The 57,178-nt window shown below is 59.1% G+C and carries 50 protein-coding genes, 4 tRNA genes, 2 riboswitches and 1 other annotated feature (2 of these 57 cut by a window edge); of the genes, 39 read left to right on the top strand and 15 right to left on the bottom strand.

The window, feature by feature from the left end; translation table 11 throughout:
- From glmM to pnp, 12 genes are all read left to right on the top strand, one after another.
- Positions 1-962 carry the 3' portion of a phosphoglucosamine mutase gene (gene glmM, locus G5168_RS06760; protein ID WP_139434790.1) on the top strand. The gene continues 373 nt to the left of window position 1, outside the view, so 962 of the gene's 1,335 nt are visible here — the last part of the coding sequence; the start codon falls outside the window, past its left edge; its stop codon occupies positions 960-962.
- 131 nt (positions 963-1,093) lie between these two features.
- On the top strand, positions 1,094-1,858 hold the full coding sequence (gene tpiA, locus G5168_RS06755; RefSeq protein WP_043822828.1) for a triose-phosphate isomerase: 765 nt from the start codon (positions 1,094-1,096) through the stop codon (positions 1,856-1,858).
- Positions 1,859-2,185 carry a preprotein translocase subunit SecG gene (gene secG, locus G5168_RS06750; protein WP_005338811.1) on the top strand — a complete coding sequence of 109 codons (327 nt, stop codon included), beginning with the start codon at positions 1,859-1,861 and terminating at the stop codon, positions 2,183-2,185.
- A 7-nt stretch (positions 2,186-2,192) separates the two neighbouring features.
- Positions 2,193-2,277: transfer RNA gene (locus G5168_RS06745), tRNA-Leu, on the top strand.
- A gap of 92 nt (positions 2,278-2,369) precedes the next feature.
- Positions 2,370-2,446: transfer RNA gene (locus tag G5168_RS06740), tRNA-Met, on the top strand.
- Positions 2,447-2,612: 166 nt separating this feature from the next.
- Entirely contained in the window at positions 2,613-3,071 is a 459-nt protein-coding gene (gene rimP, locus G5168_RS06735) for a ribosome maturation factor RimP (protein ID WP_005338809.1), read from the top strand.
- A gap of 14 nt (positions 3,072-3,085) precedes the next feature.
- A complete protein-coding gene (nusA, locus tag G5168_RS06730; protein ID WP_216979372.1) occupies positions 3,086-4,585 on the top strand; it encodes a transcription termination factor NusA in 1,500 nt (499 codons plus the stop codon).
- A gap of 24 nt (positions 4,586-4,609) precedes the next feature.
- Entirely contained in the window at positions 4,610-7,315 is a 2,706-nt protein-coding gene (gene infB, locus G5168_RS06725) for a translation initiation factor IF-2 (protein ID WP_216951946.1), read from the top strand.
- Between the two features lie 55 nt (positions 7,316-7,370).
- Positions 7,371-7,808 carry a 30S ribosome-binding factor RbfA gene (rbfA, locus tag G5168_RS06720; protein ID WP_421252021.1) on the top strand — a complete coding sequence of 146 codons (438 nt, stop codon included), beginning with the start codon at positions 7,371-7,373 and terminating at the stop codon, positions 7,806-7,808.
- 1 nt (position 7,809) lies between these two features.
- Complete coding sequence (gene truB, locus G5168_RS06715; RefSeq protein ID WP_005338798.1) at positions 7,810-8,760, top strand: tRNA pseudouridine(55) synthase TruB; 951 nt, start codon at positions 7,810-7,812, stop codon at positions 8,758-8,760.
- Between the two features lie 144 nt (positions 8,761-8,904).
- Positions 8,905-9,174, top strand: a complete 270-nt coding sequence (gene rpsO, locus G5168_RS06710; protein ID WP_005338797.1) for a 30S ribosomal protein S15 — start codon at positions 8,905-8,907, stop codon at positions 9,172-9,174.
- A 167-nt stretch (positions 9,175-9,341) separates the two neighbouring features.
- Positions 9,342-11,483 (top strand): polyribonucleotide nucleotidyltransferase, encoded by a 2,142-nt coding sequence (gene pnp / locus G5168_RS06705; protein WP_266134166.1) that lies wholly within the window; start codon positions 9,342-9,344, stop codon positions 11,481-11,483.
- Positions 11,484-11,709: 226 nt separating this feature from the next.
- Here the strand turns inward: pnp and G5168_RS06700 are convergent, their stop codons facing one another.
- Positions 11,710-12,798: a ketoacyl-ACP synthase III gene (locus G5168_RS06700; protein ID WP_184234440.1), complete on the bottom strand. Its 1,089-nt coding sequence runs from the start codon at positions 12,796-12,798 to the stop codon at positions 11,710-11,712.
- A gap of 226 nt (positions 12,799-13,024) precedes the next feature.
- Between G5168_RS06700 and G5168_RS06695 the strand changes: the two genes are divergently transcribed.
- The 3 genes from G5168_RS06695 to G5168_RS06685 all read left to right on the top strand — a co-directional run bounded on the left by G5168_RS06695 (position 13,025) and on the right by G5168_RS06685 (position 16,659).
- Positions 13,025-13,966, top strand: a complete 942-nt coding sequence (locus tag G5168_RS06695) for a LysR family transcriptional regulator (RefSeq protein WP_421252020.1) — start codon at positions 13,025-13,027, stop codon at positions 13,964-13,966.
- Positions 13,967-14,093: 127 nt separating this feature from the next.
- Complete coding sequence (locus G5168_RS06690; protein ID WP_421252019.1) at positions 14,094-14,702, top strand: LysE family translocator; 609 nt, start codon at positions 14,094-14,096, stop codon at positions 14,700-14,702.
- A gap of 97 nt (positions 14,703-14,799) precedes the next feature.
- The gene (locus G5168_RS06685; RefSeq protein ID WP_421252018.1) at positions 14,800-16,659 is read left to right on the top strand and encodes a peptidase U32 family protein; all 1,860 of its coding nucleotides are present in this window, start codon (positions 14,800-14,802) and stop codon (positions 16,657-16,659) included.
- A gap of 66 nt (positions 16,660-16,725) precedes the next feature.
- On the opposite strand, the gene G5168_RS06680 is transcribed toward G5168_RS06685, so the two are convergent.
- Complete coding sequence (locus G5168_RS06680) at positions 16,726-17,199, bottom strand: methylated-DNA--[protein]-cysteine S-methyltransferase (RefSeq protein ID WP_421252017.1); 474 nt, start codon at positions 17,197-17,199, stop codon at positions 16,726-16,728.
- Entirely contained in the window at positions 17,196-18,740 is a 1,545-nt protein-coding gene (locus G5168_RS06675) for an AlkA N-terminal domain-containing protein (RefSeq protein WP_421252016.1), read from the bottom strand. The genes G5168_RS06680 and G5168_RS06675 overlap by 4 nt, the downstream gene beginning before the upstream one ends.
- Positions 18,741-19,137: 397 nt before the next feature.
- Here G5168_RS06675 and G5168_RS06670 point away from each other — a divergent pair, with 397 nt between their 5' ends.
- From G5168_RS06670 to G5168_RS06645, 6 genes are all read left to right on the top strand, one after another.
- A complete protein-coding gene (locus G5168_RS06670) occupies positions 19,138-19,527 on the top strand; it encodes a type IV pilin protein (protein ID WP_159143118.1) in 390 nt (129 codons plus the stop codon).
- 1 nt (position 19,528) lies between these two features.
- Positions 19,529-19,948, top strand: coding sequence for a GspH/FimT family pseudopilin (locus tag G5168_RS06665; protein ID WP_042656730.1), 420 nt, complete (start codon positions 19,529-19,531; stop codon positions 19,946-19,948).
- Positions 19,945-20,337, top strand: coding sequence for a type IV pilus modification PilV family protein (locus tag G5168_RS06660; RefSeq protein WP_042656731.1), 393 nt, complete (start codon positions 19,945-19,947; stop codon positions 20,335-20,337). The genes G5168_RS06665 and G5168_RS06660 overlap by 4 nt, the downstream gene beginning before the upstream one ends.
- Entirely contained in the window at positions 20,331-20,879 is a 549-nt protein-coding gene (locus tag G5168_RS06655) for a PilW family protein (protein ID WP_042656732.1), read from the top strand. Before G5168_RS06660 ends, G5168_RS06655 begins: the two co-directional genes overlap by 7 nt.
- On the top strand, positions 20,876-22,507 hold the full coding sequence (locus G5168_RS06650) for a DUF7305 domain-containing protein (protein WP_323930531.1): 1,632 nt from the start codon (positions 20,876-20,878) through the stop codon (positions 22,505-22,507). The genes G5168_RS06655 and G5168_RS06650 overlap by 4 nt, the downstream gene beginning before the upstream one ends.
- 94 nt (positions 22,508-22,601) lie before the next feature.
- Positions 22,602-23,003 (top strand): glyoxalase/bleomycin resistance/dioxygenase family protein, encoded by a 402-nt coding sequence (locus G5168_RS06645; RefSeq protein ID WP_421172956.1) that lies wholly within the window; start codon positions 22,602-22,604, stop codon positions 23,001-23,003.
- Between the two features lie 131 nt (positions 23,004-23,134).
- Here G5168_RS06645 and G5168_RS06640 read toward each other — a convergent pair whose 3' ends face one another.
- The 4 genes from G5168_RS06640 to G5168_RS06625 form a co-directional block, all read right to left on the bottom strand.
- Entirely contained in the window at positions 23,135-24,613 is a 1,479-nt protein-coding gene (locus tag G5168_RS06640) for a carboxypeptidase M32 (protein ID WP_421172957.1), read from the bottom strand.
- A 138-nt stretch (positions 24,614-24,751) separates the two neighbouring features.
- On the bottom strand, positions 24,752-25,333 hold the full coding sequence (gene smrA, locus G5168_RS06635; protein WP_005338734.1) for a DNA endonuclease SmrA: 582 nt from the start codon (positions 25,331-25,333) through the stop codon (positions 24,752-24,754).
- Positions 25,334-25,520: 187 nt separating this feature from the next.
- Positions 25,521-25,700, bottom strand: coding sequence for a DUF3149 domain-containing protein (locus G5168_RS06630; RefSeq protein WP_005338733.1), 180 nt, complete (start codon positions 25,698-25,700; stop codon positions 25,521-25,523).
- Positions 25,701-25,836: 136 nt separating this feature from the next.
- Entirely contained in the window at positions 25,837-26,724 is an 888-nt protein-coding gene (locus tag G5168_RS06625; protein ID WP_421172958.1) for a TraB/GumN family protein, read from the bottom strand.
- An 88-nt stretch (positions 26,725-26,812) separates the two neighbouring features.
- Here G5168_RS06625 and G5168_RS06620 point away from each other — a divergent pair, with 88 nt between their 5' ends.
- Positions 26,813-27,145, top strand: coding sequence for a DUF1904 family protein (locus G5168_RS06620; protein WP_421172959.1), 333 nt, complete (start codon positions 26,813-26,815; stop codon positions 27,143-27,145).
- A 91-nt stretch (positions 27,146-27,236) separates the two neighbouring features.
- Here G5168_RS06620 and G5168_RS06615 read toward each other — a convergent pair whose 3' ends face one another.
- The 5 genes from G5168_RS06615 to G5168_RS06595 all read right to left on the bottom strand — a co-directional run bounded on the left by G5168_RS06615 (position 27,237) and on the right by G5168_RS06595 (position 33,359).
- Complete coding sequence (locus tag G5168_RS06615) at positions 27,237-28,064, bottom strand: SDR family oxidoreductase (protein WP_421252015.1); 828 nt, start codon at positions 28,062-28,064, stop codon at positions 27,237-27,239.
- Positions 28,065-28,201: 137 nt separating this feature from the next.
- Positions 28,202-29,650, bottom strand: coding sequence for an OprD family outer membrane porin (locus G5168_RS06610; RefSeq protein ID WP_421252014.1), 1,449 nt, complete (start codon positions 29,648-29,650; stop codon positions 28,202-28,204).
- A gap of 497 nt (positions 29,651-30,147) precedes the next feature.
- A complete protein-coding gene (locus G5168_RS06605; RefSeq protein WP_421172960.1) occupies positions 30,148-32,085 on the bottom strand; it encodes a methyl-accepting chemotaxis protein in 1,938 nt (645 codons plus the stop codon).
- Positions 32,086-32,190: 105 nt separating this feature from the next.
- Complete coding sequence (locus G5168_RS06600; protein ID WP_181269729.1) at positions 32,191-33,075, bottom strand: DMT family transporter; 885 nt, start codon at positions 33,073-33,075, stop codon at positions 32,191-32,193.
- Between the two features lie 207 nt (positions 33,076-33,282).
- Positions 33,283-33,359: transfer RNA gene (locus G5168_RS06595), tRNA-Arg, on the bottom strand.
- A gap of 456 nt (positions 33,360-33,815) precedes the next feature.
- Positions 33,816-33,903, top strand: a riboswitch (cyclic di-GMP riboswitch).
- Between the two features lie 98 nt (positions 33,904-34,001).
- On the opposite strand from G5168_RS06595, the gene G5168_RS06590 reads away from it, so the two are divergent.
- Together G5168_RS06590 and G5168_RS06585 are read left to right on the top strand one after the other, a co-directional pair.
- The gene (locus tag G5168_RS06590) at positions 34,002-36,599 is read left to right on the top strand and encodes a glycosyl hydrolase family 18 protein (protein ID WP_421252013.1); all 2,598 of its coding nucleotides are present in this window, start codon (positions 34,002-34,004) and stop codon (positions 36,597-36,599) included.
- Positions 36,600-37,857: 1,258 nt separating this feature from the next.
- Positions 37,858-37,933 (top strand) — tRNA-Ala (locus tag G5168_RS06585).
- Positions 37,934-38,104: 171 nt separating this feature from the next.
- Here G5168_RS06585 and G5168_RS06580 read toward each other — a convergent pair.
- Positions 38,105-40,288 carry an ExeM/NucH family extracellular endonuclease gene (locus G5168_RS06580; protein ID WP_421252012.1) on the bottom strand — a complete coding sequence of 728 codons (2,184 nt, stop codon included), beginning with the start codon at positions 40,286-40,288 and terminating at the stop codon, positions 38,105-38,107.
- Positions 40,289-40,584: 296 nt separating this feature from the next.
- Positions 40,585-40,670: riboswitch (cyclic di-GMP riboswitch) on the top strand.
- A gap of 115 nt (positions 40,671-40,785) precedes the next feature.
- On the opposite strand from G5168_RS06580, the gene G5168_RS06575 reads away from it, so the two are divergent.
- Positions 40,786-43,812, top strand: a complete 3,027-nt coding sequence (locus G5168_RS06575; RefSeq protein WP_421252011.1) for a glycosyl hydrolase family 18 protein — start codon at positions 40,786-40,788, stop codon at positions 43,810-43,812.
- Between the two features lie 139 nt (positions 43,813-43,951).
- Positions 43,952-44,896, top strand: a complete 945-nt coding sequence (locus tag G5168_RS06570; protein ID WP_216951924.1) for a chemotaxis protein CheV — start codon at positions 43,952-43,954, stop codon at positions 44,894-44,896.
- A 76-nt stretch (positions 44,897-44,972) separates the two neighbouring features.
- On the opposite strand, the gene G5168_RS06565 is transcribed toward G5168_RS06570, so the two are convergent.
- The gene (locus G5168_RS06565) at positions 44,973-46,127 is read right to left on the bottom strand and encodes a flagellar assembly protein FlgT (protein ID WP_421172769.1); all 1,155 of its coding nucleotides are present in this window, start codon (positions 46,125-46,127) and stop codon (positions 44,973-44,975) included.
- A 200-nt stretch (positions 46,128-46,327) separates the two neighbouring features.
- Here G5168_RS06565 and G5168_RS06560 point away from each other — a divergent pair, with 200 nt between their 5' ends.
- A complete protein-coding gene (locus G5168_RS06560; RefSeq protein ID WP_005338718.1) occupies positions 46,328-46,948 on the top strand; it encodes a FlgO family outer membrane protein in 621 nt (206 codons plus the stop codon).
- Between the two features lie 10 nt (positions 46,949-46,958).
- Positions 46,959-47,384, top strand: a complete 426-nt coding sequence (locus tag G5168_RS06555; protein WP_111899922.1) for an LPP20 family lipoprotein — start codon at positions 46,959-46,961, stop codon at positions 47,382-47,384.
- A 77-nt stretch (positions 47,385-47,461) separates the two neighbouring features.
- Here G5168_RS06555 and pheA read toward each other — a convergent pair whose 3' ends face one another.
- Complete coding sequence (gene pheA / locus G5168_RS06550; RefSeq protein WP_021230338.1) at positions 47,462-48,634, bottom strand: prephenate dehydratase; 1,173 nt, start codon at positions 48,632-48,634, stop codon at positions 47,462-47,464.
- 38 nt (positions 48,635-48,672) lie between these two features.
- Positions 48,673-48,794, bottom strand: a sequence feature (Phe leader region).
- Positions 48,795-48,964: 170 nt separating this feature from the next.
- Between pheA and G5168_RS06545 the strand changes: the two genes are divergently transcribed.
- From G5168_RS06545 to G5168_RS06495, 11 genes are all read left to right on the top strand, one after another.
- On the top strand, positions 48,965-49,576 hold the full coding sequence (locus G5168_RS06545; protein WP_216979355.1) for an HAD family hydrolase: 612 nt from the start codon (positions 48,965-48,967) through the stop codon (positions 49,574-49,576).
- Positions 49,577-49,594: 18 nt separating this feature from the next.
- Positions 49,595-49,873 carry a DUF6482 family protein gene (locus G5168_RS06540; RefSeq protein ID WP_216979354.1) on the top strand — a complete coding sequence of 93 codons (279 nt, stop codon included), beginning with the start codon at positions 49,595-49,597 and terminating at the stop codon, positions 49,871-49,873.
- A 79-nt stretch (positions 49,874-49,952) separates the two neighbouring features.
- On the top strand, positions 49,953-50,789 hold the full coding sequence (locus G5168_RS06535; RefSeq protein ID WP_216979353.1) for a hypothetical protein: 837 nt from the start codon (positions 49,953-49,955) through the stop codon (positions 50,787-50,789).
- A 106-nt stretch (positions 50,790-50,895) separates the two neighbouring features.
- Complete coding sequence (locus tag G5168_RS06530) at positions 50,896-51,468, top strand: DUF3157 family protein (protein WP_216979352.1); 573 nt, start codon at positions 50,896-50,898, stop codon at positions 51,466-51,468.
- A 188-nt stretch (positions 51,469-51,656) separates the two neighbouring features.
- Positions 51,657-52,307, top strand: a complete 651-nt coding sequence (locus G5168_RS06525; RefSeq protein ID WP_216979351.1) for a porin family protein — start codon at positions 51,657-51,659, stop codon at positions 52,305-52,307.
- A gap of 180 nt (positions 52,308-52,487) precedes the next feature.
- Complete coding sequence (locus tag G5168_RS06520; RefSeq protein ID WP_005343644.1) at positions 52,488-53,435, top strand: YbgA family protein; 948 nt, start codon at positions 52,488-52,490, stop codon at positions 53,433-53,435.
- A 69-nt stretch (positions 53,436-53,504) separates the two neighbouring features.
- Positions 53,505-54,392, top strand: a complete 888-nt coding sequence (locus G5168_RS06515; protein ID WP_421252010.1) for a MerR family transcriptional regulator — start codon at positions 53,505-53,507, stop codon at positions 54,390-54,392.
- Entirely contained in the window at positions 54,389-55,810 is a 1,422-nt protein-coding gene (gene phrB, locus G5168_RS06510) for a deoxyribodipyrimidine photo-lyase (protein ID WP_421252009.1), read from the top strand. Before G5168_RS06515 ends, phrB begins: the two co-directional genes overlap by 4 nt.
- A gap of 1 nt (position 55,811) precedes the next feature.
- The gene (locus G5168_RS06505; protein WP_128816284.1) at positions 55,812-56,240 is read left to right on the top strand and encodes a nuclear transport factor 2 family protein; all 429 of its coding nucleotides are present in this window, start codon (positions 55,812-55,814) and stop codon (positions 56,238-56,240) included.
- Positions 56,237-56,971, top strand: a complete 735-nt coding sequence (locus G5168_RS06500; protein WP_201945729.1) for an SDR family NAD(P)-dependent oxidoreductase — start codon at positions 56,237-56,239, stop codon at positions 56,969-56,971. Before G5168_RS06505 ends, G5168_RS06500 begins: the two co-directional genes overlap by 4 nt.
- Positions 56,968-57,178: the 5' end (the start) of an NAD(P)/FAD-dependent oxidoreductase gene (locus tag G5168_RS06495; protein ID WP_216951914.1), read on the top strand. The gene runs 1,049 nt beyond the window's last position; 211 of the gene's 1,260 nt are visible here — the first part of the coding sequence; its start codon is at positions 56,968-56,970; its stop codon lies off the right edge, out of view. The genes G5168_RS06500 and G5168_RS06495 overlap by 4 nt, the downstream gene beginning before the upstream one ends.

Below are 57,178 nucleotides of genomic sequence, written 5' to 3'. Positions count from 1 at the left end.
AGCTGGCTATCGAAGCCGAGCTGGATCACGAGCTCAAGTGTGTCGAGTCTGCCGAACTTGGCAAAGCGGTGCGCATTGATGATGCTGCCGGTCGCTATATCGAATTTTGCAAGAGCACCTTCCCCTCCCACATGAATCTGGATGGGGTGAAAATGGTGGTCGACTGTGGCCACGGCGCTACTTACCACATTGCGCCGTCGGTTTTCCGCGAGCTGGGTGCTGAAGTGATCACAATGGGCTGTGCCCCGGATGGTCTCAACATCAACGATGGTGTCGGCTCGACTGCGCCTGACGCACTGGTTGCCAAGGTGCTGGAGTGCAAGGCCGATCTGGGGGTTGCCTTTGATGGCGATGGTGACCGTCTGATCATGGTCGACCATACCGGCTATCTCATCGACGGTGATGAAGTGCTCTATATCATCGCGCGCGATGCTCTGCGCAATGGTCGCCTCAAAGGCGGTGTCGTCGGCACTCTGATGGCCAACATGGGTCTGGAGCTGGCGCTGCAAACCCTGGGCATTCCGTTTGCCCGTGCCAAGGTGGGTGACCGCTATGTGCTGGAGATGATGGAAGAGAAGGGCTGGCGCATCGGTGGCGAGAACTCCGGCCACATTATCTGTCTTGATCAAACCACTACGGGTGATGGCATCGTAGCCGCTTTGCAGGTGCTCACTGCCATGCGCAGTGCCGAGATGCCGCTTGCCAAGCTGCGCTCCGGCATGAACAAGTTCCCGCAGGTACTGGTGAATGTTCGTTTTGCCGAAGGCAAGGATCCGCTGGCCGCTGATGCTGTCATGGCTGAGGTTGCCAAGGTGGAACAGGAGCTGGCTGGTCGTGGTCGCGTACTATTGCGTAAATCAGGTACCGAACCGCTGATCCGGGTCATGGTCGAAGGGGAGCATGAACAGCAGGTGCGTGACATGGCTCAGCGCATCGCCAAGCAGGTTGAATCGGCGTTTTAATGAACAACCAGGGCGGCTTTTTAGCCGCCCTGGTTGTATCTTGTTCAAACGATTCAAAAATTTAAAAATAGCACTTGTCAGCTGAGCATCCTCTGGATATTATCAGCCCCGCTTTCGCAAGGGAGTTGCCGATGGGACATCGCAAGCCATTTGTAGCAGCCAACTGGAAGTTGCACGGTAGTAGGTCGCAGTTAGAGCAGTTTACGAGTCAATGCCTAAACGGCGTTGACGGAAAAGTAGATGTGGTTCTCTGTCCTTCCCATGTGCATCTCGACTTTAGCGCTTCACTGCTCAACGAGCAGAAAGTAATAAAGTTGGGGGCTCAGAATGTGAGTCAGCACGCTACTGGCGCTTACACTGGAGAAATCTCGTGTCAGATGCTGGTTGAGGCAGGGTGTCGTTACGTATTGGTAGGGCACTCCGAGCGCAGGCGTCTCTTTGGTGAGACCAGTTTTATTGTCGCAGAGAAATTTGCGGCAGCCAGAGCGGCAGGCTTGATTCCCATCCTCTGTTTAGGTGAATCAGGTGCGGCTAGGCAGGCGAGAAGAGCCTTCGAGGTGATCGCTGAAGAGCTGGATATCGTCATAGAGAAAAATGGCGCGATGGCTTTCGATAATGCTATCATCGCCTACGAGCCGATTTGGGCTGTAGGTACAGGTAAATGCGCCACACCCGAGCAGGCACAAGAGGTTCATTCCTTTATACGTGGTCGCTTGGCGGAGGATACTCCGGTAATAGGTGAGAAAGTTAGAATCATCTATGGTGGGAGCGTAACGCCGAGCAACGCGAGAGATTTGTTTGCACAGCCCGACATTGATGGCGGACTGATTGGCGGAGCAAGCCTCGATAGCGATGCGTTTTTAGGAATTGTTGAAGCGGCAAAGGGTGCAAGTTAAATGTACGAGATTCTTTTAGTCGTTTATCTGCTGGTTTCACTGGCTCTGATTGGTCTGGTGATGATTCAGCAAGGTAAAGGGGCTGATATGGGCGCCTCCTTCGGCGCAGGGGCATCGAACACAGTATTCGGCTCCGGTGGTTCAGGCAGTTTCCTGACCCGAACAACAGCAATCTTGGCTACTCTGTTTTTCGTTATCAGCCTGGTGCTCGGATCTATGTCCAGCAACAAGGTCAAGCAGGGTAGTGAGTGGGAGAATCTGCAACAAACCCAACAGGTTGAGCAGACCAAAGCGCCAGTGAAGAAAGATACTGACGTTCCCGAGTAAGAGTTTTGCCGTGGTGGTGGAATTGGTAGACACGCTATCTTGAGGGGGTAGTGCTCTAGGGTGTGCGGGTTCGAGTCCCGCCCACGGCACCAATTAAGCAGTGAGCTCGGGAAACCGAGTTTATTATAGCCAGTCAGTCTTGTATCGAGAGAGTGAAGTGGCTATAATCTCGCACGATTTCGGACGCGGGGTGGAGCAGCATGGTAGCTCGTCGGGCTCATAACCCGAAGGTCGTCGGTTCAAATCCGGCCCCCGCAACCAAATTTCACGCATTTCCTACGCTCAGGAAGGCGGTCGCTGCGAGGCGACAATCAGGGTAAAGCGCCAAGCCCCGATTTGACATCGGGGCTTTTTGTTATGTGCAATTTACTCTGAATCGATATCTATCTGGGCTTTATGCCCTTTTTTTGTTTTTCGGAGGGTGACTTTGGCTACGTTGGAACAACGTTTGACCGATCTGCTCGAGGCTCCGGTCGTTGCCTTGGGTTTTGAACTTTGGGGTATTGAGTTTATCCGCGCGGGTAAACACTCCACCTTGCGTGTCTATATCGACGGCGAGCAGGGTGTGACTGTCGAGAACTGTGCTGAGGTCAGCCATCAGGTTGGCGCCATCATGGACGTCGAAGATCCCATCACCGAGGAGTACTACCTCGAGGTATCCTCCCCAGGCCTGGATCGTCCCCTGTTCAAGGTTGCCCATTTCGAAAAATACGTTGGCCAAGAGGCGGCGGTAACGCTTCGGATGGCAACAAACAACCGCCGCAAGTTCAAAGGCGTAATCAAAGCTGTGCAAGGCGACATGATCACCCTGACAGTAGATGGTAAGGACGACGTGTTGGCTTTCACCAATATCCAAAAAGCGAACATAGTGCCGAACTTTGGTTAACGAGGCTATCGGATATGAATAAAGAGATTTTGCTGGTCGTTGACGCAGTATCCAACGAGAAAGCGGTACCCCGCGAGAAGATCTTCCAGGCTCTGGAAACCGCGCTGGCGACTGCGACCAAGAAGAAATATGAAGGCGAGATTGAAGTTCGGGTCGAAATCGATCGCAAGACCGGTGACTACGACACTTATCGCCGCTGGCTGGTAATCGCAGATCAAGCCGCGATGGAGAACCCTTACGCCGAGATTACCCTGGAAGCTGCTCAGATTGATCAGCCGGATATCCAGGTCGGTGAATATGTTGAAGACCAGATCGACTCTGTCACCTTCGACCGTATCACTACCCAGACCGCCAAGCAGGTTATCGTGCAGAAAGTGCGCGAAGCGGAGCGTTCACAAGTAGTTGATCAGTTTAAAGATAAAGAAGGCACCATCATCAGTGGTGTCGTCAAGAAGAGCAACCGCGACAACGTCATTCTGGATCTGGGCAGCAATGCTGAAGCCGTGATCTTCCGTGATGACATGCTGCCGCGTGAAACCTTCCGCCCGGGCGACCGTGTCCGTGGCCTGCTCTACGCAGTACGTCCAGAAGCCCGTGGTTCCCAGCTGTTTGTCAGCCGTTCCAGCCCGGACTTCCTGAAAGAGCTGTTCCGTATCGAAGTACCGGAGATCGGCGAAGAGATGATCGAAATCATGGGCGCTGCCCGTGACCCGGGTTCCCGCGCCAAGATTGCGGTGAAGACCAACGATCGTCGTATCGACCCGATCGGTGCCTGTATCGGTATGCGTGGTGCCCGTGTGCAAGCTGTCTCCGCAGAGCTGAGCGGTGAGCGTGCAGACATCGTGCTGTACGATGACAACCCGGCCCAGTACGTGATCAATGCCATGGCACCTGCCGATGTGGCCTCCATCATCGTTGATGAAGACAACCACACCATGGATATCGCCGTGGAAGCTGCCAACCTGGCCCAGGCCATCGGTCGCAATGGTCAGAACGTGCGTCTGGCCTCCCAGCTGACCGGTTGGGAGCTGAACGTGATGACCGTTGAGGACATGCGTGCCAAGCACCAGGCCGAGAACGACCGCATCATGAACCTGTTCACCAGCACCCTGGATATCGATGACGATTTCGCCGGTCTGCTGATGGAAGAGGGCTTCTCGACCCTGGAAGAGATCGCCTTCGTACCGGTCAACGAGTTGCTGGCTATCGACGGTCTGGATGAAGACATGGTCGAAGAGCTGCGCAAGCGTGCCAAAGATGCCCTGACTACCCAGGCGCTGGCCAAAGAGGAGTCCTTTGATGGCGTCGAGCCGTCCGAAGAGCTGCTCAATCTGAACGGTCTGAGTCGTGAACTGGCATACGCTCTGGCGGGCCGCGGCGTGGGCACCCTGGAAGATTTGGCTGAGCAAGGTATTGATGACCTTGCTGGTATTGAAGGGCTGACTGCCGAGAAGGCGGGTGAGCTCATTATGGCTGCTCGCAATATCTGTTGGTTCGGAGAAGAGCAGTCTTAAGTAAGATCAAACGGAGGAAAATGAATGGCAGAAGTATCAGTCAAACAACTTGCCACTGACATCGACACACCGGTTGATCGTCTTCTCCAGCAGTTTGTCGATGCCGGTATCAGCAAGAGCAAGGCCGACGACATGGTCAGCGAGTCTGAAAAGCAGACTCTGCTGGCACACCTGAAGAAACAGCATGGAGGTGACGAGGTCGCCGCTCCTGCCCGCATGACTTTGCAGCGCAAGACCAAGAGCACCATCAGTGTTCAGGGAACCGGCGGCAAGAACAAAGAAGTGCAGGTGGAAGTTCGCAAATCTCGCACCTATGTAAGACGCTCGGCGCTGGAAGAAGAACAGCGTCAGGCGGAAGCCGAGGAAAAAGCGCGTTTGGAAGCAGAAGAAAAAGCTCGTCGCGAAGCCGAAGAGAAGGCTCGCCTCGACGCTGAAGAGAAGGCTCGCCGTGAGGCTGAGCAGGCTCGTCGTGAAGCTGAGGAAAAGGCGCGGATCGAGGCACAACAAAAGGCTCGACAGGCTCAACAGCCCGCCAAAGCAGCCAGTAGCACAGCTCAGCAAGAGGCAGAAAAGATGGCCAAGCGCGAAGCAGAAGAACTGAAGCGCCAACAGGAACAGACAGCTTTGAAAAAAGCTGAAGAACTCGCCGCGAAGAAAGCCGAAGAGGCTCGCATCATGGCGGAACAGAACGCAGCCCGCTGGGCTGAAGAAGAAGCCGCTCGTGCAAAAGAGAGCAGCGATTATCACCTGACTACCAACAAGCATGCGCAAGCTGCAGAAGACGAGCTGGATCGCAAAGAAGAGACCAGCCGCCGTACTGCCGCCGCCGCTGTCAAGGCCCCGAAAAAGGCGGGTCGTCGCGATGATGATCGCAATGATCGCAATTCCCGTGATCCGCGTGCCCGTAAAGGCAAACGTGGCAAGGTCGCTACCCCGAACGCCATGAAGCATGGCTTCAACAAGCCGGCTGCCGTGGTGAACCGCGACGTTGTCATCGGCGAGACCATCACAGTGGCCGAGCTGGCCAACAAGATGGCCGTCAAGGGAGTTGAAGTCATCAAGGCGATGATGAAGATGGGTGCCATGGCCACCATCAACCAGGTGATTGACCAGGAGACCGCTCAGCTGGTCGCCGAGGAGATGGGTCACAAGGTTGTGCTGCGTCGTGAGAACGAGCTGGAAGAGGCGGTACTGTCCGATCGTGACGAGACCTCCGAAGCCAAGCCCCGTGCACCGGTCGTGACCATCATGGGTCACGTTGACCACGGCAAGACCTCGCTGCTGGACTACATTCGTAAAGCCAAGGTTGCTGCTGGCGAGGCCGGTGGTATTACCCAGCATATCGGTGCTTACCACGTTCAGACAGATAGCGGCATGATCACCTTCCTGGATACTCCGGGTCACGCGGCGTTTACCTCCATGCGTGCTCGCGGTGCCAAGGCGACCGACATCGTTGTTCTGGTCGTTGCTGCTGACGACGGCGTGATGCCGCAAACCATCGAAGCTATCCAGCACGCCAAGGCTGCCGGTGTGCCGCTGGTTGTGGCAGTCAACAAGATCGACAAGCCGGAAGCGGATCCGGATCGCGTCAAGACCGAGTTGGCTCGTTACAACGTCATGTCCGAAGATTGGGGTGGAGACTGCCAGTTCGTGCACGTATCTGCCAAGTCCGGTCAGGGTATCGACGATCTGCTGGAAGCCATCCTGATCCAGGCTGAAGTACTGGAGCTGAAAGCGGTGGTTGACGGTATGGCCAACGGCGTCGTGATCGAATCCTTCCTGGATAAAGGTCGTGGTCCGGTTGCTACCGTACTGGTACAAGAAGGTACCCTGCGTCAGGGCGACATCGTTCTGTGTGGTCTCGAGTACGGCCGTGTTCGCGCCATGCGTGACGAACTGGGTCGCGAGATCAAGGAAGCGGGTCCGTCCCTGCCTGTGGAAATCCTGGGTCTCTCCGGCGTTCCCTCTGCCGGTGACGAAGCCACCGTTGTCCGTGACGAGAAGAAAGCCCGTGAAGTGGCGCTCTACCGTCAAGGCAAGTTCCGTGAAGTCAAGCTGGCTCGCCAGCAGAAGGCCAAGCTGGAAAACATGTTCGCTAACATGACCGAGGGCGAAGTGTCCGAAGTGAACGTGGTGATCAAGGCCGACGTACAAGGTTCTGTGGAAGCGATCTGCGATGCGCTGGTCAAACTCTCCACCGACGAAGTGAAGGTGAAGATCGTGGGTTCCGGCGTAGGTGGTATCACCGAAACCGACGCGACCCTGGCTGCCGCTTCCAGCGCCATCCTGGTTGGTTTCAACGTCCGTGCCGACGCGTCTGCGCGCAAGGTTATCGAATCCGAGAGCCTGGATCTGCGTTACTACTCCGTCATCTATGACCTGATCGACGAAGTGAAGCAGGCCATGAGCGGCAAGCTGGCCCCAGAGTATCGTCAGGAAATCATCGGTCTGGCTGAAGTGCGTAGCGTCTTCAAGTCTCCGAAGTTCGGCGCCGTTGCCGGCTGTATGGTTACCGAAGGTGTGGTCAAGCGTTCCAACCGTATCCGCGTTCTGCGTGACAACGTGGTTATCTATGAAGGCGAGCTGGAATCCCTGCGCCGCTTCAAGGATGACGTCAACGAAGTTCGCAACGGCTACGAGTGTGGTATCGCGGTCAAGAACTACAACGACGTGCGCGAAGGCGACCAGATCGAAGTTTACGAGACTGTTGAAATCCAACGGACTCTGTAAGCCGAGAGTTAGACAAAATAGGGGGCCGCGGCCCCCTTTTATCGCAGGATAGAATATGGCCAGAGAATTCAGCCGGACCCGTCGGGTCGGACAGCAGATCCAGCGTGAAATCGCGCGGATCCTGCAGCGCGAGGTGAAAGACCCGCGCATCGGCATGGTGACCGTTTCCGATGTGGAAGTGTCCCGTGACCTCAACTATGCCAAAATTTACGTCACCTTCTTGCAGCTGGAAAATGATGCCGAGCGCATCAAGGAAGGCTTGCAGGGTCTGACCGAAGCAGCCGGATATATCCGTAGTCTGCTGGGCAGTGCCATGCGTCTGCGCGTGGTGCCCGAGCTGCGTTTCTACTACGACCAGACCCTGGTCGAGGGGATGCGTCTCTCCAACCTGGTGACCAACACTGTGCGTGAAGACAAGCGCCGCATGGCCGAATCCGGCCGTGACGAAGAAGCTGAATCCGCACCGGATGACACGACTGAGGATAAAGCCTGAGATGACCCGAAGACGTCGTTTCAAGGGCCGTGATGTGCACGGCATTCTGCTGCTGGACAAGCCGACCGGCCTGACCTCCAACGATGTGTTGCAGAAGGTCAAGCGGATTTACAACGCTGCCAAGGCTGGTCATACCGGGGCGCTGGATCCGCTGGCGACCGGCATGCTGCCGATTTGCCTCGGTGAGGCCACCAAGTTCTCCCAGTATTTGCTGGAAGCGGACAAGCGCTATGAGGTGACTGCCAAACTGGGCGAGCGCACCAACACCAGCGACTCTGATGGTGAGGTGGTCTCCACCCGTCCGGTGAACGTGGCTGTCGGTACCCTGATCGAGGCGCTGGACCAGTTCCGCGGCCCCATCATGCAGGTGCCCTCCATGTACTCCGCGCTCAAGCACAACGGCCGCCCGCTCTACGAATATGCCCGCGAAGGCATCGAGATCGAGCGTGAAGCCCGTCCCATCACCGTATTCGAGCTCAAACTGCTGAGCTTCGAAGGTGATGAAGTGCGCCTTGAAGTGCACTGCAGCAAAGGCACCTACATCCGCTCTCTGGTGGATGATCTGGGTGAAGTGCTGGGTTGTGGCGCCCACGTCACCCAGCTGCGTCGTACCCAGGTGGCCAGCTATCCGTACGAGCGGATGCTGACCCTGGAGCAACTCGAGTGCATCTTCGAGCAGGCCAAGGCCGAGAGCATCCCGCCGCGCGAGCAGTTGGATCCGCTGTTGCTGCCGATGGACACCGCCGTAGCAAGCTTGCCCGAGGTGAACATGCTGGCGGTTGTGGCTGCCTATGTGAATCAGGGCCAGGCCGTGCAGGTGGCGGGTGCGCCGCAAAGTGGTCAGGTTCGCATGACGGTCGGCCCGGAGCGCGAGTTCATCGGGGTTGGCGAGATTGATGACGATGGCCGCGTCGCTCCCAAGCGACTGGTGCGTTATCACGACGAGGAGTGATCCTCAGGCGGTATCAGCGCGTCTTTTCCGTTTCGCCTCTTTATCGTTGCGAAAAGGGGCGGGGGCGATTATGATACCGCCCTCATTTCACGGCTGAATTAGAGATTGGCTGTGAACCTTTAAACACTCTACTGGAGTATTACCATGTCTCTAAATGCTGAGATCAAAGCTCAAATCGTTGCTGACAACGCTCGTTGCGCCAACGACACCGGTTCCCCCGAAGTGCAAGTTGCCCTGCTGACTGCCCAGATCAACCATCTGCAAGGTCACTTCAAAGAGCACTCCAAGGACCACCACGGTCGTCGCGGTCTGCTGCGCATGGTTTCCCAGCGTCGTAAGCTGCTGGACTACCTGAAGCGTAAAGATTCCGAGCGTTATGCTGCTCTGATCGCCAAGCTGGGTCTGCGTCGTTAATCGACCTTCAGATTTCGCGAAAAAGGGGAACCGTCAGGTTCCCCTTTTTTATTGCTCTTCAAGCCGTTGCCTGCCTCACAGAATTCGCGTCGCCGCTTACCTTTTGCATCGAATCAAGTATACTTGTGCGCGAATTTAAAGAGCCAAATTGTAAAAAGGAAATTCACGTGAATCCTATTGTAAAGTCATTCCAGTACGGTCAACACACCGTCACTCTGGAAACCGGTGTGATGGCCCGTCAAGCCACTGCGGCCGTTATGGTCAGCATGGACGATACCTGCGTATTTGTGACCGTAGTCGGCAAGAAAGAGGCCGATCACGGCCGTGATTTCTTCCCGCTGACCGTCAACTACCAGGAGCGTACCTATGCTGCTGGTCGTATCCCGGGTGGTTTCTTCCGTCGTGAAGGCCGTCCGAGCGAAGGCGAGACCCTCATCTCCCGTCTGATCGACCGTCCTATTCGTCCGCTGTTCCCGGAAGGCTTCCTCAATGAGGTTCAGGTCGTTGCGACCGTAATGTCCGTGAATCCGGCCGTATCCCCCGACATCGTTGCCATGATCGGTGCCTCTGCTGCACTGGCCATCTCCGGTATCCCGTTTGGCGGCCCGATCGGTGCTGCTCGCGTGGGTTACATGAACGGTCAGTATGTGCTGAACCCGACCACCACCGAACTGCCGCAGAGCGATCTGGATCTGGTAGTTGCCGGTACTGCCAATGCCGTGCTGATGGTTGAGTCCGAAGCGGCCATCCTTTCCGAAGAGGTCATGCTGGGCGCCGTGGTATACGGTCACGAGCAGATGCAGACCGTGATCAATGCAATCAACGAGTTTGCCGCTGCCGTCGGCACCAAGCCGTGGGACTGGACTCCGCCTGCCGTCAACGAAGCGCTGAAAGCCAAGGTTGCCGAGCTGGCGAGCGCCGAACTGGGTGAAGCCTACCGCATCACCGAGAAGGCCGTTCGTTACGAAACCATCGCGGCCATCAAGGGTCGTGTGGTTGAGCAAGTTATCGCTTCCGGCGTGGAAGAAGATGCCAAGAAGATCGGCGAAGAGTTCCACAGCCTGGAAAGCCGCATCGTTCGTGGTCGCGTAGTACGTGGTGAGCCGCGTATCGATGGTCGCGATCCGGAAATGATCCGCGCCCTGAGCGTAGGTACCGGTATTCTGCCCCGTGCTCACGGCTCTGCCCTGTTCACCCGTGGTGAAACTCAGGCCATCGTGGTCGCCACTCTGGGTACCGAGCGTGATGCCCAGAACATCGACGAGCTGACCGGCAACCGTGCCGATCGCTTCATGCTGCACTACAACTTCCCGCCATACTGTGTCGGTGAGACCGGCATGATGGGTAGCCCGAAGCGTCGTGAAATCGGTCACGGCCGTCTGGCCAAGCGCGGCGTTGCTGCCGTGATGCCGAGCGCCGCCGAGTTCCCGTACGTGGTGCGCGTGGTCTCTGAAATCACCGAATCCAACGGCTCCTCCTCCATGGCGTCTGTCTGTGGTTCCTCTCTGGCGCTGATGGATGCCGGTGTGCCGATCAAGGCCTCCGTTGCCGGTATCGCCATGGGTCTGGTGAAGGAAGAAGAAGGTTTCGTCGTGCTGTCCGACATTCTGGGTGACGAAGATCACCTGGGCGACATGGACTTCAAAGTAGCCGGTACCACCGAAGGTGTGACCGCGCTGCAGATGGATATCAAGATCGAAGGCATCACCAAAGAGATCATGGAGATTGCGCTGAAGCAAGCTCGTGGCGCTCGTCTGCACATCCTGAAAGTGATGGACGAAGCTATCCAGGCTCCCCGTGCCCAGATCTCCGATTTTGCACCGCGTATCCACACCATCAAGATCAATCCTGAGAAGATCAAGGACGTGATCGGTAAGGGTGGTTCCGTGATCCGTGCGCTGACCGAAGAGACCGGCACCAACATCGAGTTGGACGATGACGGTACTGTACGTATCTCCGCCGTGGCCAACGAAGCCGCCATGGAAGCGATCCGTCGCATCGAGGCCATCACCGCCGAGATCGAAGTGAACCGCATCTATGAAGGTAAAGTTGTTCGTCTGGCCGATTTCGGTGCATTCGTCAATATTCTGCCGGGCAAAGATGGTCTGGTACACATCTCCCAGATCACCGACGCTCGCGTGCAGAACGTGGCTGACCACCTGACCATCGGTGACGTGGTCAAGGTGAAGGTACTGGAAGTGGACCGTCAGGGCCGCGTACGTCTCTCCATCAAGGAAGCGAACGCTCCGACTGATGCAGCTCCGGCTGCGGATGCTCCGGTTGCTGCCGAAGCGCCTGCCGCAGAGTAATCTGTCCTCCTGAACCGGATTCGCCGGTTGCAGTAAAAAGTCCGGCGCCCTTTGGGGCGCCGGACTTTTTTATGGGCTCAGACTCATCACGCCGAAGTTGGCTCTCTGCTCAGGATGTGGTGGGCATTGCCGGAGCATCAAGAGGTCAGGTTAGAAAAGTATCGCGAAGGGGGAGGGAGAACGGGGTGGGAGAAAGGAGCCTGAGGATTCAGGCTCCTGATAAGGATCAGGCCTCGTTGGCGTGGGCCTTCTGACACCCTTCGACGGCGTGAGCAATCAGTTCCAGTGCGCTCTGGTCGCAGGGTGGCAGCTCGGCCTCGCACTTGTTGATAGGGGTAACACGATCGCCCCACTTGATGATGGCGGCCCCCCAGGTCAGGCCGGCACCGAAAGCTGCGGTCAGCAGATAGGAGTTCGGCTTGACGCGGCCCTGCTCCAGCGCTTCGCACAGGGCGATGGGCACAGTAGCTGCGGAGGTGTTGCCGTAGTTTTCGATGTTGACCATCACCTTCTCCATCGGCGCATTCATCCGTTTGGCGAGGGTCTCGATGATGCGGATATTGGCCTGGTGCGGCACGATCAGGTCGACCTGCTCCGGCGCAATACCGGCCTGCGCCAGCACAGTGCTGGTGGCCTCACCCATGCCGCGCACGGCGCGTTTGAAGATCTCCGGACCTTCGAAGTTGAAGGTGAACAGCCCATCGATATCGGCAAAACGCACCCGATCGGTACCGAAGTTTGGTACGTGCAGGATCTCCCGCGCTTCGCTGTCGCAGCCCAGCTTGTTGGCGATCAGGCCACACTCCTGCTCGCTCGCCTCGATTACCACGGCACCAGCACCATCGCCAAACAGCACGGCGGTATCGCGGCGTGCCCAGTCCAGCAGGTAAGTGAGGCGTTCGGCGCCGATCACCAGCACCTTCTTCATCATGCCGGTCTGCACCAGTGAGGTAGCGACGGAAAGGGAGTAGACAAAACCGGTGCAGGCCGCGTTGAGGTCAAACACAGCGGCATTGACGGCGCCCAGCTTCTTCTGCACCGCAGAGGCGGCACTTGGCAGCAGGTTGTCCGGGGTGGCGGTGGCCAGGATGATGCCATCGAGGTCGCTCGCTTCCAGACCGGCGCAGGCCAGTGCGCGGCGACCGGCCAGGGTGGCGAGATCCGAGGTGCTGACATGGGAGATCCGGCGGGCCTTGATGCCGGTGCGCGGATAGATCCACTCGTCTGACGTATCCATGATGGTGCTGAGGTCGTCGTTGGTCAGCACGGAGGGAGGCAGGCATTTGCCCCAGCCGGTGATATTGGCGTATTTCATCTTGTTACCGCTTCTCAAAGTGGATCGCCCGCGGGCGGAAAATCGTGCAATTATGCCGTACGAGACAACCACTGTCATCTTGTGGTCATGGTTATGTGCGGGGGGATCCGCTTTGCCATCTGGTCGCAAAGGGCTGCAATGTGCCGAACATGGCAGGAAATTTTGCTTAAAACGCGGGACTCCTCTGCCCTAAGATAGGCGTTTCCCCACCGATGAGGGTATCTCCTTGCTCAGAGCCAATCTCAACTTGTTGCCGACCCTCAAGGTGCTGCTGGAGACCCGCAATATCAGCCGCGCCGCCGAGCTGCTGCACCTGAGTCAGCCCTCTATCAGCAAGCAGCTTGCCCAGTTGCGCAGCGAGTTTGACGACGAGTTGCTGGTGCGGGAGGGGCAACGATGGCTGCTGACGCCACGGGCCGAACTGTTGGCCGCCCAGCTGGCGGATTCTCTCGGTGCGCTGGAGCGGCTCTACGAGGCGCCCGGATTTGACCCGAGCCGTTGCGAGCGGGTGTTTCGGCTCGCCTCCTCCGATTATGTGGCCCAGCATATCCTGCCCGATATCTGCGCCGCGCTCGCCAACGAGGCGCCGTTGGCGGCGCTGGAGTTCAGCCTGTGGGACAAGCGTCAGCTGCCGCAGTTGTGGCAGTCCGAGCTGGATCTGGTCTCTACCATCACCGAGCAGGTGCCGGAGCAGATCCGCGGTCTGCATCAGGGGGAAGATCGGCTGGCGGTGCTGATGGGACGTCACCATCCGCTGGCAGGCAAGGGGCTGAGTCTCGATGACTATCTCGCCTGGCCTCACCTGCAGGTGAGCGGGGGAGGCGACAAGGACAGCCCGGTTGAGCAGGTGTTGGCGCCGCAGGGAGTGAGTCGGCGCTGGTTTGCCCGGGTGCCCTTCTTTCAGGCGGCGGTGGAGGTGTTGCTACGCACCGATTGCCTGATGACCACCCCTGCTCATATCGCCTGGCAGCTCTCCTGCGGCCATGAGCTCACCTTTGTCGACTTGCCCTTTGCGACCCGCGACCAGCAGTATCATCTGCTGTGGCATCAGCGCCACCATCAGGATCCGGCCCACCGCTGGTTCCGCGAGCTGGCCTACCCCTTCCTGCGGGATCACCTGCAACGCACCGTCGGCGAGAGTCGCAAGCTGCTCGATTTCGGTGGTTAGCCCCGGTCGGTTGTGTGGCGCTATAGCCATCAGTTATGGGGTCTATTCATAACTTTCACTACTGGCATAATGGCTCAGCCCGTACCCTGAGTGCAGGTCATCATATCGAGCACAAAAGAGGAAAAGCATGGAACTGACAAGTTGGCTGGCACTGGCCGCAATCTGCGTGATGGGGGCCATCAGCCCGGGGCCGAGTCTGGCGCTGATCATCCGCAACACGGTGCAGGGCGGGCAGGGCCATGGCGTCGCCACTGCGCTTGGCCACGGCCTCGGGGTGGGTATCTATGCGCTGGTCACCGCGCTTGGCCTCTCCATTCTGATCACCCAGACTCCGCTCCTGTTTGATCTGATCCGCTACGGCGGCGCCGCATTTCTTGCCTGGCTTGGGGTGAAAGCCCTGCTGGCAAAACCTGCCAGTAGTGAAGCCAATGAAGAGGTGCATCAACTGCGCGGTCGGCAGGGGGCCTTTGAAGGTTTTATGGTGGCCTTTCTCAATCCCCAGCTGGCGGTTTTCTTCATCGCTCTGTTCAGCCAGTTTGTGCGGGCTGATACCGGCTGGAGCGAAGGGGGCATCATGATGCTCACCGCGGGCGGGATCGATGCCGTCTGGTACGTGCTGGTGGCGCTGGTGCTCTCCCGCGGGCCGGTGCTGGCGTGGCTTAAAGCCAAATCCTTTGTGATCGACAAGGTGAGCGGCCTGGTGCTGCTCGGGCTGGCGCTCAAGGTGGTTATCTAATCCTGTATTTCGCAGATACCTTAAGCGGGATCAAGGCACGCGGGTGGTGAATGGGCTAGAGTAGCGCCCATTTGCTGTCCGCCCTGATCCCGAGACCATGCACCAGAACAAGCACCCATTAAGCCACAATAACCGGTTGGAGCTGCTGGCTCCGGCCAAGAACCTCGCCTACGGCATAGAAGCCATCAACCATGGTGCCGATGCCGTCTACATGGGTGGCCCTGCCTTCGGCGCCCGCAGTGCGGCGGGCAACTCCATCGAGGATATCGAGGCGCTGGCGCGCCACGCCCACCGTTTCGGTGCCCAGGTCTTTGTCGCCTTCAATACTTTGCTGCACGATCACGAGCTGGAGCAGGCCCGGCGGCTGACCCACCAGATCTACGAAGCCGGTGCCGATGCGCTGATTGTGCAGGATATGGGGCTGCTGGCCCTCGATCTGCCACCCATCGCGCTTCATGCCAGTACCCAGACCGACAACCGCACGCCGGAGAAGGTGAAGTTTCTGCAGGATGTGGGTTTCTCTCAGGTGGTGCTGGCGCGCGAACTGTCTCTTGCGCAGATCCGCGAGATCAGCGCGGCGACCAATGTGCAGCTGGAGTTCTTTATCCACGGCGCTCTCTGTGTCTCCTACAGCGGCCAGTGCAATATCAGCCATGCCCGTACCGGCCGCAGCGCCAACCGTGGCGAGTGTGCCCAGCTCTGCCGTCTGCCCTGCTCGCTGCAAAAGCCGGACGGTGAAGTGCTGGTGGCCGACAGCCACCTGCTGTCACTCAAGGATATGGATCAGACTGACAACCTAGAGGCCTTGATCGAGGCGGGGATCCGCTCCTTCAAAATTGAAGGGCGCCTCAAGGGGCTCGACTACGTCAAGAACGTCACCGCCTGGTATCGCCAGAAGCTGGACGCCATTCTGGATAGCCGCTCCGATCTGGTAGCCGCCTCTGCGGGTCGTTGCAGCTACAGCTTCACGCCTGACCCCAAGAAGAGCTTCAACCGCGGCAGCACCGACTACTTCCTCCATGGCCGCCAGCAGGGGATCGATTCCACCAAAAGCCCTAAATATGTGGGTGAACCGCTGGGGCGTGTCACCAAGGTGACCCGTGACGGTATCGAGATCGATGGCAAACCGGTCACCCTCAACAACGGCGACGGTTTGGGCTTCTTCAAGCCGAATAACGAGCTGGTGGGTATGCGCCTCAACAAGGTCGAAGGTAAGCTGTTACTCCTGTCAGAACGCATGCCGGGGCTAAAGGTGGGGACCGAAATCTACCGCAACCACGATCAGGCGTTCAGCAAGATGCTGGAGAAGGCGAGCGCGGATCGCCGCATCCGGGTCGATATGGTGCTGGCAGAGTGCGATGAGGGCGTGAGCCTCACGCTCACCGACGAGCAGGGCATCAGTGCCGCAGTGATCTTGCCTTGCGACAAACAGTCTGCCGACAATCCGGAGCGGGCGCTGCAACAGGCGCGGGATCAGCTTGGTAAACTCGGCAATACCCTGTTTATGGCGCGCAAGATTGAGTTGGCATTCACTCACCCGCTATTTATCGCCGCATCACAGCTCAACGGTTTGCGCCGGGATGGCATCGCTGCGCTGGAGGCCGCACGCGTGGCGAGCTACCAGCGCCCCGAGCGACGTATCGCCCTGCGGGATATCAACTATCCCCAGCACCGTCTCTCCTACCTTGGCAACGTGCTGAACAGCGCGGCCGAGCAGTTCTTCCGCGAACACGGGGTGGAGCGCATTGCTCCCGCCTATGAGGCGAACAAGGAGGAGCGGGAAGTGGTGCTGATGATCACCAAGCATTGCATCCGCTATAGCCAGAACCTCTGCCCGAACGAGGTGCCCGGTCTCAAGGCCGAGCCGTTGGAACTCAAAATGGGCAAAGACACCTTCCGCCTGCGTTTTGACTGCAACCGCTGCGAAATGCATGTGATGGGCAGCCTGAAACGCTGATCAATGAGCCCCTTTCTCCATCCGGAAAGGGGCAATTTTTATCGCAGGTTCTCTGCCTACCCTCCTTTAATTGTCCCTCTCCAGCGCCAGCAGCGTTTTTTTAATCTCCAATCCCCCCGCATAGCCGGTCAGGCTGCCGTTTTGGCCGATTACCCGATGGCAGGGAATGATGATCGAGAGTGGATTGCGGCCGTTTGCCGCGCCCACTGCTCGCACCGCATCCGGTTTGCCGATGGCTCGGGCAATATCGCTGTAGCTGCGAGTTTCGCCGTAGGGGATGTCGCACAGCGCTTGCCACACAGCTTGTTGAAAAGCAGTGCCACGGGCGGCAAGGGGCAGGGAGAAGCGCTGCAAGCGACCGGCAAAATAGGCGTCAAACTCGGCGAGGAAGGGGGCCAGCGCCTCGCGCTCTTGTAGCCAGCCGCTCATATCGGGCTGTGCCCGCAGGCCCGCCACAAAGTCCACGTGTATCAGACCCGATTCATTGATGGCGACCAGCAGATCGCCACAGCGGGTCGGCAGGGTATCGTAGCGGATCATGGGGTTATCTCCTGTTGTTGGTTATCTGGCTGGTTTTCGTTGCTGGTGGCATGGATCAGCAAATTGGGCGCTTCACTCATGGCGTGCCACAGCCAGCTGGCCGCGTAGCTGCGCCACGGCTGCCATGCTGTGCTTTGCGCCAACACCTCTTTCACCGGCAGCTTGGTGCCGCCTCCGAGTGCCTTTTGCAGCACCAGATCGGAAGCGGGGAAGGCGTCGGTATCCATCCCGCAGCGCAGCCGCCAGTAAGAGACCGTCCAGGGGCCTATGCCCGGCAGCGCCAGCAACTGCTCGTCACTGGCTGTCGTGAGGGTCAGCTCGCCGCTGGCCAGCGCCTGTGCCAAGCCCCGCAGGGTGCGAATACGGCTGCCGGGCATGCCGATACCGTCGAGATCGAGTTCGCACAACTGAGCGGGGGTCGGCAGTTGCGCCACCCCGAATTGCGCCTCGGTGCGGGCCACCAGTCGCCCGAGTATGGTGATGGCCCCCTTGACCGAGACCTGTTGGCCGACGATGGCGCGCAGCATTACTTCGTACTCATCCCAACCACCAGGCAGCCGTACGCCGGGCCAGCGCGCTTGCAAGCGGGCGAGCAGCGGATCCTGACCGAGCAGATCACCGATCCGCTGCATATCGGCATCGAGATCCCACATCCGGCGCACTCGATAGAGCAGATCGGGCAGCGCCGCGAGCGGCAGATCATGGACGGTAAGCTGCAGGCTATGCCCCTTGCCCTGCGCGATGCGCACCAGCGCGACCCGATCGCCGACCCGGTAGCGCCGCTCATACACCTCGCCATCTACCCGCTCCAGCCCCGGGATTGCCCGCATCCGGTAGAACGCCAGCATGGCCGCTACGTCATACGGGGGGCGATAGGGCAGTTGCAGGGTCAGGGGGGCGCCGCACGGCTCCGCACTTATGTGTTCTGGCGCGTCAGCGTGCTGCTCCTGCTGGCGCAGGGTGCGTGGGGCCAGTCCGTATGCGTTGAGCCAGGCGTCATTGAAGCGGCGGATGCTGGCAAATCCGGCGGCAAACGCGATGTCGGTAATGGGCAGCCCGGTTTCAGTCAGCAGCCGTTTCGCGAGCAGCAGGCGGCGCGTCTGCTCCACCTGTTTTGGCGAGGCGCCGAGGTGCTGCTCGAACTGGCGGCGCAGGGTGCGTTCGCTTATCCCTGCCTCAGCGGCGAGTTCAGCGAGCGTGCCGTCAGCCAGCTCGCCGCGATCGATGCGCGCCAGCAGACGTGCCAGTTCAACCGGCAGATCGCCACGGGCGGCGGGGGCCAGCTCAGGGCGGCAGCGCAGGCAGGGTCGCAGGCCATACTGCTCGGCGGCCGCGGCGCTTTGGAAGTAGCACACGTTGTGCTCGTGCGGTGGCCGTGCCGGACAGACTGGCCGGCAGTAGATGCCGGTCGAGATGACGCCGGTAAAAAAACGGCCATCAAAGCGAGCGTCGCGGGCGAGCCGTGCGGCGTGACACTGTTCACGGCTGAGGGTGTTGATCACCTCATCCGGTGACAACTCAGGGCTTGGTTTTGCATTCATGGTGTTGGCGGCTTTGCTGGAACAGATGGCAAAAGAGTAAGGGGGCTCGGGGGCCGTGACTAGCCAGAAGCGGACAGGGATAGGAAAAATCGGCCGCAGGTTTCGTTGCACTCTTCCATGTCGACTACCCCTTCATTTTGTTTACCACTGTGCACGGGTAGCAGAGCCCATAGCGGATAGATGGGGGCGCAATGGGTTTAACTTTATTTGTATTGCGAGATTAGTTGTGATGAGAAAGGCTTGGAAATTAACAATGGATCACATAATTAGCTTTTTTACATTGAGAATTACAATTTTGTGTTGTTCAATTGAGTCGGTTAATTTTTGATGATTATTAAGTCATCGCATCTACGGCTCAGGGCCGACCAATAACAACAACACTTGCCAAGGATGATAAGTGAACGACTGTAAGGCATGGCCCCATTGCCGGGGCTTTAGTCTGATCGAGTTGTTGATCGCCATGACGGTTGTCAGCATTCTCGCAGCCATCGCGTTGCCAGCGTATCAGGGTTATCTGCAACAGGGACGTCGTTACGAAGCGCAGCAGCAACTGCTGGAGCAGGCGCTCGCCCTCGAACGTATCTATACCCAACAGGGGCGTTATCCCGCCACGTTTGCCACCCCTTCCAACACGGATTTCTACCAGTTCAGCTACAGCCAGCAAGATGCTGGTGACTATCTGCTCAAAGCCATTCCAACGACGCGACAACAGGATGAGTGCGGCACTCTGACCCTAGATCAGACCGGTTATCGCGCGGCCAATCGCCATGACTGCTGGGGATCATAAGATGAACGTGCGCGGATTTACTCTGATTGAGTTGATGATCACGGTCGGCATCGCCGCTATTTTGCTGCTAGTCGGGTTGCCCTCCATGAGTCAGCGCCTCGCGGCCGAACGACTCGATCGCAGTGCGACCGAGCTCGCGTCAGCCTACCGCTTTGCCCGCAGCGAAGCGGTCAAGCTGACCCTGCCGGTGGTACTGCAGGGCACCGAGAACGGTGGCTGGGAGGTGATGGCTGACAGCAAGTTGCTGCGTCAGGCGGCAGCACCTGCTGGCGGAGTGGTGATCAAACCGTTTGAGCCGATCCGGATCGCGCCAACCGGCAGCAGCAGCCACGCCGAGATCACTCTGGCCAATCGCCTCGGTGAGCAGCGTGTACTCTGCGTGGCCCCGAGCGGTCAGCTGCTGCAAGGGAGCTGCTCATGAGACACGCCGCACTTGCCCGTCAGCAGGGGTTCAATCTGGTGGAGATCATGGTCTCCATGGTGTTGGCGGTGATGGTGTTTCTTGGTCTCGCCAAGGGGCAGGTTGTCTCGTTGCAGCAGGCGCACTATAGCCTGCAGAGCACCCTGGCCACGATCGAGGCGAGCAACAGCGTGGAGCAGATATGGGGTTCGCTGTGCGAAGTGCAGCGCAAGCCGGAGCGGTTCACCCAGGGCGATTTTCTTGCCCGCTTCACCCTGCTCGAGGGCCACCGGCTGGTGCTACCGAACCGTTATAGCGACAACTTTGTGGTCGCTATCGAGTGGCAGGATGAGCGGGTCTCCGGCGCCAAGCGGGTGGAGCTGAACGCAGGATTTCCACCACTATGCTGAACGTTCCCTTCCGACAGCGAGGTGTCAGTCTCGTCGAGCTGATGATCTCCATGGTGCTCGGTCTGATGCTGATGCTGGCGATTTTTGCCGGTTACGTGCCCATCAAGAGCACGGTCGAGCAGAGCAAGGCGTTGGAGCAGGCGAACGAGGTGCTGCGCTTTGCCACTCTCACCTTTACCAACAGCATCAAGCAGGCGGATCAGCTGATAGCGGTCACCCCTGATCGCCTGACGCTGGCTTTCAAGGTAGAGGGGGGCAGTCAGGTGCTCTCCTGCCTTGGCAACCAGAAAACCGCCGATTTTACCGAGCAGTACCGCTTCACGCCGCCGGTACTCAGTTGCGATGACGGGGATGGCCCGCGTCTGTTGCTGGCCCATCTTCAGGATCTTGAATTCGGCCAGCAGGGGGCGCTGGTCAATATCCGTATCTTGCCCGAAGGGCTGCCGAGCTATCTGGCGCCGGGGGTAGAGGTGCAGGTGGCACGCCGCAAGGCGGTCTGGGCGGCAGCACTGGCCACATCCGGTGCAGGGGGAGCAGGATGAACAAGGGATTGCAGGGGCAGCGGGGAGCCGTATTGCTGGTGGTGCTGGTGGTGAGCCTGCTGTCGAGCCTGCTGGTGTTTACCAGCATTCAGGAGAATCAGCTGCAAACCCGCCTGAGCGGCAATTTTCACAAGAAGATCAATGCGCAGCTCAGTGCCGAGCAGGGGATGAACGACAGTTATCGCGCCCTGCATCAGGCGCTCGGCGCCGAACCACGGATAGAGTGGGATCAACTGGTGCAGAAGGTGCCTGGCAAGGGGGAAGGGGCCATGGCGGGCAGCCGCTTTCGCATCGATCAGCTGGATGCCTCTACAGGCAGCAAGTTGGCGTTGCAGAGCCATGGCCGTTATCTGGAGGGCAATGCCAGCCTCAACGCCCTGTTTGCCCTCAAGCGCGAGCCGGGCAATCTCATCTTTCAGGATTCGGTGGTGGCGTGTGAAGGGTTGAGCCTCTCTGGGAGCGGTTTTATCGACAGCTACGATTCGCGCAAGGGGGCGTACAAGGAGTCTGTTTCCGGGACTCTTAATCAGGGGCAGAACGCCAAGGTGGCGACCGTCAGCGACAAGGCCAATGTGGTGCTCGCCGGGCACTCCCCCATCTGGGGTGATGTGCGGGCGACCGGCTCGGTGACCTTGAACGGTTCTTCACCTGTTGCGGGTAATGTACTTGCTGGTGGCGACATCACAATTTCTCCCTCTGATGGGGTCGTCAGGGTTGAGGGCAGCGTAAACGGGAGTGGAAATTTTGCCTTGCAAGGGGGGCATATTGCCGGAGCTGTTGCGATCAATGGTGATGTTTCTATGGGTCATGGCACAAGCATTGCTGACGACAAGTTGAACTATGGTGGGAACGGGGCATTCCTTGATGCCAAGCATCAGAAGTATCTGTATCCCCAATACCGAACTCATCCCAAGCTACCGCCTGTGGCCGGGCAGGTGTGTGACCCGCTCAATGTGGCCGCGTTGCCCAAATCGTTCCCCCCTGCAACATTGCCCATCAATGGCCCGCTGACGCTCGGGGCCACCCAGCAGATGGTGCTGACCACGGATCCCTCCACCGGCTCGGTAACCAGCAGCAACCAGCACAAGCCCGGGCTACCGTTCCCCGGCAAAGGGGAGCTGTTTGGCAAGGAACAGACTATTTACAAGCTCGACAGCCTCAATATGGGGGCCGATGCCAAGCTCACCATCAAGGGGGATGTGGTGCTGCTGATCGACAAGGATTTCACCATGACAGGCAGCAACAAGTTGACGGTGAGCGAGGGGAGCAGCCTGACCCTGATCGTCAGCGGCAAGGTCGATCTTGGGGCCGGTGCCGAGGTGACGGCAGCCAAACAGGGGCTGACCGCTGGCGGTACGCCCGCTATCTCTATCTATTCCGCGTATAGCGGCAAGGATGGGGTCAAGCTGTCGGGCAATACGCCGCTCTATGCCGCTCTCTATGCCCCGCTCACCGAGATGAAGATCAGCGGAAGTGGCGGTCTGTACGGGGCGGTGCGGGCAAAACACTTGACCGAGAGTGGCGCGGGCGGTGTGCACTATGACGAGGCGCTGGGCATGGCAGATTTGGGGGATGATCAGGGGCCGCCTCCGACACTGGCACTGCGGCAGTGGCACTTTGTGCAGTGAGGCTGGCGAGCCGCTAAAAAGGATCGAATGGGGCGCGCAACTGTGAGATGGTGGAGATCTGTCCACCCAGTCGTTCACTGTTGAGGAGTGCTCCATGCCAGGCCCAGCTCGCGCCGGTGCCCTGATCTATGCCAAGGATCCGGGCCTGCTGACCCACTTTTACCGTACCCTGCTGCAGATGGTGGTCTGCAGTCAGGATGAGCAGCTGGTGGTGCTGGAAAACAGCGATATCCAGCTGCTGATCCACGCCATTCCTGCGCCCTATGCCGGGCAAGTTGTTATCAAGCGGCCGCCGGCACTGCGGGAAGAGGGGGCCATCAAGCTGTTCTTCACCGTCTCCAGCCTCGCCTGGGCAGAAGCGAAGGCGGCGGATCTCGGCGGCGGCCTGCTGCCACAGCAGTGGACGGGGCCCGGCTTTGTGGTGCGCAACGCCTTCGACCCGGAGGGCAATATCCTGCAACTGCGCGAGTTGCTGGGTGCCCCTGATCCTCTCTGAATTTTCTCTTTTTACAGCATGGTGGTGGCGTGCTGTGCCATGCACCGCCATAAAAATGAACCGCCATAAAAACGGGCCCTGTAGTGGTCAACTAAAAAGGGCCCCGTTCTGCTGTTAGCTTACTGCGCTCATTACTTCAGATAACGCTGTTCCAGATGCTGGCGCAGCCAGTGCGGGTTGAGCGCTTCATTGGTGGCGCGGCGCACCAGCTCGTCGGTGCTGTGCAGGCTCCCCTGTGACCAGATGTGGCGTCCGAGCCAGCCGAAGATCTCCGGCAGGCGGCCCGCCGCGATCACCTCACCCATGCTGCCCAGCTCTTTCTCGAGGGCAAAGCGCAGTTGGGCGGCATACATGGCGCCCAGGGTGTAGCTCGGGAAGTAGCCGAACGAGCCGTCGGTCCAGTGAATATCTTGCATGCAGCCATTGCGGTAGTTGCCCTTGGTGGAGAGCCCCAGCCACTGCTGCATCTTGGCGTCCCACCGTTCGGGGATGTCGGCCACCTCGATCTTCCCTTCCACCAGATCGCGCTCCAGCTCGTAGCGCAGGATAACGTGGGCCGGATAGGTCACCTCGTCCGCATCGACCCGGATAAAGCCCGGCTCGACCCGGCTGTAGAGCTTGGCCAGATTGTCCGGCGCAAACGCCGCCTGCTCGCCGAAGTGGTGACGAATGCGTGGTGCCAGCAGCGCGAGGAAGGCCGGATGATGCCCCAGCTGCATCTCGCAAAACAGGCTCTGGCTCTCGTGGATCGCCATGGAGCGCGCTTCGGCCACCGGCTGACCCAGCAGATGACGCGGCAGCCCCTGCTCGTAACGGGCGTGACCGGTTTCGTGCACTATGCCCATCAGGCTGGAGACAAACTCCTGCTCGTTATAGCGGGTGGTGATCCGCACGTCGGTCGGCACGCCGCCACAGAAGGGGTGACTGCTCACATCGAGGCGGCCGTGAGCGAAATCAAAGCCGAGCAGCCCCATTACCTCCTGACCGAGCGCCTGCTGGGTCGGGATGGGGAAGGGGCCTTGCGGCAGCAGCAGGGCATCGCCCTTTTGTTGTTCACTCACGGTCTGGATAAGAGCCGGCAGCCAGCTGGCGAGATCGCCGAAGATCTGATCGAGCCGTGCGCTGGTCATGCCCGGCTCATAGAGCGCCAGCATGGCGTCGTAGGGGCGCACGCCAAGCGCATCGGCCCGCAGCTGCGCCACTTCACGGGAGAGTTTCACCACCTCCTCGAGATTGGGGGCAAAGCCGGCCCAGTCGTTGTTCTTGCGCTGGCTGCGCCAGGCGTGCTCGCACTTGCTGCCAGCGAGCGACAGCGCTTCGACCAGCTCACCGGGCAGCAGGCTGGCATCTTGCCACTGGCGCTTGATCTCGCCGAGGTTGGCACGTTGCACTTCATCGAGCGGTTCGCTCTCGGCCTTGGCAATCCAGTCGCCCAGCTCGGGAGCGGTGCGCTTCTGGTGGATCAGCAGACCGAGTTCGGCCATTGCTTCGGCGCGAGCATCGTTGCCCCCTTCCGGCATCATGGCTGCCTGATCCCAGCCGCAGATGGCGGCGAGGTGGCTAAAGCGGTGGATCTGTTGCTGATGTTGTTCAAGCTTTTGATATGACATGGGATTGTCCTTGTTATCGTCCCTGATGGTATGCCGCCCCGTACCTGGCATGCTCGGGGCCGTTCGATGCTAACACCGCCGCAGCATCGTTGACCACCATCATGCAGGCGGGCCAAAGGCGTGGGGGCGAGAGGCGGATTAGCCGAGCCGCTTCTGGTGCCGTTCGCGGTTTTCCGCTTTTTTGCGTTCGCTTTTGCGCAGCAGCACGTATAGAGCACCGCTGCCGCCGTGGCGACGCTCGGCGCTGTGGATCGCCATGACGGCGGGCAGTTGCGGCAACCAGGCGCTGACATAGCTTTTCAGCAGGGCGCGCGGGGTGCTGCGCTCCCCCTTGCCGTGCAGGATCAGCAGGCAGCGGATATCCCGGACTTCACAATCCGCAATGAACTGCACCAGCGTCTGGCGCGCTTCGTTGAGGGTTTTCTGGTGCAAGTCCAGGCTGGCTTGCAGCTCGTATTTGCCGAGCCGCAGCTTCTTGTAGACCCCCTCCTGCACCCCATCACGCTTGAAGCCGACGATTTCGTGCGGATCGCGCATCTCGATGGCCTCCATGGTGAGGTGGTCGAGGGCGAGTTGCTCGGCGGTGGCAGCCTGACGGCGAGCGAGCTGCGCCTCGGTCGGGGCGGATTTGGCCGCATGGGGATGGATGTTGTCGCTGCGAATGGGCCGCACGTCGGCCACTTCATTCATGAATAGCGAGAGTTCGTCGTTATGAGACACGGCAGGCTCCCCATAAGAAAAAGTGGGGGCCATTATAACGGCCGCAACCGGCACAGAAAACGGGGAAAGGGGGAGGGGATAAGGGGCACCCGGCATGGACACTGGTGCATCCTGGCCCGGGAATCACAGTCGCGAACCATAAAACAGCACAGGCGGTCAGTGTGAACTGCCGCCTGTGGTCAGAGGATTATTTGCCCTCTTTGGGTTGTTGAGAATGGGGTTGCTGTGAATGAGGCGGTTGCGAGTGCATCACCTTGTAGATGAAGTAGGCCGCGTAAGAGCTGATGAGCAAGAAGGTGCCGATAATCACCAGCATCGACATCAATCCCACGCTGTTGCCAAACATCAGGTCCAGCCAAAAGTCCATTTTATTGCTCCTGTCACCCGGTTGATGACAGGCATGATAAATACCTCTTTGCCCTGTCCAGGATGATCCCGATCAACTCCCTTGCAGGTTGTTTAATGACCAGTGCGATCTGTGATCGTTCTCACTGGACTCCTTGCTACCGAGCCTGCACAGGGCCCGGTGTGGTGAGCGGGGTAATGCGCCACCCTTGCTGCTCCAGCAACGCCAGCAACCCCTGTTCGCCATAAAGGTGCAGGGCGCCTACCACGATAAAGCTCTCGTTGGGCAGGGTGGACCATTTCTTCAGCCAGTTGTGGTTGCGCTCGGCCAGCAGGGTCTGCTCCATCCAGCTCTGTAGCGCAGAGGGAGCCATCTCCTCCTTGAGCAGATTGATAAGCGTCGCCTCATCTCCCTGCTGCCAGGCCTTCATCACGGCGGCGAAACCACTCTCCAGCATCGGTAGCTCATCCAGGGTGCTGGCGAGCATCAGGGTCTGGTTGTCACCCACGCTGGCCAGATAACCGAGCTGCTCCAGCAGGGTTTCAAAACCCACTACCGGTTTGCCCTCTTTGGCGGCCCGGACGGCAAAGTGCTGGTCTATCCCGAGTTCACTCTTGAAGTCGGAGCGGGCCATGGCGGCCTGGGTCAGGGTAATGGCGGCAAACCAGGGGCGCAGGGTGGCGAGGGTAGCCTCGTCGATGCCATAGCGGGCCCCCGCCATCAGGGTGCGTTGATAGAGCTCGGCAGGGAGATGATCCTTGAGCGGTTTGCCATCCACCAGTCGGGTGAGGGAGCCGGTCTGTTGCCACTGATCCGGCGTGATGCTATTCATGTCCACCTCCATCACCAGTGCGCGACTCTGCAGCCAGGCACGCTCCACCGGCTCGGGCAGAGGATAGAGGGAAGGTTTTCCCGCATGGATGGAGCCCAGCAGCCAGTGTTGCTGGTTGCCCTTGCTCACCCGATAGAAGGCGGGATCGGCAAAGGCGTGCAGTGGTAGCAGCAGGCAGAGCAGGAAGGCAAAGAGGGTGCGATGAAATCTCATGGGGATCCTTAATGTGCGCCGGGTGACTTCTCTTGCTGACAATAACTCTTATGATAAGTCCTCATTTCAGATAACCAAGAGGTTTGCCATGCCCCATCTTCGTTTTCGCGCCGTGACGCTCGATACCCTGCAACAGGTGAGCGGCCCGCTGCTGGCCGAACTTTGCGAGCTGACCGGCGGCAAGCCGGAGTTTGTCACCATGGAGCGGGTGGAGAGCAGCTGGATCCGCAACGGCGAGCCAGAGGCGGGTTTTCCGTTTGTCGAGCTGCACTGGTTCGAGCGGCCGCAGGAGATGCAGGACGCCGCCGCGCGCCTTATCACGTGCCATTTGAAACGGGTGCTGGGGGAGCAGACCTATGTGGTGGTGCAGGTGATACCTTTGGTCAAGAGCGCCTACTACAGCAATGGCGAGCACTATTGAAGAGTGGGGCAAACCAGGTTGGCGGATTGGATTACGCCGCTATACAGCTAACTCAATCCGGGCGGCAGGATGCTTGTCGCCCATCACGGGATCAGGCCGATTTGGCCAGCAGTTTATCGAGCCAGCGAGTGGGCAATACCCGTCGCAGGAAGGCAAACAGCCGGGTTGGAGTGGTCACCGGATAGCGCGCTTTGGGATGGGCGTGGGTCAGCGCATGGAGCAGCGGAGGGATACAGGCTTCGCTCGAGAGGGTAAAGCCGCTGGTGGCCCCCTCTTTTTCCAGCCGCGTCAGGGTCTGGCGGTAGGCCGACTGATGACGGCTCTGGGCCGGATCGATGTGGCGCAGGAAGGCGTTGCGAGCATTGGCACGAAAACGGGTATCGATGGGGCCCGGTTCAATCAGGCTGATATGTACCCCGCTACCCGCCAGTTCGAGGCGCAGAGTGTCGCTATAACCTTCCAGCGCAAACTTGCTGGCGTTATAGGCGCCGCGATACTTCATGGCAACCAGTCCCAGAACCGAGCTGTTCTGCACTATCCGTCCCTCTTTGGCCTCCAGCATCGGCGGCAGCACCTGACGGATCAGATGGTGCCAGCCAAACAGGTTGGTATTGAACTGCTCCCTGAGCGCTTCGGTGGGCAGATCTTCCAGCGCCCCGGGTTGGCCATAAGCGCCATTGTTGAACAGGCCATAGAGGCGCCCGCCTGCCAGATGGAGCGCCGCACTGGCACCCAGCTCGATGGAGGCAGAATCCGCCAGATCCAGCTGTACTGCCAGCAATCCCTGTTGCTGCAGACGGGCCACATCTTCCGCCTTGCGCGCCGAGGCGATCACGGTAAAACCGTGCTGCCCCAGCGCCTGTGCGGCGGCGAGGCCAATACCGCAGGAACAACCGGTGATCAAAACAAAACGGGGCATGATGGCGTCCTTGTGACTGCTGACAAAAGCGTGCTGGTGAGTGGATAAAACCCTTATCCGGCTCGCATGTTAGCCTGCCAACCGGAAAAAAGAAAACCGGGCCAAGTGGCCCGGTTTGCTGACATCGTATTGCCTGATTACATGAAGGTAAGCGGCATGATGATGTGGAACTTGACGTCGTGCTCGGAGGCGAAGATGTTGGGGTAATCGGTCCAACCGCCGCCCTGGCTGATGTCGTTGTTGTAGTCGGTGTAGTGCAGTTTGAACAGGGTGCCTTTCAGCTTGCCATCCTGCACGGTATAGCTGACATCGAAGTTGACGGCCCACTCGGTATCCTCGCCGTTGGCTGCTTTCTTGCCTTGGCCATTTTCGATATCCCAACCGTAGGCGCCGGATACACCGACAGCCCAGCCCGGCGCACCAACCAGATCATCCAGAGAACGGGTCACGCCGAAGAACAGTGCTTTTTCGTTGTTGGCGTTCCAGTCAGAGCGGGAATCCCACCAAATTTCGTTGGCGCCCTGGGAGTTGGCGTAGCCACGGGTCAGACGGGGCAGGTAGTTGCCTTCCGCACCTTCAGCCTTGGTCCACAGACCTTCCAGACGGAAGCCGTATTGGGCGTAGTTCCAGGCAGCGGTCAGTGCTTGTTGCCATGCCAGGCCGTCGTAAGTTTCAATCTGGGAGCCGCCCTTGGTGTAGGTCTCGGTCTCGGAACCGTAGAACTGGTAGCTGGTGGCGAGGCCGCCCAGTACGTCAAACTTGTGAGCCAGTTTGAAGTGGTAGCTGTCCATGTAGCCTTCGGACTGACCGAAAGAACCGGTCACGGCAGTGCCATTTTCAAAGGTGTAACGAGCCGCGATACCGTGGATATAGTCGATGACGTTTTCATCAGCGAACGGATCCATCCACGCTTTGGCGCGAGAGAAGACCTGAGTCTCTTTGTACCAGGGGGCCTTGTACTCGTCAGCGATGGCGTAGGTCAGGTAGAGACCGCCAAAGTTGCCTTCGACTTGACCACCACGATAGGTGCCCGGCTGATAGGACCAGTTAACACCGATTTGGCCAGGGACATACAGCTGGGTGTAACCACCCTTGGCAGTCACACCGCCGTCCAGGAATTTCAGCTTCAGAGCTGCGTTGGAGAGGCTGAAGCCACCCTCGGGAGAGCCATCTTTGTAGTTGTTGCCCCAGGAGTTGCCTGCGAAGGAGAATTCGTTCTCCTGGTTGACCGGATGGTTTTCGGTAACGGCCAGGTCATAGGCACCGAAGCCGCCCAGATCCAGACCAACAGTGTCCCAGGCATAACCGGAGTTGAAGTTGAGAGCTGCCTGGACGGTGGAATGGCTCAGGTTGGACTGGTACTTGCCTTCTTTCTTGGCGGCAGTCGGGTCACCATCGATGCGCTGACGATCACGCTGGAAGTAGAACAGGCCACCGGTCAGTTTGGAGTCTTTTACGAAGGTTTCATAGGACTGGCCATATTCCGGGCTCATCATATCCTGGGCTGCCAACGCCATGCCGGGGGCGACCAGAGCGGCTACCACAGCGGCACTCAAAGCGGCGCGCTTGAAGATCACGTTTTCCATTTTTATTGCTCCTGATTTTATGGACTTAGCTTTTTTCCGGCAGCTGGCATCGGGCCTACCGCTCGGTATTGGCATTGCAATCAAAACCCCGAAGGGCAAAAAATCTTCTCTTGGTTATCTGCAAACCCGGATGTCTTGGCACATCTGTAGTTGGCAGTCCTGATCATCACATGTTGTTTTTTTTGTTCCGATTCTTGGCTATCGGACAACTCCAAGAGTACGTTCGCGGTGCGAAATATCAATGAAAAGTTCCCTCAACGTTTCAAAAGTATGACCGAGTGCAAATAATCATGGGCAAGGTCGTAAACAGCCTCATGGCCGGTATCACGGTAATGAGAGCGTTTTCTTGGAGGTGTGGCCAGCGCCGGTGCGGGTTTTCATCAGATACGGGGGAAGGGAAGCTGTTAACCTGCAGGCAACATATAATTTTGTGCTACAAAAAAACTTTCCCTCTGGTCGAGGGAAAGTGAATTGGTGGGGATGTGGGGCGAATAGGGTCAGCCTTGCTGGCCGAGGATGCGGGGGATCTGTTGCGCCTGATGGTGGATATGGGACGAGACCTGCACCGAGAGTTGGCTTACCTGACAGGCCTGCTGACGAATACGGGCGATCAAATCGGCAAAACTGGCCAGCTTGTGCTCCTGACTTTTGGCATTGTCGGCGCCCTGCAGGGCGATCACTGCGGTGTTGCGGGCGATCTCCCGCACCGCCTGGGTGGTCTGGCGCAACTGCTCGGCTTGTGCCCGTTGGCGGCTTGACTCGCTGGTGATCCGGTTCAGCACGGTGCCAAGCTGTTCACCAGATTGGGTCAGACGCCGCAGAATCTCGGTGATCTGGTTGAGGGATTGCTGGGTATTGGCCGAGAGGTGGCGCACCTCATCGGCGACCACGGCAAAGCCGCGCCCCTGTTCCCCTGCACGGGCCGCTTCGATGGCGGCGTTGAGGGCCAGCAAGTTGGTCTGCTGGGCGATATGACTGATGACATCGACAATGTCCGTCACATCGGCAACCGAGCGGGTGAGGGCTTCCAGCGCCTCATCGCTCTCGTCAATTGCCAGCCCGGTCTGACGAGTAGCGTGCAGCATGCTGCCCACCAGATCTTCGCTCTGGCTCATCGCCTGTTCGTTATGGTGGGCATGCCGGGCGATGTCGGCGGCGACCTGATGGACCTCTCCGGCCAGCTGGTTCAGCTCATCCATCATCTGACCGCTCTCGTCGACTACCAGCTCGGTGGTGCGGGTGCTGTGGTGGATCTCGTCAACCTGGCTGACCATTCCTTTCAGACTGAGGGATACCGCAGACAGCTGCCCCTCTTTCTGTTGTTGATCCTGCTGCAGGCGACCGATCAGCCGATTGTAGCTGGCAACGATATCGGCCAGCTCGTTGCGATCACGCCCGGCAGATAACGGCTCGGCCTGCCCAGTCTGATCGAGCTGCAGAAAGGCTCCGCGCAGTCGCAACAAGGGAGCGAGCAGCCAGCGTCGTTGCACCAGTGCAAACAGCAGGGCGACTACCACCAGACAGAGCGCCAGCGTGCCGAGGATGGTGGCCAGCTCCTGATTGACGGCTTGCCGCTCGTGGGCAAGTTGTTCCCCCATCTGTCTGGTCGCTTGCAACATGGCCATGATGTCTTGCTGCACGGTCTGGCGGCCAGCCTGTTGCTGTTGTAGCGCCGTGCGGCTGTTGGCCAGCTCCTGCGGATAGCGGCCCAGCAGCGAGCGTAATTCGCTGCGCGGTTGATCTCCCAGCTCCTTGCGTACCGGCTCCCCCAGGGTGAACTCATCGGCGGGCACCTCTTCATACAGGCCGAGCAGCGGCAAGGCTTGCAGCGCTTGGGCCTGTTTTTGCAGTGCCTCCAGCTCGAAGCGGATCCCTTCGAGCAGCTTCTCATTGCCCTGTTCCATATAGCTTTGGCGCAAATGGGCGAGGCGCGGCAGGCCCGCCAGGATCTCGGTTGCACCGCGGCGATATTGCTGTGCTGCGGCAGATTGTTCCGTGCTGGCACCTTGCTCCCCATAGCGGATCAGCGCCATAGCCTGGCTGCCCAGCTCACTCTCCGCATTTTGCAGCAGCAGTTGGCTGTTGCCCGAGAGCTTGCCTGCGGCCTGATAGTCGTGCGCGATGCGCTGCGCCATCTGTTTGAGTTGCTGTCTGAGCGGGGCCGCCACGGCATCATCCTGAGCGGCCAGCGAGGAGAGCGCTTGCTGGCGGATCTTCTCTGCCGCGGTCAGTTGCTGTGGATCGCCGCTGTTGAGGTAGTCACGCAGGCTGTTTTGCAGGGTCACCGTCACCAGTTGTTGCAGCGTCTCGTGCTGATGCTGGGCCTGATTGGCATGGGCAAGCTGTTGCCAGCCGTGGTAGAGGGCCAGCGCCTGTCCTCCCGCAACCAGTAACAAAACAAGGGAGGATAGGGTGGCGTAATGGGCGATTTTCACGGGGTAATTCCTGTCAGCACAGACCATGGGGGAGCGTGGCCCGAGCCTAAACAGGGATGATGGCGTTTTTATGACAGCATGGTCAGGTGGCCCTATTTTACCGACTTAACTGGCTGGGGATGCCTGAGCTCTGTTGCGTTGGCCCAGCATACCGAGCAGGGCGCCTCCCATGATAAGTGCACCGGCCAGCAGATGGCGCGAGGTCAGCTCTTCTCCGTTCAATGCCACTAACAGCAAAGTACTCAGCAGCGGTGTCAGGTAGGCAAGGGCACCGATCCGGCGTGGATCGCCGTCTCGCAGTGCCAGATACCAGGTCACAAAGGCCGCCCCCATGGGGCCCAGCGCCAGCCCGATGATCAGCCACCAGTCACTGGTGGGGATCTGCGCGAGCGGCAGGGGCCCCTCCAGCAGACGGGCGAGCAGCAGAGCCAGCAAACCAGCGGGCAGGCAGGCTGCCGCAGTGACCACGGCAGGTGCCGGTGGCAGACGGCGTGACAGCACCGAATAGGCCCCCCAGACGACAGCTGCACCGAGCGCCAACAGGTATCCCGGCAGATAGGTCTGTTGCAGTTGCAGCTCGCCATTGACCATCACCAGCATGGAGCCCGCCAGACCAAAGGCGCCAGCCAGCAGATGACGGGCATGGAGTGGATGGCCGGGCAACAACAGCGGGGTGAACAGAATGATGCAGAGCGGCCAGAGGTAGTTGATGAGGTTGGCCTCCAGCACCGGGGCATGGCGAAAACTCATAAAGAGCAGCAGATGGTAGAGCAGCAATGCCGTAACCGTCACCAGCCAGGTAATAGGACGAGCGCGCCATTGGCGCCAAAACGGCAAGGCCCCGACCCCGCAGAAAAACAGCACCAGCCCGACCAGCACCAGTGGTGACACGCTGGTGACCCGTGACGTCAGCGCCGCCAGTGAGGCCCACAGCACAATGGTCAGCAGTGCAAAACCGGTGGATCTATCCCACCAGGAACATCCGGACATCCAACACTCCTTTGCAAGATGAAGCTGCTGGCTTTGCCGTAGGGCTCAGCCAAAAAAAGCAGTCTATCAGAGAGAGGAGAGATGCCGAATGCCGCGTGAATACAATTACTTGTGACTTGGTGAGAATTTTGATGGTGCAAGCAGAGTGCTGCTGGACGTCGAACGAATCGCCAAAGAGATGAGTGAATGCGAAAAGGGGATGATGGGTGGCGTCCCAGGCAGGATTCGAACCTGCGACCTCGCCCTTAGGAGGGGCGCGCGCTATCCAGCTGTGCCACTGGGACGTGCGGGCATTATATAAAAATGCCAATAAAAATAAACAACTGCGTATGTCTGTCTATCCAGTTGCTTACATTCTGGCCGGATTGTGCGTTTGTGCTCTGGGGGTCAGATAAACAAGTTTGTGGTGTCTGAATAAGAAGGGGTGGGGGGAGGAAGATACTGGTATGCAATAAATTGACTTTGAATTCACTTGTTGCCGTGAGGTATGGCTACCTCTTGTTGTGTTGTGCCACAGGTGTTGAGCTTTTGTCGCTTTATTTTGTTTTAGTGAAATTTTTAGCTTAATCAGTTGGGTAGCTATTAATAATGGCCAATGCTCCCTTGTATTTTAAAGATGAATCATGAGGCCATGGCTCAGCGTCAGGTACGGTCAGTAGCGGGTTTGGAATGGTCTTGTTTGCTTAGTTATATAAATTGCCATAGAGTTAATTCGCGATTAGTTATCGCCGAAAATAAAGTTGTGACAAGGGCAAACCGATTGAAAAGTCGGGACGCAAAGCCTCCGGTCTAAAGGCGTTGTTGAGCTGGGATAGCGGGGCCACCACAGTGTTATGCTGGCTGCCTTTGCCAAGGGGTAGTCGTGTTTGTGTTGCCTGTCGTGATGTGTTGCCCTTTCGTTTGTCCATAACGTAAAGGAAAACAATATGCTAAGTCCAAAACCCGCATCGCTGGCCATGATGGTCGGCTCCCTGCTTGCCTCATCTGCCGTTTATGCGGCCGCGCCGGGCAAGCCCACCATCGGCTGGGGTCCCACCAAGTTCGCCATTGTTGAAGTGGATCAGGCGGCAACCTCCTACAACAATCTGGTCAAGGTCAAGGATGCCGCCGATGTGGAGGTGAGCTGGAACCTCTGGAGCGGTGACGTCGGCCAGACTGCTGGGGTGCTGCTTGATGGCAAGGAGGTGTGGTCTGGCCCCTCTGCTGCTGCAGGCACGGCCAAATTCAAGGTGAACAAAGGTGGGCGCTACCAGATGCAGGTGGCCCTCTGCAATGCCGATGGCTGTACTCTCTCTGATGCCAAGGAGATCGTGGTCGCCGATACCGATGGCAGCCACCTGGCGCCGCTAAAGGCCGCGTTGCAGGAGAACAACAAGCCCTACGCCAACAAGTCCGGCAAGGTGGTCGGTACCTACTACGTGGAGTGGGGCGTCTATGGTCGCAAGTTCACAGTGGACAAGATCCCGGCCCAGAACCTGACCCATATCCTCTATGGTTTCACCCCCATCTGTGGCGGGGATGGCCTCAACGATAGCCTCAAGGAGATCGAAGGGAGCTTCCAGGCGTTGCAACGTGCGTGTGCCGGTCGTGCCGACTTCAAGGTTGCGATCCACGATCCTTGGGCCGCCGTTCAGATGCCGCAAAGTGGCCTGACTGCCTATGACGAGCCTTACAAGGGTAACTTCGGTGCCCTGATGGCGCTCAAACAGGCTTACCCTGACCTCAAGATCCTCCCCTCCGTCGGCGGCTGGACCCTCTCCGACCCCTTCTACTTCCTCGGCGACAAGAGCAAGCGCGATACCTTCGTCGCCTCAGTCAAAGAGTTCCTGCAGACCTGGAAATTCTTCGATGGCGTTGATATCGACTGGGAATATCCGGGTGGACAGGGCGCCAACCCGAAACTGGGCAGCCCGAGCGATGGCGCAACCTATGTGACCCTGATGAAGGAGCTGCGCGCCATGCTCGATGAGCTGGAGTCGCAGACTGGTCGCAAGTATGAGCTCACCTCCGCTGTCGGCGCCGGTTACGACAAGATTGAAGATGTCGATTACCGCGCGGCCCAGCAGTACATGAGCCACATCTTTATGATGACCTACGACTACAACGGCGCATGGAGCAATACCGAGCTGGGTCACCAGACCAACCTCTACGCGGCGAGCTGGGATCCCAACACCAAGTACACCACCGACAAGGCGGTCAACCTGATGCTGGCGCAGGGGGTTGACCCCGGCAAGCTGGTGGTTGGTGCCGCCATGTATGGCCGTGGCTGGACTGGCGTGAGCGGCTATCAGGGCAACAACCCCTTCACCGGCAAGGCGACCGGCAAGGTGAAAGGCACCTGGGAGGATGGCGTGGTCGATTACCGCGACATCGTCAACAACCGTATGGGCAGTGGCTGGGAGAAGAGCTACGACGAGGTGGCCGAGGCTCCCTATCTGTTCAAGGCTTCGACCGGCGATCTCATCACCTATGACAACGACCGCTCGGTCAAGGCCAAGGGGCAGTATGTGCTGGCCAACAAGCTGGGTGGCCTCTTCTCCTGGGAGATTGATGCCGACAACGGCGACATCCTCAATGCCATGCACGAGGGTCTGGGTCACGGCGAGGGAACCACTCCGCCAGCCAACAAGCCGCCGGTGGCCAACGCGGGCAGCGATCTGAGTGTCACCGGCCCGACCGAGGTGACGCTGAACGGCTCCGCGTCCCACGACCCGGAAAATGGCGCCCTCACCTATAGCTGGAAGCAGGTCTCCGGCCCGCAGGCCACCTTGCTGGATGCCACTCAGGCCAATGCCCGCGTTGTACTCGATGCCGTGTCCACCGACATCAATCTGGTGTTCGAGCTGACAGTGACCGATGACCAGCAGTTGAGTGCCAAGGATCAGGTGGTGGTCACCAACAAGGCGCCGCAGCCCAACCTGCCGCCACTGGTTAGCCTGCCGGCTACCGCTTCCGTGGAATCCGGCAAGCAGGTGACCCTCAAGGCGACCGCATCTGACCCGAACGGTGATCCGCTCACCTATCAGTGGACGGTACCGGCCGGCCTCACCGCCAGCGGTCAGAACAGTGCCACCCTGGTGGTCACCGGTCCGAACGTTACCAGCGATACCGCCTATGACCTGAGCCTCACCGTCTCCGACGGCGCGCTGGATGCCAGTGCCGCCACCCGTCTGACGGTCAAGCCGGTCAGCGGTGGTGGCGGTTGCTCGGCCACTGATCCGGATGCCGCCAACTGGCCTGCCTGGCAGGCGAGCAAGGTCTACAACGGCGGTGACAAGGTGAGCCACAACCAGCTGGTGTGGCAGGCCAAGTACTGGACTCAGGGCAACGAACCGAGCCGTACCGCGGATCAGTGGTTGCTGGTGAGCAAGGTGCAACTGGGTTGGGATGCCAATGTAGCTTACAACGGTGGCGAGATCACCACCCATAATGGCCGTCAATGGAAAGCGCAATACTGGACCAAGGGCAACGAGCCCGGCAAACACGACGTCTGGCAGGATGTGGGGGCCGCCAGCTGTAAATAAGGCTTGAGTTGTGGCGGGGCATGCTGGTCATGCCCCGCTTTTGCAACCCGCGGCGCTGAACATTGGTTGCTCTGCCAATCCCTCTTTTTCTGCTCTGTCTTGTATCCGGTCAGGCCGACTTGTGGTGCCGGCATGAAGGCTCTCCCCAAGTGATGGCTGCACTGCTCTCTGATAAGGTGTGAACCTGATTCGTGGTAACCTTTCCGCTGTTGTAATTACACTGCTGGAAAGTCTGCGGCCGAATATTTTCAGGTTGCCCAAGAGGCGAGCATCCCGCTGTTGGCGAGACAGGCCAGCGGGTCGGTATCGCCAGGATGAGGGCTTGCTCAACTTCGCTTGCTCTTTTTAAATCTCTGTCCGTCGTCATGCTGTCCCTTCATGCAGTACCTAATCGACGGCATTTGGCTGTTGAACAAGGATGGCAAGCATCATAGCCAGCTTCCCGGATGCTGGTGTTATCCAAGCCAGCGCTCCCGGCAAGGGGATTTCATGGTGTCATACCTGGATCAGGCCGAGATCCTGCAATGAGCCGATGCAATAAAAGATGGGGCCTGCGGGCCCCATTCTTGTTTGGTGGAGTTCAGGTTTGGCCGTGGAACATCTGGCCCGGACAGGACAGCGCCTCGAAAGGGCTGTGTGATGATGTGTGTTGTTGTTTTATTACATTTTCCGTGAAAGGCTTTCAGCAATTATTTGCCGTAGCGGAAGTAGTATTCACGGGTGGAGGGGGCATAGGCATCTTTCTCTACAACGCCGTTCTTGGTGGTTGCACCGCGCAGGTGGAACAGGACTGCCAGATTCTCAAACATGGTTTACCTCATCGCTCTGTCATTTATGGTTATGGTATGTGACCTAGGTCACGGTTTGATCCTATGGTCATTTGTGAGCCAGATCAACTTTCTATGTTGTAAATTTACAAAAATCATGGAAAGGGTTTTCAAATGCAATGCCCTTTATGGAAAGGCTTTCCCGAGGTGACGGGGGAGAAGCTGATTACCAGCCACCATAGAGAGGTCTGAGAGCGGGGGCGTTGCAAGGGGAAAGAGGCTCGCTGCACGGCCTCTCCTTTATAGGTGCTTGAGCCAATTTGTGACATAAAACAGAGAGATAGCACGTGCCTTGCTGGTAAAAACAGCGAACTGCTGCAATTTTGACTAAACGAATCAGTCGCGGTTATTTTAGGGTTGACAGCAAAGCGGGTGATGCCTATCATGCGCCTCCGTTGCCGGAGATAACTTCGTCAGCACCGAGGTGAGTTGGGGTTATAGCTCAGCTGGGAGAGCGCTTGCATGGCATGCAAGAGGTCCGCGGTTCGATCCCGCGTAGCTCCACCAAATTCTTGTTACAAGAAGCAATAAGGCCACCGCATCGCGGTGGCCTTTTTGTTTTCTCCATCATTTATTTTCTCCATACGTCCGCGCCTTTCATTTGTAAATCCAATGACCTGAATGAAAAAGCCCGCGAGAGTCGCGGGCTTTGCTTGCACTATTCAAATGCGCCTGTGGTTAACGGCGACGTCGCCAGGCCAGTGGCAACAGGGCTAGCAGGCCGAGTCCCAGCGCACCACCGCCTGAGGAGGTGTCCGGTTTGGTGGCATCGCTCTCCAGTCTCAGGTCGACGATGATGGGATCATGGTCGGAGGCACTGAAGGGGTTGTCAGACTTGAGCAATGTGCCGGTGTACTGGCTGCCGTATTCGAACAGGGAGCTCTCGAAGGAGTTGATGTGCCAGTCGGCGACACCTGCCACCTTGCTGGCCAGCGCCGGGTTGGCGAGGGCGTAGTCCAGGGTGCCCAGCTCCCCGTCGTAGCTGTAGGAGATGGCTTTCTCCTTGTTGAATTTGACGTTGAGATCGATCAGGCCGTAGCTGCGAGTCACTTCGCGACCGAGCTGTTCATAGGGCTGCTCACCGATAAAGGTGTGGGAGGCCGATACGATCTTCCGCTCGCTGGTGGCCGGGTTGTAGTCGGTCAGCACCCGGATCGGATCTTCCTTGGCGTAGGAGTTGAAGTCGCCCACCAGCAGCACCTGGCCCGGCAGTTTGCTGACCGCCTCACCCAGCACCTTGGCGGCAGAGACCCGGAACTCGGTGCACTTGCCCTGCAGGTCGGCCGGTTCTGTCTTGCCATCGCCATTTTCGTAGCAGCCTGACCCCTTGGATTTGAGGTGGTTGACCACTAGCGTCAGCGGCTCCTTGCTCTTGGCGAGGGTGAAGGTCTGAACCAGAGAATCGCGCTGACCGGCTGTCTTGGCCACACCACCTGTGGTGTAGCGCTGCTCCGGCAGCTTGATGACGCTGGCATCTCCGCTGGGGGTGAGCAGGGCAGGACGGTAGATCATCGCCACCATGATGGCGTCACCGCCGAAGAACTTGCCATCGGTAAGAGCAGTGACCGGCAGACGCACATAGGCGTAGTGTTTGCTCGCATCCTTTTGCTGTTCGTTGAGGCGGGTCACCAGATTGTGGAGGGCAGAGTTATCCTCGAAGCCGTTGTTCTCCATCTCCATCAGGCCGAGCAGATCGGCATCCATTGCGGTGATGGCATTGACGATCTTGGTGCGCTGCTTCTCGAACTCGGGCTGGCTCTTGGCACCCCGGTTGCAACCTTTGGCGTTGTCGGCATCCGCCTGATCCTTGCACAGGATATTGAGTGCACCGCCGATGCTGGAGTGACTGGTGAAGTAGTTGAGCACGTTGAAGCTGCCGATCCGCAGATCGCTGCCAGAGAGGCGAGCCGGCGCGTCTTGACGATCCTCTTCAGAGCTGCGCAGCAGAGCACCGGCAGCCAGGGTGACGTCGCTCGGTACCACCAGACGGAAGGCATCCTTGTTATAGACGATCACCCCCTCCAGCCCGGTCAGTTGATCACCGATACGCAGATAGCCCTGATCGGCATCCCAGCCCGGGAACCAGGGCAGTACGCCATCCGGCGCTTTGTAATCAGACTCGACCACCAGACGGTTGCTGCCATTTTTGGTAGCCAGCGCGACAGCGTCCGCACTGCTGGCGACATGGAGCTGGGTCGGTTTGATCAGCGGGGTTTTGTGGGCCAGCTCTAGGTTGTTGCGATAGACCTTGTAGTCGAAGCCGTAATTGCGGGTCAGGTGCAGGTCACTGCTGCTGTCGAGACGTACCCGCATCCCTTCGTGGCGATTGAGCGCTTGCGCCAGCGTCTCCCCTTCATTGACCTGCAGTACGCTGGTCGGCACCGCCAGTCCTTGCGCTGTGACCTGCAGGCGGGCTTTGCTGGATTCGAAGGTGGGCTTAAGCTGAGTGCCGCCGTAATACTCCTCGACTTTGGCTTCGAGGCAGAGTTCTGCCCCCGGTTTGATGTCGGCATAGTTGGTCGCAAACTCCCTGTCGTTCAGATAGACAAAGATGCCGTCAGAGGTGGCCGGATTGCCATCACCCACCGGGTCGGTCAGATAGAACCCCTTGGTCAGACTTTGGCCCAGCGCCGTCACGATACCGCGAACATTGAAGGTGCCCGTGCTGATTTTACCGGTCACATTGCCGTTCTTGTCGGTCACGGTCTGGGTGGCCAGCGCCCTGCCGGAACCTGTGCCCTGAATGGCCGGGATGGGGGTGAGTTGAGCCGGATCGGACGGGCAGACAAATGCCGCATGGGCGCCTGAGGATGCAAGTGCCAGCCCCACGGCCAGCGACAGCAGGGTACGAGTACCTTTCATAGGTGTTCCTTTTTTATTTTTGCCAGTGATTCCATAGCCTTGGCTCGTTGACCAAGGGCGCGCATTGTCACATTTCTGGCATGTCGTACCAGTGAGCCAACGCACATTCCAGGGATACAAACGAGCGCAAAGCAGCTTTTTTTGACTTGGCTAACATCTTGAAGTTACTGATAAAAGACCTATCAAGTGCGTCGGTGAGAAAGTGTGATCCTGCCGGCAACCACATATTTTTCTTCGAGAATGAAGATTGAGACTCAGCTGGTTGATTCCTATACTCGGCTTGTTCCTCACGGAACCCAGGTAAAGGGCAAACCGGTCGAGATGCCGGGACGCAATGCCTCCGGTCTTCAGAGCGTGCGATCCAGATAGCGGGGCTTCCCAGGGTGAGGGTGACGTTTGTGGCAGGTCCATTGCCAGTTGTCTGCACCCATCACGCAGGTTGCGCTTGTTCTTTGCCTTGGTGACCAATGCCAAGACAAAACAAGGAAGATAACAATATGCAACAGACCCTAAGGCCCAGCAGGCTTGCCATGCTGGTGGCTTTGGCTGCCATGCCCGCCTGGGCACAGGCCGCCTATCCCGCCTATCAGGCCGGTACTGCCTACAAGGCCGGCGACATCGTCAGCAACGTCGGCAATCTCTATGAGTGCAAAGAATTTCCCTACTCCGGCTGGTGCGGGGCCTCGCCCTATCACTACGCTCCCGGAGTGGGTGTGGTCTGGGCCGATGCCTGGAAGCTGTATGGCGGGGACGTGCCGCCACCGGCACTCGGCGTAGCCGTCAGCTCGCCAGCTGCCGGCGCCAGTTTCAACGAGGGGGCCAGCGTCGCGCTGGCGGTGACCCTGAGCGGCCCGGTGACGGCGCTGGTTCGGGTGGAATACCTCATCAACGGCAAGCTGGTCGCCACGGCGAGCGCCTCGCCCTGGAACGGCAGCTGGAGTGCCGCCGGTGTCGGCGCCCATGCCCTCAAGGCACGGGCACTGGATAAAGATGGCAAGGTGCTGAGCGAGGCGGATTCGAGCTTCAACGTCGCCGCCGTGGTGGCGCCGGAGGCGCCCAAGGTGAGCATCAGCAGTCCGGCCAGCGGCGCCAAGGTGACCCTGGGTCGCAGCGTGGCGGTGAGCGGCAACGTCACCGATGCCAACAACGACGTCGCCAAGGTCGAGCTGTTCGTCGATGGCAAGAAGGTGGGCGAAGACACCAGTGCCCCCTGGCAGGTGAACTGGACGCCCCAGAGCAAGGGGCTGGCCGGCCTCAAGCTGGTGGCGACCGACAAGGAGAACCTGAGCGGCGAATCGAGCCAGGTCGACGTACAGGTGGAAGAGGCAGCCCTGCCGCCCACCGGCGGCAACCTCTCCTGCGACATTCGCCAGATCTACCGCCCGGACGGCTACGAGTGCATGGGGGATGACCACGCCCGTCGGGTCATCGGTTATTTCACCTCCTGGCGTACCGGCAAGAACGGCTTGCCCTCCTATCTGGTGAGCGACATTCCCTGGGACAAGATCACCCACATCAACTATGCCTTCGCGGCGGTGGACGAGCAGAGCCACACCATCAAGGTGGACGACTCGGCGACCAAGATGACCTGGGACGGCGTGCCGGGTGCCGAGATGGATCCGGAGTTTGCCTACAAGGGCCACTTCAACCTGCTGTCGAAGTACAAGAAGCAGTATCCGGACGTGAAGACCCTGATCTCGGTGGGGGGCTGGGCCGATACCCGCGGCTTCTATACCGCTACCACCAAGGGTGACTGCTCGGTCAACAATGACGGCATCAACGCCTTTGCCAACTCGGCGGTGAGCTTCATCCGTCAGTACGGCTTTGACGGGGTCGACGTCGACTACGAATACCCCACCTCCATGAAGGATGCGGGTAACCCCAACGACTTCCCGCTCTCCAACCAGTGCCGTGGCAAGCTGTTTGCCAACTACAAGGTGCTGATGCAGACCCTGCGCAGCAAGCTCGACAGCGCCGGCAGCGAGGATGGTCGCAAGTACATGCTGACCATCGCCTCGCCGGCCTCGGCCTACCTGCTGCGCGGCATGGAGAACTTCCAGGTCACCCAGTACCTCGACTACGTCAACCTGATGACTTACGACTTCCACGGCGCTTGGAACAACTTCGTCGGTCACAACGCCGCCCTGTTTGACAACAAGGCGGATGCCGAACTTGCCCACTGGGGCGTCTATACCCAGAGCCAGTTTGGCGGTATCGGCTACCTCAACGCGGCCTGGTCTGCCCACTACTTCCGTGGCGCCCTGGCGGCCGGCAAGATCAACGTGGGCGTGCCTTACTACACCCGCGGCTGGCAAGGGGTCAGCGGTGGCACCCACGGCCTAGCCGGCAAGGCAGCCCTGCCGAGCCAGAGCGATTGTCAGCCGGGCACCGGTGGCAGCACCATTCCGTGCGGCAACGGGGCGGTCGGCATCGACAACATCTGGCACGATCTCGACAAGAACGGCAAGGAGATCGGCGGTGGCGCCGTGCCCATGTGGCATGCCAAGAACCTGGAGAACGCCGCCAGCCTGGGTATCACCACCATGCCGAGCTACGGCCAGGCCTGGGGGCTGGATCCCAACAACCCGGCCCACGTGATGCAGGGCAAGTACGTGCGTTACTACGATGACAAGGCGCAGGCGCCCTGGTTGTGGAACGAAGAGAAGAAGGTGTTCCTCTCCACCGAAGATGAAGAGTCCATGGGCCACAAGCTTGACTACATCATCAAGCGGGGCCTGGGCGGGGTCATGTTCTGGGAGATGGCGGGTGACTACGCCTTCGATCCGGCCAAGAACGAGTACGGCATGGGCAGCACGCTGACCACGCTCGCCTACGAGAAGTTTGCCAAGGCGACCAAGTACAACACCAAGCAGAACGATCTGGCGGCGCCAACCGCCCAGCTCGACATCGCGGTGAGCCTCTCCGGCTTCAAGGAGGGGGATTCCAACTACCCGATCAATCCGACCCTGAAGCTTACCAACAACTCGACCCAGACCATTCCGGGCGGTACTCGCATCGAGTTCCTGGTGCCTACCTCTACCTCCGACACCATCACTGACCAGAGCGGGGTGGGGCTGAAAGTGGTGGAGAGCGGTGGCAACCAGAACTCTGACGGGATTGCCAACGAGAAGGATTTCCACAAGGTGGCTCTGACGCTGCCGACCTGGAAAGCCTGGACGCCGGGCAGCGATGTGGAAGTGGCGATGACCTACTATCTGCCGGCAGCCGGTGTGCCGAGTGGCATCCGCATCATCAGCGGCAGCCAGACTGCGGGTCTCAAGGCCGAGTTCCCGACCCTGCCGGAGGCCGTACTGGGTTCGGGCGGTGGTGAGGGCGGTGCGACCTGCAGCAGCCAGAACATCAATCCGGCGGCCTACAAGGCTTACCCGACCTGGCCGCAAGGGGATCATGCCAACGCTGGCGATCGCATCACTCACAACAAGGTGGTGTGGCAGGCCAACTGGTGGACCAGCAGTGAACCCAAGGCCACCGATGGCAGCTGGAAGTCTGTATGTAGTTATTGATTTTGAAATCAATGAGATAAGTGAGGCTTCGGCCTCACTTTTTTTATCTGGGTGGTTGCTCTGGTTGAAAATGCGCCTGCCTTTCCTGGCGGGCAGCCTCTATAATAGAGTCGATTAATAATCAGATGGATATCAGCGTATGGCGAGTATATTGGATTCCGTTGATCAACGAACTCAACTGGTGGGTGAAAACCGCCTCGAGTTGTTGATGTTTCGTCTCGGCACCCGCCAGATGTTCGCCATCAACGTCTTCAAGGTTCGGGAAGTGGTCAAGTTGCCCCATCTGAGCAAGATGCCGGGCTCCCATCACAATATCAGTGGGGTGGCCAATATCCGCGGTACCTCGATCCCGGTGATCAACCTGCGCAGCGCCATCGGTATGCGCCCCATGCCCATCGACAGTGAATCCAACCTCATCATCACCGAGTACAACCGTACCATTCAGGGCTTTCTGGTGGGGCAGGTGGCCAACATCGTCAACATGACCTGGAAGGATATACTGCCGCCGCCGCGCTCCGCCGGGCGCGCCAATTACCTCACCGCCATCACCCGCATTCCGGAAGATGGCGTCGATCAGATTGTCGAGATCATTGATGTGGAGAAGGTGTTGGCTGAGATCATCACCTATGACATCCGCATCTCCGAAGAGGTGCTGGATCGGGAGATCCTGCCCGAGATGCACGGCCGCAAGGTGCTGATCGTCGATGATTCCAGCACCGCCCGCACCCAGGTGCGTGAGACTCTTGGCCAGCTGGGACTCGAGGTTATCGAGTGTCAGGATGGCTTGCAGGCGCTGACCCTGCTCAAGGGGTGGTGCGATGCTGGCAAGAAGGTGACCAACGAGATCCTGCTGATGATCACCGATGCCGAGATGCCTGAGATGGACGGCTACCGGCTGACCCACGAGGTGCGCAGTGATCCGCGCATGTCCGATCTCTTTATTACCCTCAATACCTCCCTGAGCGGCAACTTCAACGAAGCCATGGTCAAGAAGGTGGGTTGTGATCGCTTTATCTCCAAGTTCCAGCCCGACCTGCTGGTGGGCGTTGCGCAGGAGAGGTTGCGTCAGGTGTTGGGAAACTGACCGATACCAATCCACTGGTGAACCATAACAACGGGAAACTCGGGAGATGCCGTAAGCGCCGGTAACTCTCTGGCACCTATTCCAATACAGCCAAATCCCCATTCTGGATGTTAAACGGCGTATATTTGTTCTGGCTGCTGATGATGGCGCCATCGTCGAATACCTGCACCACCTCGAACAGACCGTCGGCCGGATTGCGCATCATGCGCGATTTGCCGTAGGGGTCGATGAAGTCGGCGTTGTGCTGGATGCGGAACTGATCGCCAAGCTTGATGCCGTTGCGCCGCCCCAGATTGATGTAGGGGCCGCGTTCGTTCTGGCCGACCACCCGGGCGGTGACCGGGGCGCAGGTGAGCTGGGCTACCAGATCCTGAGCCGCCTGTTGCAACTGGTAGTTGACCTCCTGGCCATAACTTGACTGCCAGAACTGGCCGCTGCTGCTGCCCACCTGTTCCCGCTTGCCAAAGGTCCAGGTAGCGCGCCCTTCGTAGACCTTGCGGTTGACCAGGCTGCCGTTGATGCCGTCAAACAGGTAGAGCTGCATGCGAAAGTTGCGTACGGGATCCTCATACCAGCTGGTCAGCTGGTTGCCCTGCGGCTCGATGGAGAGATCGTCGATGCTGCCGAGCACCAGATACTGGCTGTCGGTACGCAGGCTGAGCGCCTTGATCTCTTCGAGGGCACTGCGATCCCCCTGTTGCAGGTGAAGCGGGTCGATGCGCAGGTTTTCATCCAGCCACTGGCGCACCGCGACCCCTTGCGGCGCGTTGGCGAGAGTCTCGAACAGCCGTCGCGAGAGGTTTTCCGGCATGTCGTCCATGGCGCCGTAGCTGGCTTGGTCCGGATAGCGCATCCGCAGCCTCACCAGTGTCAAATCCTTGGCGAAGTGCTGGGTCTGGCAGATCTGGCGCTCGGCCTGAATGTCGGCTACTAGCGTGATATACATGCGGCCGTTGCGCACCTCTTCCCGCTTGAGCCGATACTGGCGAATGTCGCCGCCGGAGCGGATCTGGATCTGCTCGGAGCGAAGGCTGCCATTTTCCAGACGCTGGACGCTGGAAACGGCCGCGCCGCTGGCCAGCAGCGCCTGACGCAGGGCGTCGCGGGTCGCCTGCTCGCGGGCATAGACCTCATCACCCCCCAGAATGGCGGCGCTGCCCTGCGCTTCGATAAGCTCGGCGCGGGCGCTCAGGCTGGCTAGCAGCAGGGTCAACAGCAGCGGTAATTTCATAGCAGATACCTTGAGTTGGCGGGCAGCCGAGCCATTTTGAGGCAATGGCATCTGCTGGCCGACATGGATCACAACGCGTTCCAAGTGGCAGCGCACGTTGGCGCTGTCCATTAAAAAGCAAGAATCATGCCTCATTCCCGGCTCAAGCTTTGTCCGGCGCGTCCGATAATAAGTCAGGTGCAGATGCAGGAAAGGTATCCATGAACAAACTCATCACGGCGTTGGCGCTTGCCCTGGCATTGACCGGGTGTGGCTCCGACCCTATCAATCGGGATCAGGGTGACCCCCGCCAGGCGGCGCAGGGGATGGAGCTCAACTGGCTGGTGGCGCGCATGACCGATCAGCTGATGGAGCGCAAATCGCTGACCACTCTGACCGAACCCATCGCGGTGGCCTCTTTCGTCGATCTCGACACCCTACAGGATACCAACTGGATGGGGCAGCAGATTGAGGAGAGCTTTATCTACGAGCTCAACCGCCGCGGCGAGGTGGTGGTGGACTTCAAGCTGACCGGTAGCATCAAGGTGACGCCGCAGGGGGATTTCGTGCTGAGCCGCAACTACAAGGAGCTCTCTTCCCGTTTACCGATCTCCCGCATTCTGGTCGGCACCTTCAGCCGCAACAGCAAGGGAATTCTGGTCAATGCCCGCGTTATCGACATGCGCACCAAGATGGTGGAGACCACTGCCCAGAGTCTGATCCCGCAAAAATATCTGTTCGGTGCCAACAACTCGTTTGGTCGAGCATCGATCAATCGCGGTTATCTGATGCGTGACAGTCAGGCGAGGCCGGGCGGTCATCTGGTAAACCTGACCCCGTGAGGAGCGAGTCATGAAGATCCTGTTTGGTTGCCTGTTGGCACTCTTGCTCGCCGGTTGCAGCGGTAACCGGGTGGTGGATTACACCCAGGGTGGCAAACCCGATGATTTTCCGGTGCTCAAGGCGGTGGGCTATGCGGTGATCGACATCCAGCCCGGCCCCTCCCAGTCGGAGAAGATGCTGCAAGCCATTCGCGCTTCCAAAATGGATGCATATCGCGAGCTGGCCGAGCAGCTCAATGGTCAGCAGGTGCGCGGCCAGAGCAGCTATCGTGACCTGACCCAGACCTCCAACTCGCTGGATGTGTCGGTCGCCGGTGTGGTGCGTGGTGCCCGGGTGGTTGCTTCTTATCCGCGCGGCAATACCTATGCCACCGAGATGGAGCTCGATACCCGCGCCCTCTACAACATCAACCAGCTGATGGCCGGTCAGTTCTGAGTTGATGGGCTTGCCGTGAAAACCGGCATCAAAACAAAAGGCGAGCAGGGTGCTCGCCTTTTGTCGTTGTGGGCTGGTTAGCTCCCCATCAGCACCGGCGGCACTGCGGTGGGTTTCACATCCTCGCTCGGGTAGCAGCCAAGCACCTTGATATAGCGGGTGATCTTGGTCAGCTCCACCAGTGCGGCCTGCATCGCCGGGGTCTGCAGGTTGGCGGAGACATCGAGGTAGAACATCTCTTCCCACGGGTTGCCCTGCACCGGACGGGATTCGAGCTTGGTCATGTTGATCTCGTGGTTGCGCAGTACCAGCAGCGCCTCGACCAGCGAACCCGGCTTCTGGGAGGTGGACATGATGAGGGTGGTCTTGGCCGGGATCTGCGGCGCCACGTCGATGGGCTTGCGCGCCACCACGATGAAGCGGCTGTAGTTCTCTTTCTGGTTGGCGAGCTGCTCGGCCAGCACGTCCAAGCCATACAGTTCACCACCGGCGGCGCTGCCGATGGCGGCGGCCTCCGGGCTGGCCAGTTCTTTCACCTTCATCATGGCACTGGAGGAGGAGTCGCAGATCTCGTGGCGTGCCCCTTCCAATTTGCTCAGATAGTGGGAGCACTGCTGGAACACCTGCGGGTGGGCATAGAAGGTTTTGATGCGACTCAGCTCGGTCGGCACGGCGGTGAGGATGCAGTGCTCGATGGGGTAGGTGAGCTCGCCGACGATGGAGAGGCTGGTGTGTTGCATCACGTCATAGACTTCGTTGATAGAGCCAGAGCTGGTGTTTTCGATGGGCAGCACGCCGAAGGCGGCGCGACCCGACTCCACCGCATCCAGTACTTCACGGAAGTTCTGGCAGTTTACTTCGATCACCTGATCCTTGTAGCGCGCCAGATATTTGCGGGCGGCCAGGCTGGAGTAGGAACCGCGCGGCCCAAGATAGGCGACGCTGGTCATCGGCTCCTGCTGCTCCGGGTTGAGCAGGCTCTGCAGATAGGCCTGCTGGGAGAGCACTGAGTCTTCGATGATGGTGTGATAGATACGGGTGATGTACTGGGCATCCAGCCCCAGCACGCGCCCTTTCTGGATCAGGGCGACCAGCAGCTCCTGCTCCCTCTGGTGGTCACGGATGGGACGCGGGTTGGCTTGCTTGGCACGGGCGACCTCGATGCTGAGGGTCTTGCGTTTCGCCAGCAGGGCAAGCAGCTCCTGATCCAACCGGGTGATGTCTTGTCTGATCTCGTCGAGCGTTGCCATGATTGTTCCCTATCCAAGTAATCGATTGATATTAATGCAAAAAAAAGCCTCCGCTAGGGGAGGCTCGATTCGTCTTTGCTTTCTGTTCACACGACGACAGGCCTTCCCTCAAGCGGGCCGGATAAACGAGAAAGCAAAGAAGAATGGTGCGTGCATAGGTGTGTCCTTGAAGTAACGTCATAACCATTAAGGGATTTGCCGGTCTGATGCAAGTAAAACTTGCCCGCGGGCGGGGATGGGGGCAGGGTATCCGGTTAAGAAAATGGCGTATGAGCGATGTTCTATTGACTCTGTTTTGATGACTGACACCCAGTGGGGGAGGTAAAGACGATGGCGATTATTTTCGATCTGGGACGGGTGGTGGTGAGCTGGGATCCGGTAGACATAGTGCGTTCCGTGCGTGGCCCGCAAGGGGCCGAACAGTTGGCCGAGCGGCTCTTTAACCACCCGGACTGGCTGGAGGTAGACAGAGGCACCATGTCGCTCCACACCATGGCCCGGGAAGCGCAAGCGCGCACAGGCCTCTCGGCGGCACAGAATCTGGCCATTTTACAGGCAGTTCCCGCTTCCCTGCTGCCAGATCCCGCTATGCTAACCCTGATAGCCGAGCTGCACGGGGCGGGGCACACTCTGTATGCCCTCTCCAACATGGGTCATGCCAGCATCGACTGGTTGGAGCAGCATCAGGATTTCTGGCGCTTCTTCAGCGGCAAGGTGGTCTCGGCGCGGGTGCGGATGATGAAGCCGGAGCCGAATATCTACCGCTATCTGCTGGTGTCGTTCGATCTGAAACCGGCAGAGTGCATCTTCATCGATGACAGTCCTGCCAACATCGCGGCCGCCGAGGCCCTCGGTATCAGGGGGATCGTTTTTACCGACGCGGCGAGTTGTCGTCAGCAACTGGGTGAGCTGGGCTGTTTGCCCGCCACCGGCAAGGGGTGATGCCCCTTCAGGAGCACTATGGAGCATGGCCGGTTTCGCAATTGGCTCAGTCATTATCCCGAGGCGACCCTGATCATCGCCTGCAAGGATGGCAGTGGTTATCAGCTCTGTATCGAGGCGGAAGGGGAGTACCTCTGTCTGACCGACAGCGAGGGGGAGCACCTGACCTTCACCTCGCTGGATCAGGCGCAGGGCTTTTTGCGAGCCCATCGGGTACATCAGGCCAGATTGCGAGTGTATGACGCTCAAGGTATTGATTTTATGGATGAATCACGGGAAATAATCATCAAGTTTTAATTTTAACCTGACACTGTAAGGGCCTATTCAGCTTATTTCCCGCACAATAAGCCACCTGTTTATCATCCGGAGCTGTTTAATGGATGCCAATGTTGTTGTCTTGAATCAGGGATATGATCACTCTTTTCAAGCTAGGGAGCTGCAGCTGATTGAGCGACTGGCAAATTTTGACGAGCTGATAGTCTCTTTTTCGGGGCGGTTGGAATCCTGTTACAGCATCGATTTGTGCCGTGCTGCCGGTGTGAAAATCCACGCAATTACCCTCGATAATCCGACCCGCAGCCGCAGCGAAGTGGCCCGAGCCCGCCGTTATTGCCAGCGTTATGGCATCGATCACTGGGTCATCAAGAGTGACGAAATCATCTTTTGCGATCGCCTGCCGAATATGGAGGGGTTGATCGATCCGGTTCGCCGCATTGGTGAGTATGTGCAGGCTCGTCCGGAATGGGCTCATCTGCCGTTGCTGGTTCCGGCCGCGGTGGAGGAGCGTGATGACTATCTTGCCCAGTTCGGCTCACTGCCTGCCAACACCATCTGGTTTTTTGCCGATAACGGGGTGATGAGCCGTGATTTTCGCTATGGCTTCAACAAGCGTCAGCTCGGTCGTTGGGGCAAAGGGAGCAACGGTTGCCTCAGCAATCGCTTCACCAATCCACGGCAGTTGAAGCAACGTTATCTACGAATGGTGGATCAGGCCGAACAGATGCTGGCCGACATGGGGCTGGATGAGGCGCAGGTCTTTTTCCATACCCTGTGCGACTGCTCCACCACCCTGGCCCGGGTGCGTCTGCCCGAGCATCAGCGTGCTCAGGCCTTTGATATGCAATCGGATATTCTCTCTGCCCTCAAGAGGACCGAGTTCGATCTGGTGACTCTGGATATGGCGCACAAAGAGCGGCACGATCTTGCCATCTAGCCCGTGGGCAAGCGACGCCGGAGCCAGAACGTGAGTGCTGTCATAGGCAAGGGGTGGCGGGACTGTTTATACTGTCGCCCTTTCACCTGTTGCCGAGCTTCGCCCTATGAAACCCTTCTCCCGTCTGCTGATTGCCCTGTGCCTCTCCCCCGTGTTGGCGCAGGCAGCCCCTCTTTCTCAGGTGACGCTGCCCGATGGTCGGCAGGTTCAGCTCAACGATGACTTTACCTGGGAGTATCTGGTGGTCAAACCGGCCGAGTCCGTACAGGGCGTGGCTGCTGATGGGAAGGCTGGGGCCGTGGTGGCCGTTGCTGCTCCGGTGCTGACCGATCAGGCCAAGGCCAATCCGGAGCTGCTTGCCCAGATGGCACGCGACGGTGTGGTGGTCAAGCTGGACAAGATCGAGGGATCTGACCCGCTGGTGCTGACCTTTATGGTGAGCAATACCGGCACCCGCAATGTGGTCGGGGTGCGTGGCATGGTGACCCTGTTCAGTGCTGACGGAGTGCAGCTGAGCCGTCAGGAGGCCCGTTTCTGGGTTGCCGAGAACCGCCTGCCGGAGACCTATCTGCGCAAGGGGCAAGTCCGTCCGTCGTTGGCCCTCGAGATCCCCCGTCCTGCCGGATTGACCGGGCAGCCCTTGGTCAGGGTCGAAATTGATGAGGTGGTCTTCCGCTGATTTGGTGTTGTCCGGCCCATGCAAACCGATTGGGCCGGCAATTTGTTACCCCTGACATCTCGGGAAATATCTGCTTACATCTGACATGGTTTTGCAACAGCTTGCCGCTCGGCAAGCCGGGATGCTGACCGCACAATGACTCCATACCAGCTCGCTAGCAACGGGCCCAATCACATGGAGTTATCATCATGAAAAAAGCAACTGTATCTCTTCTGGTTCTGGCCGGTTTCGCCTCTACTTCCGCTCTGGCACAGGATGCGTTCAGCTACGCAAAGGGCGGTTTGACCTGGGCGCACACCAAGTCTGATTACCTTAGCCAAGACAGCGCTGCATTTCCCCGTGATGCTGCCAGCAAAGGTACCCGTGATTTTGGTGGTCTGAGCCTGGACCTCTCAAAGAGCTTTGGCTCCAACTTCTACGGTCGTGCCGGAACCGAATTCACCTCCCGCAACGACGGCAATGACAGCATGTCCATCTCCAGCCTGGGTATCGGTGTCTTTACCCCGCTGAGCACAGGACTCAATCTCTATGGCGAAACCGGTTTGATGGGCTATCAACTTGAGCGTGAGCTGGCCAAGAACAACAAGGGATGGGACGAAGTGGCTCGCAAGGATAGTGGCAGCATGTACGGTGAAGTGGGTCTGCGCTACGACATCGGCGACATCGAGCTTTCCACGGCTTACCGTTACGCCAACATGACCGATGATATGCATGACTTCAAGGTAGGCGGTGCTTACAAGCTCAACCAGAACTGGGCGCTGACTGCCGACTACACCTATCGCAGCTGGGATCTGCAGAAAGGCTCCATCTCCAGCCTGGGTGTGAAATACAGTTTCTAATCCCCCTTCCAGTAGTCCGTAGTGTCTTGATTTTTACCCATGGCGTTCGCCATGGGTTTTTTCGTTTTCCAGTGATCTCTTTTTTCTCCTTGTGTCGTATCAGTCGGCGATAGTTATACAACTTCCATTTTTTTGTATAACTGCTATAACTGAATCAAGGTTTATACAAGGAGTGCCATCATGTACAAGATTAAAGTCGGTATCAGTGCTTGCCTGCTGGGACAAGAGGTGCGTTTCGACGGGGGCCACAAGCGCTCCAGCTTCTGCGAACGGGATCTTGGCGCTCACTTTGACTATCACCCCGTCTGTCCCGAGATGGCTATCGGTCTGGGGGCGCCTCGCGCCGCCATCCGGCTGGTCAAGCGCAACGGCGAGATCCGTGCCGAGGCGAGCAATGGTAGCTTCGATGTCACTGAAAAGCTGATTGCGTTCAGCGAGCAGAAGGCACGCCAGCTCGACTTCATCTCCGGCTATATCCTCTGTGCCAAATCACCCAGCTGCGGTATGGAGCGGGTCAAGGTCTATGGCGCCAACAATGAGGGGAGCGCCAAGGAGGGGATCGGCCTCTTTGCCAAGGCGTTGATGGAGGCCAACCCCCTGTTGCCGGTGGAAGAGGATGGCCGGCTCTGTGATCCCATCCTGCGGGAGAATTTCGTGCTGCGGGTCTTCGCTTACCACGACTGGCAGCAGCTCTGTGCGCGTGGTATCACCGCCTCTGCGCTGATCCGCTTCCACTCCCGCTACAAGTATCTGGTGCTCTCCCACGCCACCACCCACTACAGGGCGCTCGGCAAGCTGCTCGGCAATCTGGGCAAGTCCACCAATTTGCAGGAGGTGGCCGACAACTACATCAAGGGATTGATGACCGCGCTGACCCTGCGGGCCAACCGTCGCAGCCACACCAATGTGCTGATGCACCTGCAGGGCTACTTCAAGCGGGTGCTGACCCCGGCCCAGAAGCAGGAGCTGGCCGATACCATCGACAAGTACCGCACCGGCATCTTCCCCTTGCTGGTGCCGCTCACCTTGATCCGCCACTACCTGCGCGAGTACCCCAATCCCTATCTCGCCGAGCAGGTTTATCTCAATCCGCACCCCGATACGCTCAAATTGCGTTACGGGCTCTGAATCCGTTCTGTTGCCCCGGCGCATGGTTTGCATCGGGGCGCTTTACACCTCTGTTTGATGGACGTTGTCATGTCTGATTTATCGCAAGAAGTTGCTCCTCTGGCTGATGAGGGGATCTACCCCATTCGCGAGGTCTCCCGTCTCACCGGCGTCAACGCCGTGACCCTGCGTGCCTGGCAGCGCCGCTATGGTCTGGTGCAACCGGCCCGCACCGAAAAGGGCCACCGCCTCTACAGCGAGCAGGATATCCGCCAAATCGGCGAGATCCTGAGCTGGCTGGAGCGGGGTGTGAGTATCGGGCAGGTGAAGGGGCTCCTGAGCGAACCCCATTCCGAGCCGGTGAGCGATCACTGGCAGCAGACTCTGGAGCAGTTCAGTCAGGCGTTACTCGCCTTCAACCAGCGCAAGGCGGAGGCTGAGCTCAACGATTTGCTGGCTAGCTACCCGTTCGAGCTGGTGCGCAGCCGGGTACTGCAACCGCTGGTGGAGCGGCTGCTGGGGTTGTGGCGCGAGCGGCCCGATGGCGAGCTGCTGCAACAGGTGTGGCTGGGCTGGTTCCATACCCGCTTCGCCCGCCACCTGATCGAGCAGGAGAAGGGCGTGCCGATCACCTTGGTGAGCTGGGGACAGGTCGGCCCCCTCGATCTGGTGTGGGCCGCTTACGAGCTGATCGGTCAAGGCTATGAGGTGCAACTGCTGGGAGCGGTAGAGCCTCGCCATGCCAGCTTGCTGGAGGGGCGTGCCGTTACCCCCTGGCTGGTACTGCTGGGAGCTGGTCTTGGCAAACCGGAGCTGGCCGCCGGGTGGCCTGCAGGCACGCGCCTGTTTGGCGAACTGGGCCGTCTCTACGATGATGAGTGGCTTAAAGCCCACGGCTGGCAGGCGAGCCTTGCCGAGCTGATGGTGGACGCACCTGCTGCGGCTGGTGCCAGCGGACGCGGGAGGAAAAAATCATGAAGCTGGTCTGGTTGCGCAACGATCTGCGCCTTGCCGACAACCCGGCGCTACGGCATGCCTGCGCCGGTGATGAGCCGGTGGCCGCGCTCTTTATCATCTCTCCCACCCAGTGGCGGCAGCACAAAATGGCCCCGATTCGTCAGTGCTTTATGTTGGCGCAGGTCGATGTGCTGGGCCGCGAGCTGGCGGCCCTCGGCATCCCGCTCCATCTGCTGCGAGTGGAGACTTTTGCCGAGGCGCCCGCTGCGTTGGCAGACCTATGCCGCGAGCAGGGGGTGACCCAGCTCTATGCCAATCAGGCTATCGAGATCGACGAGCAGCGTCGCGACCACGCTGTCAGCGCCGCGCTGGCAGAACAGGCGGTGAGTTGTCACTGGCTCAACGGCTGTTGCGTATTGCCGCCGGGGCGGGTGCTGACCGGCTCGGGTGAGATGTTCAAGGTCTTCACTCCTTTTAGCCGTGCCTGGCTCAAGGCCCTCGACGAGGAGGGGTTTGTCATTCATCGCGCGCCCACTGCTCGTGGTGAGCCGCTGCCGTGGCAGCCGCTGGCCGAGCGGGACTTCGTCGATGCCGCCCTTGGCGAACTGACGGCAGACCCCCGCTGGCCTGTGGGCGAGGTGGAAGCTCTGCGTCGTTTGAACATTTTTCTGGAGCAGGCGGTGCTCGACTATGGCGAGACCCGGGATTTTCCTGCCATCGCGGGCACCTCTGTGCTTTCCCCCTATCTGGCGGCGGGCATCATCAGTCCTCGTCAGTGTGTGGCGGCGCTTCAGCAGCGGCTTGGCTATCGGCCCCAGTCCAAGGCCCAGCCCGGCTTTGTCTGGCTCAATGAGCTCATCTGGCGTGAGTTCTATCGCCACCTGCTGGTGCTGATCCCGACCCTCTCCATGAATCGCCCCTTCAAACCAGAGACGGCAGCCTTGCCGTGGAGCTGGGACCCGGATGCCTTCGCCGCCTGGTGCGAGGGCCGTACCGGCTACCCCATCGTTGATGCAGCGATGCGTTGTCTCAACACCACCGGCTGGATGCACAACCGGCTGCGAATGATAGTGGCGAGCTTTCTCACCAAGGATCTCCATATCCACTGGCGGCTCGGGGAGGATTACTTCATGAGTCGACTGATCGACGGGGATCTGGCAGCCAACAACGGTGGCTGGCAGTGGGCTGCAGGCACCGGTGCCGATGCCGCCCCCTACTTTCGGATCTTCAACCCCACCACTCAGGGGCAACGATTTGATCCACAAGGGGAGTTTATCCGTACCTGGGTAACTGAACTTGCCGATATTCCTGCCGCTTATGTGCATCAGCCCCACGACTGGCTGCGACTCAAGGGGCGACAGGATTATCCGGCACCCATGGTGGATCACGCCGTTGCCCGGGTGAGAGCCATCGAGATGTTTCGCTCTCTGGAGAAATAGGATGAACGAGCCGCTGGCCCGCTTTATTGGCCTCTATCAGCAACTGGACAAACAGCAGTTGCATCGCTTGCCCGAGGTCTATGCCGAACAGGTGCTCTTTATCGATCCGGCTCACCGTATCGAGGGGCTGGCGGCCCTTGGCGACTATTTTGCCGCCCTCTATCAGCGTCTCGCCTACTGCCGTTTCGTCATCACCAGTCAGCAGCAGCAAGGGCCACAGGCCTGGCTCGGCTGGACCATGACCTTCTCTCACCCCAGATTGCGTGGTGGTGAGCCGGTGACGGTGGAGGGGGCCACCCGCCTCGAATTCGACGAGGCGGGCAAGGTGTGCCAGCACAGGGACTATTTTGACCTGGGCGCCATGCTCTACGAGCAGTTGCCGTTGCTCGGGCCAGTGGTTCGCAGCATCAAGATGAGGCTTGGCGCATGAGCGGCCGAGTGCTTATCACAGGCGCGACCTCCGGCATAGGTCGCCAGTTGGCGCTGGATTACCGGCGCGCCGGCTGGCAGGTGTGGGGTTGTGGCCGCGATGGCGAACGGCTGCAGGCGCTGGGGCTGGATGGCGTCACTCCGCTGCAGTTCGATGCCCGTGATCTGGCCGCAATGAGCGGGATAGCCGCTACGCTGCCATCCCTCGATCTGCTAATCCTCAACGCAGGCAACTGCGAGTACATGGATGTCGGCGAGGGGTTTGACAGCGAGCTGTTTGCCCGTGTCATCGACACCAATCTGACCGCTACCGGCCATGCGCTGGCCGCCTTCTTGCCGTTGCTAGGGGCTGGGTCACGGCTGGCCATCGTCAGTTCGTCGGTGAGCTGGCTGCCGCTGCCACGAGCCGAGGCCTATGGCGCCTCCAAGGCGGCCCTCGACTATCTGGCGGATACCTTGCGCCTCGATTTGGCCAGCAAAGGGATCGGGGTGACCCTGATCCGCCCCGGCTTTGTCCAGACGCCGCTCACCGCCAAAAATGATTTTCCCATGCCCTGTCTGGTGACGGTGGAGCAGGCCTCCCGCGCCATCATGGACGGGCTGACCGCTGGTCGTCACCAGATCCACTTTCCCCGCCGTTTCATCTGGTTGCTGCGCCTACTTGGTGCGCTGCCGGTGGGGCTCTGGCTGCGCCTTGGCCGCGCACTCGTATCGAAAGGAAGCCATTCATGAAGAAAAAGATCGCCATCGTCGGTTCAGGGATCTCGGGGCTCACCGCCGGTTTTCTGCTCCACAAACTCCATGACATCACCCTGTTCGAAGCGGCGCCGACCCTGGGTGGTCACACCGCCACCGTCGATGTGAATCAGGCTGGCCGCAGCTATGCCATCGACACCGGCTTTATCGTCTTCAACGATCGTACCTACCCCAACTTCTTGA

The sequence above is a fragment of the Aeromonas sp. 600724 genome, assembly GCF_049175135.1.
Lineage (GTDB): Bacteria > Pseudomonadota > Gammaproteobacteria > Enterobacterales > Aeromonadaceae > Aeromonas > Aeromonas veronii_A.
This window is presented reverse-complemented; position numbering and strand designations above follow the sequence as displayed.

What these genes read in the sequence shown, in the direction of transcription:
- truB (WP_005338798.1), top strand. Translation starts at nt 7,810, where the DNA reads ATGACCCGAAGACGTCGTTTCAAGGGCCGTGATGTGCACGGCATTCTG.
- rbfA (WP_421252021.1), top strand. Translation starts at nt 7,371, where the DNA reads ATGGCCAGAGAATTCAGCCGGACCCGTCGGGTCGGACAGCAGATCCAG.
- phrB (WP_421252009.1), top strand. Translation starts at nt 54,389, where the DNA reads ATGAAGCTGGTCTGGTTGCGCAACGATCTGCGCCTTGCCGACAACCCG.
- pheA (WP_021230338.1), bottom strand. Translation starts at nt 48,634, where the DNA reads ATGGCAACGCTCGACGAGATCAGACAAGACATCACCCGGTTGGATCAG.
- G5168_RS06660 (WP_042656731.1), top strand. Translation starts at nt 19,945, where the DNA reads ATGAGACACGCCGCACTTGCCCGTCAGCAGGGGTTCAATCTGGTGGAG.
- G5168_RS06630 (WP_005338733.1), bottom strand. Translation starts at nt 25,700, where the DNA reads ATGGACTTTTGGCTGGACCTGATGTTTGGCAACAGCGTGGGATTGATG.
- G5168_RS06620 (WP_421172959.1), top strand. Translation starts at nt 26,813, where the DNA reads ATGCCCCATCTTCGTTTTCGCGCCGTGACGCTCGATACCCTGCAACAG.
- infB (WP_216951946.1), top strand. Translation starts at nt 4,610, where the DNA reads ATGGCAGAAGTATCAGTCAAACAACTTGCCACTGACATCGACACACCG.
- G5168_RS06575 (WP_421252011.1), top strand. Translation starts at nt 40,786, where the DNA reads ATGCAACAGACCCTAAGGCCCAGCAGGCTTGCCATGCTGGTGGCTTTG.
- G5168_RS06520 (WP_005343644.1), top strand. Translation starts at nt 52,488, where the DNA reads ATGTACAAGATTAAAGTCGGTATCAGTGCTTGCCTGCTGGGACAAGAG.
- rpsO (WP_005338797.1), top strand. Translation starts at nt 8,905, where the DNA reads ATGTCTCTAAATGCTGAGATCAAAGCTCAAATCGTTGCTGACAACGCT.
- G5168_RS06690 (WP_421252019.1), top strand. Translation starts at nt 14,094, where the DNA reads ATGGAACTGACAAGTTGGCTGGCACTGGCCGCAATCTGCGTGATGGGG.
- G5168_RS06580 (WP_421252012.1), bottom strand. Translation starts at nt 40,288, where the DNA reads ATGAAAGGTACTCGTACCCTGCTGTCGCTGGCCGTGGGGCTGGCACTT.
- G5168_RS06535 (WP_216979353.1), top strand. Translation starts at nt 49,953, where the DNA reads ATGGATGCCAATGTTGTTGTCTTGAATCAGGGATATGATCACTCTTTT.
- G5168_RS06540 (WP_216979354.1), top strand. Translation starts at nt 49,595, where the DNA reads ATGGAGCATGGCCGGTTTCGCAATTGGCTCAGTCATTATCCCGAGGCG.
- G5168_RS06505 (WP_128816284.1), top strand. Translation starts at nt 55,812, where the DNA reads ATGAACGAGCCGCTGGCCCGCTTTATTGGCCTCTATCAGCAACTGGAC.
- nusA (WP_216979372.1), top strand. Translation starts at nt 3,086, where the DNA reads ATGAATAAAGAGATTTTGCTGGTCGTTGACGCAGTATCCAACGAGAAA.
- G5168_RS06515 (WP_421252010.1), top strand. Translation starts at nt 53,505, where the DNA reads ATGTCTGATTTATCGCAAGAAGTTGCTCCTCTGGCTGATGAGGGGATC.
- G5168_RS06555 (WP_111899922.1), top strand. Translation starts at nt 46,959, where the DNA reads ATGAAGATCCTGTTTGGTTGCCTGTTGGCACTCTTGCTCGCCGGTTGC.
- tpiA (WP_043822828.1), top strand. Translation starts at nt 1,094, where the DNA reads ATGGGACATCGCAAGCCATTTGTAGCAGCCAACTGGAAGTTGCACGGT.
- G5168_RS06685 (WP_421252018.1), top strand. Translation starts at nt 14,800, where the DNA reads ATGCACCAGAACAAGCACCCATTAAGCCACAATAACCGGTTGGAGCTG.
- G5168_RS06590 (WP_421252013.1), top strand. Translation starts at nt 34,002, where the DNA reads ATGCTAAGTCCAAAACCCGCATCGCTGGCCATGATGGTCGGCTCCCTG.
- secG (WP_005338811.1), top strand. Translation starts at nt 1,859, where the DNA reads ATGTACGAGATTCTTTTAGTCGTTTATCTGCTGGTTTCACTGGCTCTG.
- G5168_RS06645 (WP_421172956.1), top strand. Translation starts at nt 22,602, where the DNA reads ATGCCAGGCCCAGCTCGCGCCGGTGCCCTGATCTATGCCAAGGATCCG.
- G5168_RS06615 (WP_421252015.1), bottom strand. Translation starts at nt 28,064, where the DNA reads ATGCCCCGTTTTGTTTTGATCACCGGTTGTTCCTGCGGTATTGGCCTC.
- G5168_RS06680 (WP_421252017.1), bottom strand. Translation starts at nt 17,199, where the DNA reads ATGATCCGCTACGATACCCTGCCGACCCGCTGTGGCGATCTGCTGGTC.
- G5168_RS06560 (WP_005338718.1), top strand. Translation starts at nt 46,328, where the DNA reads ATGAACAAACTCATCACGGCGTTGGCGCTTGCCCTGGCATTGACCGGG.
- G5168_RS06655 (WP_042656732.1), top strand. Translation starts at nt 20,331, where the DNA reads ATGCTGAACGTTCCCTTCCGACAGCGAGGTGTCAGTCTCGTCGAGCTG.
- G5168_RS06675 (WP_421252016.1), bottom strand. Translation starts at nt 18,740, where the DNA reads ATGAATGCAAAACCAAGCCCTGAGTTGTCACCGGATGAGGTGATCAAC.
- G5168_RS06600 (WP_181269729.1), bottom strand. Translation starts at nt 33,075, where the DNA reads ATGTCCGGATGTTCCTGGTGGGATAGATCCACCGGTTTTGCACTGCTG.
- G5168_RS06665 (WP_042656730.1), top strand. Translation starts at nt 19,529, where the DNA reads ATGAACGTGCGCGGATTTACTCTGATTGAGTTGATGATCACGGTCGGC.
- G5168_RS06640 (WP_421172957.1), bottom strand. Translation starts at nt 24,613, where the DNA reads ATGTCATATCAAAAGCTTGAACAACATCAGCAACAGATCCACCGCTTT.
- G5168_RS06525 (WP_216979351.1), top strand. Translation starts at nt 51,657, where the DNA reads ATGAAAAAAGCAACTGTATCTCTTCTGGTTCTGGCCGGTTTCGCCTCT.
- G5168_RS06700 (WP_184234440.1), bottom strand. Translation starts at nt 12,798, where the DNA reads ATGAAATACGCCAATATCACCGGCTGGGGCAAATGCCTGCCTCCCTCC.
- G5168_RS06610 (WP_421252014.1), bottom strand. Translation starts at nt 29,650, where the DNA reads ATGGAAAACGTGATCTTCAAGCGCGCCGCTTTGAGTGCCGCTGTGGTA.
- G5168_RS06565 (WP_421172769.1), bottom strand. Translation starts at nt 46,127, where the DNA reads ATGAAATTACCGCTGCTGTTGACCCTGCTGCTAGCCAGCCTGAGCGCC.
- G5168_RS06545 (WP_216979355.1), top strand. Translation starts at nt 48,965, where the DNA reads ATGGCGATTATTTTCGATCTGGGACGGGTGGTGGTGAGCTGGGATCCG.
- G5168_RS06530 (WP_216979352.1), top strand. Translation starts at nt 50,896, where the DNA reads ATGAAACCCTTCTCCCGTCTGCTGATTGCCCTGTGCCTCTCCCCCGTG.
- G5168_RS06500 (WP_201945729.1), top strand. Translation starts at nt 56,237, where the DNA reads ATGAGCGGCCGAGTGCTTATCACAGGCGCGACCTCCGGCATAGGTCGC.
- G5168_RS06650 (WP_323930531.1), top strand. Translation starts at nt 20,876, where the DNA reads ATGAACAAGGGATTGCAGGGGCAGCGGGGAGCCGTATTGCTGGTGGTG.
- G5168_RS06570 (WP_216951924.1), top strand. Translation starts at nt 43,952, where the DNA reads ATGGCGAGTATATTGGATTCCGTTGATCAACGAACTCAACTGGTGGGT.
- G5168_RS06625 (WP_421172958.1), bottom strand. Translation starts at nt 26,724, where the DNA reads ATGAGATTTCATCGCACCCTCTTTGCCTTCCTGCTCTGCCTGCTGCTA.